The 56,587-nt window shown below is 63.3% G+C and carries 57 protein-coding genes and 3 tRNA genes (1 of these 60 cut by a window edge); 44 read left to right on the top strand and 16 right to left on the bottom strand.

Annotation, left to right across the window (positions count from 1 at the left end; translation table 11 throughout):
* Positions 1-411, bottom strand: the 5' portion of a protein-coding gene (locus tag NMQ14_RS13715; protein WP_257078709.1) for an SAM-dependent methyltransferase. The gene continues 318 nt to the left of window position 1, outside the view; 411 of the gene's 729 nt are visible here — the first part of the coding sequence; its start codon is at positions 409-411; its stop codon lies off the left edge, out of view.
* The gene (locus tag NMQ14_RS13710) at positions 408-998 is read right to left on the bottom strand and encodes a nucleoside triphosphate pyrophosphatase (protein ID WP_306441239.1); all 591 of its coding nucleotides are present in this window, start codon (positions 996-998) and stop codon (positions 408-410) included. Before NMQ14_RS13710 ends, NMQ14_RS13715 begins: the two co-directional genes overlap by 4 nt.
* Before the next feature lie 173 nt (positions 999-1,171).
* Between NMQ14_RS13710 and NMQ14_RS13705 the strand changes: the two genes are divergently transcribed.
* From NMQ14_RS13705 to fabF, 8 genes are all read left to right on the top strand, one after another.
* The gene (locus tag NMQ14_RS13705) at positions 1,172-1,711 is read left to right on the top strand and encodes a DUF177 domain-containing protein (protein WP_257097006.1); all 540 of its coding nucleotides are present in this window, start codon (positions 1,172-1,174) and stop codon (positions 1,709-1,711) included.
* Positions 1,712-1,868: 157 nt separating this feature from the next.
* A complete protein-coding gene (gene rpmF, locus NMQ14_RS13700) occupies positions 1,869-2,048 on the top strand; it encodes a 50S ribosomal protein L32 (RefSeq protein WP_019917801.1) in 180 nt (59 codons plus the stop codon).
* Positions 2,049-2,124: 76 nt separating this feature from the next.
* Entirely contained in the window at positions 2,125-3,138 is a 1,014-nt protein-coding gene (gene plsX / locus NMQ14_RS13695; protein ID WP_069040174.1) for a phosphate acyltransferase PlsX, read from the top strand.
* Entirely contained in the window at positions 3,135-4,097 is a 963-nt protein-coding gene (locus NMQ14_RS13690; protein WP_257097005.1) for a beta-ketoacyl-ACP synthase III, read from the top strand. The genes plsX and NMQ14_RS13690 overlap by 4 nt, the downstream gene beginning before the upstream one ends.
* A gap of 13 nt (positions 4,098-4,110) precedes the next feature.
* Entirely contained in the window at positions 4,111-5,049 is a 939-nt protein-coding gene (fabD, locus tag NMQ14_RS13685) for an ACP S-malonyltransferase (protein ID WP_257097004.1), read from the top strand.
* Complete coding sequence (fabG, locus tag NMQ14_RS13680) at positions 5,046-5,795, top strand: 3-oxoacyl-ACP reductase FabG (RefSeq protein ID WP_373457195.1); 750 nt, start codon at positions 5,046-5,048, stop codon at positions 5,793-5,795. Before fabD ends, fabG begins: the two co-directional genes overlap by 4 nt.
* 132 nt (positions 5,796-5,927) lie before the next feature.
* A complete protein-coding gene (gene acpP, locus NMQ14_RS13675) occupies positions 5,928-6,173 on the top strand; it encodes an acyl carrier protein (protein ID WP_069040177.1) in 246 nt (81 codons plus the stop codon).
* A 23-nt stretch (positions 6,174-6,196) separates the two neighbouring features.
* Entirely contained in the window at positions 6,197-7,435 is a 1,239-nt protein-coding gene (gene fabF, locus NMQ14_RS13670) for a beta-ketoacyl-ACP synthase II (protein WP_257097002.1), read from the top strand.
* A 386-nt stretch (positions 7,436-7,821) separates the two neighbouring features.
* Here the strand turns inward: fabF and nadB are convergent, their stop codons facing one another.
* Entirely contained in the window at positions 7,822-9,438 is a 1,617-nt protein-coding gene (gene nadB, locus NMQ14_RS13665) for an L-aspartate oxidase (protein ID WP_257097000.1), read from the bottom strand.
* A gap of 251 nt (positions 9,439-9,689) precedes the next feature.
* Here nadB and rpoE point away from each other — a divergent pair, with 251 nt between their 5' ends.
* The 20 genes from rpoE to NMQ14_RS13565 all read left to right on the top strand — a co-directional run bounded on the left by rpoE (position 9,690) and on the right by NMQ14_RS13565 (position 24,424).
* Positions 9,690-10,289, top strand: coding sequence for an RNA polymerase sigma factor RpoE (gene rpoE / locus NMQ14_RS13660; RefSeq protein ID WP_069040772.1), 600 nt, complete (start codon positions 9,690-9,692; stop codon positions 10,287-10,289).
* Between the two features lie 5 nt (positions 10,290-10,294).
* A complete protein-coding gene (locus NMQ14_RS13655) occupies positions 10,295-10,816 on the top strand; it encodes a sigma-E factor negative regulatory protein (RefSeq protein ID WP_257096999.1) in 522 nt (173 codons plus the stop codon).
* Positions 10,817-10,896: 80 nt separating this feature from the next.
* Positions 10,897-11,781: a MucB/RseB C-terminal domain-containing protein gene (locus NMQ14_RS13650; RefSeq protein ID WP_257096998.1), complete on the top strand. Its 885-nt coding sequence runs from the start codon at positions 10,897-10,899 to the stop codon at positions 11,779-11,781.
* Complete coding sequence (locus NMQ14_RS13645; protein WP_257096997.1) at positions 11,781-12,206, top strand: SoxR reducing system RseC family protein; 426 nt, start codon at positions 11,781-11,783, stop codon at positions 12,204-12,206. The genes NMQ14_RS13650 and NMQ14_RS13645 overlap by 1 nt, the downstream gene beginning before the upstream one ends.
* Complete coding sequence (locus NMQ14_RS13640; protein WP_373457194.1) at positions 12,203-13,657, top strand: DegQ family serine endoprotease; 1,455 nt, start codon at positions 12,203-12,205, stop codon at positions 13,655-13,657. Before NMQ14_RS13645 ends, NMQ14_RS13640 begins: the two co-directional genes overlap by 4 nt.
* Positions 13,654-13,917, top strand: coding sequence for a glutaredoxin family protein (locus NMQ14_RS13635; protein WP_257096996.1), 264 nt, complete (start codon positions 13,654-13,656; stop codon positions 13,915-13,917). The genes NMQ14_RS13640 and NMQ14_RS13635 overlap by 4 nt, the downstream gene beginning before the upstream one ends.
* 73 nt (positions 13,918-13,990) lie before the next feature.
* Positions 13,991-15,784: a translation elongation factor 4 gene (gene lepA, locus NMQ14_RS13630; protein ID WP_257096995.1), complete on the top strand. Its 1,794-nt coding sequence runs from the start codon at positions 13,991-13,993 to the stop codon at positions 15,782-15,784.
* 18 nt (positions 15,785-15,802) lie between these two features.
* Positions 15,803-16,615 carry a signal peptidase I gene (lepB, locus tag NMQ14_RS13625; protein WP_257096994.1) on the top strand — a complete coding sequence of 271 codons (813 nt, stop codon included), beginning with the start codon at positions 15,803-15,805 and terminating at the stop codon, positions 16,613-16,615.
* Between the two features lie 27 nt (positions 16,616-16,642).
* Positions 16,643-17,008: a DUF4845 domain-containing protein gene (locus NMQ14_RS13620; RefSeq protein ID WP_257096993.1), complete on the top strand. Its 366-nt coding sequence runs from the start codon at positions 16,643-16,645 to the stop codon at positions 17,006-17,008.
* A gap of 4 nt (positions 17,009-17,012) precedes the next feature.
* Positions 17,013-17,690: a ribonuclease III gene (gene rnc / locus NMQ14_RS13615; RefSeq protein ID WP_257096992.1), complete on the top strand. Its 678-nt coding sequence runs from the start codon at positions 17,013-17,015 to the stop codon at positions 17,688-17,690.
* The gene (era, locus tag NMQ14_RS13610) at positions 17,687-18,649 is read left to right on the top strand and encodes a GTPase Era (protein ID WP_257096990.1); all 963 of its coding nucleotides are present in this window, start codon (positions 17,687-17,689) and stop codon (positions 18,647-18,649) included. The genes rnc and era overlap by 4 nt, the downstream gene beginning before the upstream one ends.
* A gap of 58 nt (positions 18,650-18,707) precedes the next feature.
* Positions 18,708-19,442: a DNA repair protein RecO gene (recO, locus tag NMQ14_RS13605; RefSeq protein ID WP_257097093.1), complete on the top strand. Its 735-nt coding sequence runs from the start codon at positions 18,708-18,710 to the stop codon at positions 19,440-19,442.
* 3 nt (positions 19,443-19,445) lie between these two features.
* Positions 19,446-20,201: a pyridoxine 5'-phosphate synthase gene (locus NMQ14_RS13600; RefSeq protein ID WP_257078691.1), complete on the top strand. Its 756-nt coding sequence runs from the start codon at positions 19,446-19,448 to the stop codon at positions 20,199-20,201.
* Positions 20,198-20,587 carry a holo-ACP synthase gene (gene acpS, locus NMQ14_RS13595; protein ID WP_257096988.1) on the top strand — a complete coding sequence of 130 codons (390 nt, stop codon included), beginning with the start codon at positions 20,198-20,200 and terminating at the stop codon, positions 20,585-20,587. The genes NMQ14_RS13600 and acpS overlap by 4 nt, the downstream gene beginning before the upstream one ends.
* Entirely contained in the window at positions 20,584-21,618 is a 1,035-nt protein-coding gene (nagZ, locus tag NMQ14_RS13590) for a beta-N-acetylhexosaminidase (RefSeq protein ID WP_257096986.1), read from the top strand. The genes acpS and nagZ overlap by 4 nt, the downstream gene beginning before the upstream one ends.
* Positions 21,619-21,651: 33 nt before the next feature.
* Positions 21,652-23,433, top strand: coding sequence for an excinuclease ABC subunit UvrC (uvrC, locus tag NMQ14_RS13585; protein ID WP_257096983.1), 1,782 nt, complete (start codon positions 21,652-21,654; stop codon positions 23,431-23,433).
* 4 nt (positions 23,434-23,437) lie between these two features.
* On the top strand, positions 23,438-24,010 hold the full coding sequence (pgsA, locus tag NMQ14_RS13580) for a CDP-diacylglycerol--glycerol-3-phosphate 3-phosphatidyltransferase (protein ID WP_257096980.1): 573 nt from the start codon (positions 23,438-23,440) through the stop codon (positions 24,008-24,010).
* Positions 24,011-24,092: 82 nt separating this feature from the next.
* Positions 24,093-24,168, top strand: a tRNA-Gly gene (locus tag NMQ14_RS13575).
* Between the two features lie 68 nt (positions 24,169-24,236).
* A tRNA-Cys gene (locus NMQ14_RS13570) sits at positions 24,237-24,310 on the top strand.
* A gap of 38 nt (positions 24,311-24,348) precedes the next feature.
* A tRNA-Gly gene (locus NMQ14_RS13565) sits at positions 24,349-24,424 on the top strand.
* A 64-nt stretch (positions 24,425-24,488) separates the two neighbouring features.
* Here the strand turns inward: NMQ14_RS13565 and NMQ14_RS13560 are convergent.
* Genes NMQ14_RS13560 through NMQ14_RS13550 form a run of 3 tightly spaced genes read right to left on the bottom strand, consistent with a single transcriptional unit; the run spans position 24,489 to position 27,006 of the window.
* Positions 24,489-25,571 (bottom strand): calcium/sodium antiporter, encoded by a 1,083-nt coding sequence (locus tag NMQ14_RS13560; protein WP_257096978.1) that lies wholly within the window; start codon positions 25,569-25,571, stop codon positions 24,489-24,491.
* Between the two features lie 29 nt (positions 25,572-25,600).
* On the bottom strand, positions 25,601-26,125 hold the full coding sequence (locus NMQ14_RS13555) for a DNA-deoxyinosine glycosylase (RefSeq protein ID WP_257096977.1): 525 nt from the start codon (positions 26,123-26,125) through the stop codon (positions 25,601-25,603).
* Positions 26,125-27,006, bottom strand: a complete 882-nt coding sequence (locus NMQ14_RS13550) for a tetratricopeptide repeat protein (RefSeq protein ID WP_257078684.1) — start codon at positions 27,004-27,006, stop codon at positions 26,125-26,127. The genes NMQ14_RS13555 and NMQ14_RS13550 overlap by 1 nt, the downstream gene beginning before the upstream one ends.
* 537 nt (positions 27,007-27,543) lie before the next feature.
* Between NMQ14_RS13550 and purL the strand changes: the two genes are divergently transcribed.
* A complete protein-coding gene (gene purL / locus NMQ14_RS13545; RefSeq protein ID WP_257096976.1) occupies positions 27,544-31,542 on the top strand; it encodes a phosphoribosylformylglycinamidine synthase in 3,999 nt (1,332 codons plus the stop codon).
* A 196-nt stretch (positions 31,543-31,738) separates the two neighbouring features.
* On the opposite strand, the gene NMQ14_RS13540 is transcribed toward purL, so the two are convergent.
* On the bottom strand, positions 31,739-32,644 hold the full coding sequence (locus NMQ14_RS13540) for a LysR family transcriptional regulator (protein WP_257096975.1): 906 nt from the start codon (positions 32,642-32,644) through the stop codon (positions 31,739-31,741).
* A gap of 99 nt (positions 32,645-32,743) precedes the next feature.
* Here NMQ14_RS13540 and NMQ14_RS13535 point away from each other — a divergent pair, with 99 nt between their 5' ends.
* From NMQ14_RS13535 to NMQ14_RS13485, 11 genes are all read left to right on the top strand, one after another.
* Positions 32,744-33,754: a YeiH family protein gene (locus NMQ14_RS13535; protein WP_257096974.1), complete on the top strand. Its 1,011-nt coding sequence runs from the start codon at positions 32,744-32,746 to the stop codon at positions 33,752-33,754.
* A gap of 228 nt (positions 33,755-33,982) precedes the next feature.
* Complete coding sequence (locus NMQ14_RS13530; RefSeq protein ID WP_257096973.1) at positions 33,983-34,837, top strand: sulfite exporter TauE/SafE family protein; 855 nt, start codon at positions 33,983-33,985, stop codon at positions 34,835-34,837.
* 103 nt (positions 34,838-34,940) lie between these two features.
* Positions 34,941-35,720 (top strand): GntR family transcriptional regulator, encoded by a 780-nt coding sequence (locus NMQ14_RS13525; RefSeq protein ID WP_257078679.1) that lies wholly within the window; start codon positions 34,941-34,943, stop codon positions 35,718-35,720.
* 85 nt (positions 35,721-35,805) lie between these two features.
* Entirely contained in the window at positions 35,806-37,536 is a 1,731-nt protein-coding gene (locus tag NMQ14_RS13520; RefSeq protein ID WP_257096972.1) for a fumarate reductase/succinate dehydrogenase flavoprotein subunit, read from the top strand.
* Positions 37,537-37,575: 39 nt separating this feature from the next.
* Positions 37,576-37,809, top strand: a complete 234-nt coding sequence (locus tag NMQ14_RS13515) for a ferredoxin family protein (RefSeq protein ID WP_257096971.1) — start codon at positions 37,576-37,578, stop codon at positions 37,807-37,809.
* Between the two features lie 11 nt (positions 37,810-37,820).
* Complete coding sequence (locus NMQ14_RS13510; protein WP_257096968.1) at positions 37,821-38,768, top strand: HEAT repeat domain-containing protein; 948 nt, start codon at positions 37,821-37,823, stop codon at positions 38,766-38,768.
* Positions 38,769-38,778: 10 nt separating this feature from the next.
* A complete protein-coding gene (gene fdxA, locus NMQ14_RS13505; protein WP_257096966.1) occupies positions 38,779-39,114 on the top strand; it encodes a ferredoxin FdxA in 336 nt (111 codons plus the stop codon).
* A 100-nt stretch (positions 39,115-39,214) separates the two neighbouring features.
* Complete coding sequence (locus NMQ14_RS13500; RefSeq protein WP_257096964.1) at positions 39,215-40,660, top strand: ABC transporter substrate-binding protein; 1,446 nt, start codon at positions 39,215-39,217, stop codon at positions 40,658-40,660.
* Between the two features lie 201 nt (positions 40,661-40,861).
* Positions 40,862-41,629, top strand: coding sequence for an ABC transporter permease (locus tag NMQ14_RS13495; protein WP_257096961.1), 768 nt, complete (start codon positions 40,862-40,864; stop codon positions 41,627-41,629).
* Positions 41,626-42,495 (top strand): ABC transporter ATP-binding protein, encoded by an 870-nt coding sequence (locus NMQ14_RS13490; RefSeq protein ID WP_257096958.1) that lies wholly within the window; start codon positions 41,626-41,628, stop codon positions 42,493-42,495. The genes NMQ14_RS13495 and NMQ14_RS13490 overlap by 4 nt, the downstream gene beginning before the upstream one ends.
* Positions 42,492-42,806, top strand: a complete 315-nt coding sequence (locus NMQ14_RS13485; RefSeq protein WP_257096956.1) for a DUF971 domain-containing protein — start codon at positions 42,492-42,494, stop codon at positions 42,804-42,806. Before NMQ14_RS13490 ends, NMQ14_RS13485 begins: the two co-directional genes overlap by 4 nt.
* Before the next feature lie 300 nt (positions 42,807-43,106).
* On the opposite strand, the gene NMQ14_RS13480 is transcribed toward NMQ14_RS13485, so the two are convergent.
* From NMQ14_RS13480 to NMQ14_RS13460, 5 genes are all read right to left on the bottom strand, one after another.
* On the bottom strand, positions 43,107-44,144 hold the full coding sequence (locus tag NMQ14_RS13480; protein WP_257096955.1) for an ADP-ribosylglycohydrolase family protein: 1,038 nt from the start codon (positions 44,142-44,144) through the stop codon (positions 43,107-43,109).
* A gap of 29 nt (positions 44,145-44,173) precedes the next feature.
* Complete coding sequence (locus NMQ14_RS13475) at positions 44,174-44,992, bottom strand: phosphatase PAP2 family protein (protein ID WP_257096953.1); 819 nt, start codon at positions 44,990-44,992, stop codon at positions 44,174-44,176.
* A 6-nt stretch (positions 44,993-44,998) separates the two neighbouring features.
* A complete protein-coding gene (locus tag NMQ14_RS13470; protein ID WP_257096952.1) occupies positions 44,999-45,808 on the bottom strand; it encodes a metallophosphoesterase in 810 nt (269 codons plus the stop codon).
* Positions 45,805-46,743: a diacylglycerol kinase family protein gene (locus NMQ14_RS13465; RefSeq protein WP_257096950.1), complete on the bottom strand. Its 939-nt coding sequence runs from the start codon at positions 46,741-46,743 to the stop codon at positions 45,805-45,807. Before NMQ14_RS13465 ends, NMQ14_RS13470 begins: the two co-directional genes overlap by 4 nt.
* 351 nt (positions 46,744-47,094) lie before the next feature.
* The gene (locus NMQ14_RS13460; RefSeq protein ID WP_257096948.1) at positions 47,095-47,217 is read right to left on the bottom strand and encodes a hypothetical protein; all 123 of its coding nucleotides are present in this window, start codon (positions 47,215-47,217) and stop codon (positions 47,095-47,097) included.
* 232 nt (positions 47,218-47,449) lie between these two features.
* Between NMQ14_RS13460 and NMQ14_RS13455 the strand changes: the two genes are divergently transcribed.
* The 3 genes from NMQ14_RS13455 to NMQ14_RS13445 are packed head-to-tail and all read left to right on the top strand — an operon-like array spanning position 47,450 to position 50,880.
* Entirely contained in the window at positions 47,450-48,607 is a 1,158-nt protein-coding gene (locus tag NMQ14_RS13455) for a helix-turn-helix transcriptional regulator (protein WP_257096947.1), read from the top strand.
* Positions 48,608-48,622: 15 nt separating this feature from the next.
* Positions 48,623-49,714, top strand: coding sequence for a LuxR C-terminal-related transcriptional regulator (locus NMQ14_RS13450; RefSeq protein ID WP_257096944.1), 1,092 nt, complete (start codon positions 48,623-48,625; stop codon positions 49,712-49,714).
* Between the two features lie 23 nt (positions 49,715-49,737).
* Positions 49,738-50,880, top strand: a complete 1,143-nt coding sequence (locus NMQ14_RS13445) for a LuxR C-terminal-related transcriptional regulator (protein ID WP_257096942.1) — start codon at positions 49,738-49,740, stop codon at positions 50,878-50,880.
* A gap of 110 nt (positions 50,881-50,990) precedes the next feature.
* Here the strand turns inward: NMQ14_RS13445 and NMQ14_RS19840 are convergent, their stop codons facing one another.
* From NMQ14_RS19840 to NMQ14_RS13430, 4 genes are all read right to left on the bottom strand, one after another.
* Positions 50,991-51,125, bottom strand: coding sequence for a PEP-CTERM sorting domain-containing protein (locus tag NMQ14_RS19840; RefSeq protein ID WP_373457196.1), 135 nt, complete (start codon positions 51,123-51,125; stop codon positions 50,991-50,993).
* Between the two features lie 128 nt (positions 51,126-51,253).
* Positions 51,254-52,486, bottom strand: a complete 1,233-nt coding sequence (locus NMQ14_RS13440) for a hypothetical protein (protein WP_257096940.1) — start codon at positions 52,484-52,486, stop codon at positions 51,254-51,256.
* Positions 52,444-53,121, bottom strand: a complete 678-nt coding sequence (locus NMQ14_RS13435) for a hypothetical protein (RefSeq protein WP_257096938.1) — start codon at positions 53,119-53,121, stop codon at positions 52,444-52,446. Before NMQ14_RS13435 ends, NMQ14_RS13440 begins: the two co-directional genes overlap by 43 nt.
* Before the next feature lie 246 nt (positions 53,122-53,367).
* On the bottom strand, positions 53,368-54,531 hold the full coding sequence (locus tag NMQ14_RS13430) for a PEP-CTERM sorting domain-containing protein (protein WP_257096937.1): 1,164 nt from the start codon (positions 54,529-54,531) through the stop codon (positions 53,368-53,370).
* Between the two features lie 380 nt (positions 54,532-54,911).
* Here NMQ14_RS13430 and NMQ14_RS13425 point away from each other — a divergent pair, with 380 nt between their 5' ends.
* Positions 54,912-56,216 carry a helix-turn-helix transcriptional regulator gene (locus NMQ14_RS13425; RefSeq protein ID WP_257096935.1) on the top strand — a complete coding sequence of 435 codons (1,305 nt, stop codon included), beginning with the start codon at positions 54,912-54,914 and terminating at the stop codon, positions 56,214-56,216.
* Positions 56,217-56,587: the final 371 nt, after the last annotated feature.

The following is a 56,587-nucleotide window of genomic DNA, read 5'->3' as shown; positions in this document are numbered from 1 at the left end:
CCCTGAGGCCATCAGTCCGAGAAGGATGGACGACGGGCCGACCAGCGGCACCACTTCGATACCCATGGCGTGTGCGGCGCGTGCCGCCAGTGCGCCCGGGTCGGCGACGCCGGGACAGCCGGCATCCGAGATGACTCCCGCGCTGCGTCCTGCGCGTACCGGTTCAAGCAGCGCACGCAGCGGAGCGCCACCGCGCTCGGGAGGCAATTCGACGATGTCCAGCTCGCGCAGCGGCGTCGGATGCTCGAGTCGCTTCAAGGTCGCCCGCGCAGATTTGGCGCTTTCGACCAGGAAGTAGTCGAGGCGGTGCGCGCACTCGCGCACTGCCGCAGGTGTATCGGCATGCCACAAGGCGCGGCTGTCGAGTGCGCTGGGCAACATGTAGAGCACACCCTGCGGAGGTGCGTTCATGGCAGCAGATATCCGAGGCGGCGCAGCATGCGGCTCAACTCGATCAGCGGGAGGCCGACCAGCGCGGTCGGATCGTCTCCGCTGAGTCTTTCCAGCAGCGCGATGCCGAGGGACTCGGATTTTGCGGCGCCGGCACAGTCGACCGGGTCATCCAGATCGACATAGCGTTCGATTTCCCGTTCCGACAGCGTCCGGAAAACGACGTCGGTCGGGACGACCGCTTCATGCAGCGTTCCACTGCGCGGGTCGATGACGCAGAGCGCAGTGTCGAAGGTCACTTTTGCGCCGCTCAGTTCGAGCAACTGGGTGATCGCGGCATCGCGCGTACCGGGCTTGCCGTAGCGACGGGTGCCGCTCCAGGCGACCTGGTCGGAGCCGATGATGCAGCTGTCCGGATGGCGGAGGGCGATCGCCTGTGCCTTGCGGCGCGCAAGCCGGATCGCCTGCGCACGGGGCGTTTCATCACCGAGGCAGGATTCGTCGATGTCCGGCGAGGCCGTCGTGAAGGGCAGGCGCAGGCGTTCCAGCAATTCGCGTCGATAGCGCGAGGAGGAACCCAGAACAAGCGGGGGCAGGATGTCGGGCATGGGTGGGGCGGATCGGCGCGTTGTTGCGGAACGCTTTGACAGTATTGCGTGCCGGATAGTATCATTTTGGGTTTGATTCTTCGCCCGGATGCGCCCTGCGAGCCCGCCGACAGGTGGTCTGCCTCCAAGCAGGGTGCGGTAAAGAGGGTGCGGTAAAGGTACCCGTGACTGGCATGGAAGATGGCGACCGTCAGCAGGCACCCGGGAAGGGTGGCGGCATGCCCCGGCAGCTTGACGCAATACAGTTTGCACGGACATCCGGTGTCCTCGACGGCAGTACGGATGTTGCATTGCTTGAACGAGTTGCGCAGGAGTGCTCGGCGGTTCCGGCGCGGATAGACTGGTCGATTGCCGGGCAGGTTGATGCCGAAGGTGCGTGCTGGCTTGAGCTGGCACTTGCCGGATCATTGATGTTGCAATGCCAGCGTTGCCTCGAAGATGTCGCAGTGGGTGTGCGCAGCCGTTCGCGCTTCCGACTTGTTCAGGCGGGTGAAGAGTGGGGCGATCAGGACCTCGATGACGACACTTACGAGGCGCTGGAGCTGGAAGGTTTGCTGGACGTGCGAACGCTGATCGAGGACGAGGTCTTGCTGTCGCTGCCCGCCATCGCGCTGCATGATCAGTGCAGCCCGCCCGGAGCGGGCGCTGATGCCGATGCCGCCAAGCCCTCGCCGTTCGCCGAGTTGGGCAGATTGAAGCAGGGAAAGCAGTAAAAGTCGTAGGTGCCGGCGCTCGATGGCGCCGGTGGTGTGCAACAAGCAGGGTCGGCGCGCATGCGCACTCCGACCGTTCGGCAGCCGCCGACCGGTCGGGAAAGCAGCGGCGATCCATCACGTTTTATTCATCCGGTTCGCCGGTAGGAGTGGTTCCATGGCAGTCCAGCAAAACAAGAAGTCCCCGTCGAAGCGCGGCATGCATCGTGCGCACGATTTCCTGACGGCACCGGCAACGGCAGTCGAATCGACGACCGGCGAGGTGCACCTGCGCCACCACATTTCCCCGAGCGGTTTCTATCGCGGCAAGAAGGTGCTCAAGACCAAGGGCGAGTGATCCCCTGTTCCGACTTTCCGGCACACAGCCCGATGTCGGCACGTTTCGGCCATCGTGACTGGACTGGATGCATCGCATGAGCTACACCCTCGCCATTGATTGCATGGGCGGGGACCACGGCCCGTCGGTCACCGTGCCGGCGGCCGTTTCCTATATCCGGCGTGATCCCGCCTGCAGCGTGCTGCTGGTCGGGCTGCAGGACGTTCTGAACGCAGAGTTGAAGCGCCTGGGGGCAGAGAACGAACCCAGGCTTTCCGTCGTTCACGCCACCGAAGTGATCGGCATGGACGAGCCGCCGGCGCAAGCGATGCGCGGCAAGAAGGATTCGTCGATGCGGGTCGCGATTGATCTGGTCAAGTCGGGGCGCGTGCAGGCCGCCGTCTCCGCCGGCAATACCGGCGCGCTGATGGCGATTGCGAAGTTCGTTCTGAAAACGCTTCCCGGCATAGACCGCCCGGCGATCGCGTCCATTCTGCCGACGATGAAGGGACATACCTATGTCCTTGATCTGGGTGCCAACGTCGATTGCACGTCCGAGCACCTTTTCCAGTTCGGGCTGATGGGCGCCATGCTGGTGTCGGCACTCGAGTCGCGCGAGCGGCCCAGCGTCGGCCTGCTCAACATCGGTGAAGAGGCCATAAAGGGCAACGATGCGGTCAAGGGCGCGGCCGAGTTGTTGCGCGCCAGCGATCTGAATTTCTATGGCAACGTGGAAGGCAACGACATCTACAAGGGCACGACGGACGTCGTTGTGTGCGATGGCTTTGTCGGCAATGTGGCGCTGAAGACGTCGGAAGGTCTGGCACAGATGATTGCGACCTTTCTGCGCGAAGAATTCAGTCGTGGACCGTTGCGCAAGCTCATGTATCTGGCTGCCCGGCCGGTGATCCAGGCCTTCCGCAACCGGGTCGATCATCGTCGCTACAATGGCGCCACGCTGCTCGGACTGCGCGGCGTCGTCGTCAAGAGCCATGGATCGAGCGATGCCTACGGATTCGAAGAGGCGGTGGCGCGTGCGGCGGATGCCGTGCGCAACGATCTGATCGCCCGCATTACCCTTTGCATGACACGTACCGAGGTGGCTGCATGACCTTCTGCCGTATCACCGGCACCGGCTCGTATCTGCCGGGATCGCCGGTGTCCAACGACGATCTCGTTGCGCGTGGCATCGAGACGTCGGACGAATGGATTGCCGAACGCACCGGCATCCGGCGCCGCCACTTTGCCGCCGACGACGAAAAATCCAGTGATCTGGCACTTCATGCCTGTCGCAGGGCACTCGAAGCAGCGGGTCGCCCGGCGCAGGACATCGACCTGATCATCGTCGCGACCTCGACGCCGGACCAGGTCTTTCCGAGTACTGCCTGCCTGCTGCAGAACCGACTCGAGAACCGCACCGCAGTCGCATTCGACGTCCAGGCCGTCTGCGCAGGATTCGTCTACGCGCTGACCATTGCCGAAAAATTCATCCGCTCCGGCTCGCACAAGTGCGCCCTGGTGGTGGGCGCCGAAGTCTTTTCGCGCATCCTGAACTGGGACGACCGCGGAACCTGCGTGCTGTTCGGCGACGGCGCCGGCGCCGTCGTGCTCGAGGCGTCGGACGAACCGGGCATCCTGTCGTCGGTGCTGCATGCGGATGGCCACTACCACGACATCCTGTCGGTGCCCGGTACCGTGTGCGGCGGCAAGGTGTCGGGCACGCCCCTGCTGCAGATGGACGGACAGGCGGTGTTCAAGTTTGCAGTACGCGTGCTCGGGGACACGGCAATCGAGCTGATGGACGCAGCGAAACTGCCGATGACTGCCCTCGACTGGCTGGTGCCTCACCAGGCGAATGTGCGCATCCTTCAATCCACCGCGCGCCGGCTTGATCTGCCGATGGACAAGGTGGTGGTCACCGTGGCCGACCACGGCAACACCTCGGCCGCGTCGGTTCCGCTCGCGCTCGATCTGGCAGTGCGCGACGGTCGCATCCGGCGTGGTCAGATCGTCATGCTGGAAGGCGTCGGCGGCGGTTTCACGTGGGGCGGCGCGCTGCTTCGCTTCTGAAGGTCTTTCGAACATGCAGAAACTCGCATTTGTATTTCCCGGGCAGGGTTCGCAGTCAGTCGGCATGATGGCCGCCTATGGCGACGATCCTGCAATCCGCCGCACTTTCGACGAAGCGTCCGCCGCGCTGGGCGAAGACCTGTGGTCGATGGTGTGCGACGGTCCGGCCGAACGCCTTGCCCTTACCACCAACACCCAGCCCTTGATGCTGACCGCCGGCGTTGCCGTGTATCGCAGCTGGATGGCACGTACCGGTCGTCGTCCCGACCTGGTCGCGGGCCACAGCCTGGGCGAGTATGCCGCGCTGGTGGCGGCCGGGGTGCTTGAGCTGGCTGACGCGGTGCCGCTGGTCCGTCTGCGCGCTCAGGCGATGCAGGACGCGGTGCCGCCAGGGACTGGCGCCATGGCGGCTGTACTCGGACTGGACGCAGCGGCGGTACAAGCCTGCTGCGACGATGCCGCGCAGGGGCAGATCGTCAGCGCCGTCAATTTCAATTCGCCGGAGCAGACGGTGATTGCCGGCCATGCCGAGGCGGTGACGCGCGCCATGGCGCTGCTGTCGGAACGCGGTGCCAAGCGCACGGTGGCGCTACCCGTCAGCGCGCCATTCCATTGCGCCCTGATGCAGCCGGCTGCAGCGCGCCTGGCTGAAGCGCTGCCGAAGGTGGCGTTCGCCCGTCCGACGATCACGCTGATCAACAACGTCGACGTTGCCTCGCCCGATGAACCGGAGGCCATCCGCGACGCGCTGGTGCGTCAGGCTGCTGCGCCGGTGCGCTGGGTCGAAGTCATCCAGCGCATGGCCGACCTCGGCGCAGTCACCGTGGCGGAATGCGGGCCGGGCAAGGTGCTTGCCGGACTGACCAAGCGCATCAACCGCGAACTCACCGGTGTGGCGCTGGCTGACGCGGCGTCGCTGGAACAGCTGGCACAACAGATCGGAGCACGATGATGGGCGTACTTGACGGACAGATCGCGCTGGTCACCGGAGCCAGCCGCGGCATCGGTCGCGCGATCGCGCTGGCACTCGGCGCCGCAGGTGCAACCGTGATCGGTACGGCCACCACCGAAGCCGGTGCGGCAGGGATCCAGCAGGCGCTTGATGGTGCAGGCATCAAGGGGCGTGGCATCGTGCTCGATGTCACCCGCAGCGAGGACATCGCCACGGCGATGTCCGGTATCGAACAGGCGTTCGGTGCCGTCACGGTGCTCGTCAACAACGCCGGCATCACGCGCGACAACCTCGCGATGCGGATGAAGGACGACGAATGGCAGGCCGTCATCGATACCAATCTGAAAGCGGTATTCACGATGTCGCGCGCCGTGATGCGCGGCATGATGAAGGCACGCAATGGTCGCATCATCAACATCACGTCAGTGGTGGGCGAAACCGGCAATCCCGGTCAAGCCAATTACGCCGCTGCCAAGGCCGGCGTGGCCGGCATGAGCATGGCGCTGGCACGCGAGCTGGGTTCGCGCAACATCACCGTCAATTGCGTGGCGCCGGGCTTCATCGCGACCGACATGACCCATGCGCTGGGCGACACGGCACGCGATGCCCTGCTGGGGCAGATACCGCTCGGCCGCTTGGGTACGACGGATGAAGTTGCGGGCGCCGTCGTGTTTCTTGCTTCACCGCAGGCCGCTTACGTGACCGGCAGCACACTGCACGTCAACGGCGGCATGTTCATGCATTGACGCGCGCGCTGTCCGCGGTATTGCCGGCCGGTCGTTGCCGGCGAAGCGGGACAGGCTTTCTGTTACACTCGCGCCACTTTTTTTAGTGCCCTGACGGACTCGTCAGGGCTTACACAGGGAAGGAGTTTCGCAATGGAAAACATCGAACAACGCGTCAAGAAGATCGTCGCCGAGCAACTTGGCGTGAACGAAGCCGAAATCAAGAACGAATCATCGTTCGTCGATGATCTGGGCGCCGATTCGCTCGATACGGTCGAACTGGTGATGGCCCTCGAAGAAGAATTCGAGTGCGAAATCCCGGACGAAGAAGCGGAAAAGATCACTTCGGTGCAGCAGGCCATCGACTACGTGAATGGCCATCTCGCCGGCAAGGCCTGATCGTTCATCGGACGGAGCACGTTTTGGCACGTAAAAGAATTGTCGTGACCGGCTTGGGAATCATTTCCCCGGTCGGCAACACCGTAGGGCAAGCCTGGGAGAACATCCTGGCAGCAAAGTCCGGCATCAGGCGCATCACGCGCTTCGATCCGTCCGCACTGCCGGTACAGATCGCAGGTGAAGTTCGCGATTTCGACGTCGCCAACTATCTGTCCCCGAAGGAAGCTCGTCGCTTCGACACCTTCATCCATTACGGCATCGCTGCCTCGATGGATGCGATCCGCGACGCCGGGCTGACGGCATCACCCGACAACGCCGAACGTATCGGCGTATGCGTGGGTTCGGGTATCGGCGGTCTGCCGATGATCGAGGAAACGCACAACGTCATGCTGGCAGGCGGGGCGCGCAAGGTGTCGCCTTTTTTTGTGCCGGGTTCGATCATCAACATGATCTCCGGCATCATTTCGATCAACTACGGTTTCAAGGGCCCGAACTTTGCAACTGTCAGCGCCTGTGCGACCGCCAACCATTCCATCGGTGAAGCGATGCGCATCATCGAGTACGGCGATGCGGACGTGATGATCGCCGGTGGTGCCGAATCGACCATCTGTCCGCTCGGCGTCGCAGGTTTCGCGGCGGCAAAGGCCTTGTCGGGTCGCAACGACGATCCCGAAGCCGCCAGCCGGCCGTGGGACACCGGACGCGACGGTTTTGTGCTTGGCGAAGGTGCCGGGGTGCTCGTGCTTGAGGAGTACGAGCATGCAAAGGCGCGCGGTGCGCGTATCTATTGCGAACTGGCCGGTTACGGCATGAGCGCGGACGCCCATCACATCACGGCACCGCGCGAGGACGGCGAAGGTGCATCGCGCAGCATGAACAATTCGCTGCGCAACGCCGGCATCGCAGTCGACGGCATCGATTACATCAACGCTCACGGCACCTCGACGCCGCTCGGCGATATTGCCGAGACGGTGGCCGTGAAACGCTGCTTCGGCGAGCACGCGAAGAAGCTGTGCGTCAGTTCGACCAAGTCGATGACCGGTCATGCGCTCGGCGCAGCGGCCGGCATCGAGGCGGTGGTGACGGTGCTGGCCCTGCATCACCAGATTGCGCCGCCCACCGCGAACCTGCGGGATCCGGACCCGCAGTGCGATCTCGATTACGTGCCGCTGGTGCCGCGCGACTTGCGCATCCGCGCTGCGATGTCGAACGCGTTCGGCTTCGGCGGGACCAACGCAACGTTGGTGTTCAGCCAGCTGTAGGGGCGTCGTTTCGGGCATGGACGGTTCCGCCGCTTTTGCCCGGATCGAACTCGAGGGGTCGCGTTGTTGCAACGTGGCCCTTTTTGTTTGTGCGGCCGCGCTGATCCCGGCGGTAACGCTGCAGCCGGCGGTTGCACCGGTTGCCACAGCCGCACTCGCGCTCACGGCACTTGCGCGTCGGCGCGCTGCCTGGATACGCGTTCAGTTGAGTGAAGCGGGGCAGATGACGGTCTGGCGCGCGGACGGGCTGGTCACTGCCGGCCGCCCCGTGACGGGACGAACCGGGCGCGGGTGGGTGTCGTTGAGCCTGCAACCCGATCACGGCAAAGGCTGCACCCTGATGCTGTTCGGCGACCAGTTTGGCGGAGCCGACGACTTCCGGTGCTTCAGGCGCTGGCTGCGTGTAGCACTTCCTGATGCCGCACACGACGCGGGCGCAGGATGGTCGGGTTGGCGATTGCGCTGGTTTCCGGGTAATCGAGACTGAAATGCAGTCCGCGGCTTTCGTGCCGCTGGATGGCGCTGCGCACGATCAGATGCGCGGTGAGAACGAGGTTGCGGAGTTCGATCAGGTCGTTGCTGATCCGGAAATGAGCGTAGTACTCATCGATTTCACGCTCAAGCAGGCGGATCCGGTGCAACGCGCGTTCGAGCCGCTTGTTGGTGCGCACGATGCCCACGTAGTCCCACATGAAGCGACGCAGTTCGTCCCAGTTGTGAGCGATCACCACCTGTTCGTCGGCGTCAGTCACGCGGCTTTCGTCCCATGGCGGCAGTATCGCCGGCGCGACCGGTTTGCGCGAAAGGATGTCCCGCGTCGCTGCGGTGGCGTACACCAGACATTCGAGCAGTGAATTGCTGGCCAGCCGGTTGGCACCGTGCAGTCCGGTGTATGTGGTTTCACCGATTGCGTACAGACCATCGACGTCGGTGCGCGCGCGCTGGTCGACCTTCACCCCGCCGCAAGTGTAGTGAGCGGCCGGCACGACCGGAATCGGCTGTCGCGTAATGTCGATGCCCAGTTCCAGACAGCGGGCGTGAATGTTCGGAAAGTGACTGACCAGGAAATCGGCTGGCTTGTGCGACACGTCGAGGTACACGCAGTCGAGGCCGCGCTTCTTCATTTCGTAGTCTATGGCCCGTGCCACGACGTCGCGCGGCGCCAGTTCGGCACGCTCGTCGTGCGCCGGCATGAAGCGCTCGCCATCCGGCAGGCGCAGCAGACCGCCTTCGCCACGCATCGCTTCGGTGATCAGGAAGGATTTGGCGTGTGGGTGGTACAGGCAGGTCGGGTGGAACTGGATGAATTCCATGTTGCCGACGCGGCAACCCGCGCGCCACGCCATGGCAATGCCGTCGCCGGTCGCGGTGTCCGGATTGGTCGTGTACAGATAGACTTTGCCAGCGCCGCCCGTGGCGAGTACGACGACGGGCGCCGCGAAGGTGATGACATCGCCCGCTTCGATGTCGAGGATGTAGGCACCGGCGCAGCCGATTTCGGGGCGACCGAGCTTCCATCCGACGATCAGATCGACGGCAAGATGGCGTTCGAAGATGTGGATATTCGGGTGACTGCGCACCTGGCCGGTCAGCGTGGTCTGGATCGCCGAACCCGTTGCGTCATCGACATGCACGATGCGGCGGTGACTGTGACCGCCCTCGCGCGTGAGGTGATAACCCAGTTCGCCCTGCGCATCACGCGTGAATGGCACGCCACGCGCGATAAGCCATTCGATCGCTTCACGGCCGTGCTCAACGACGAAGCGGGTGGCATCCTCGTCACACAGGCCAGCGCCGGCGACCAGCGTATCGCGCAGGTGGTGATCGACGGAATCGGCGCTGTCCAGCACGGCCGCGATGCCGCCCTGGGCCCAGCTCGAAGCCGAATCCTCGACCTGCTTCTTCGTGATCAGCGCAACGCGCTGCCCTGCCTCGGCAAGGCGGAGTGCCAGCGCCTGCCCGGCGAGTCCGCTTCCAAGTACCAGCGCGTCGAAATTCAACACGGGAAAGAGCCGTTCGATAAAGCGCGCACTATATCGCAGCGGCTGCCCGGCAAGATGTTATGTGCGCAACCACACGCTTTTGGCGTTCTGCGCAATGACCGGATGAACTTTGTGGACATGCCCCGGTCTGTTGCAGCATGGACGCGACCCTTACTCCCCTTCAAGCAGTACTCAGGCCTGAGCGCTCGGATATACTGCGCGCCAGTTCAAATGCCGTACCGGTGAAAGATCCGGGCAAAGCAACCGCACAGATGAGCGAGCGAGAAGTTGACCAGTTGCTGGTCGAGCGGGCGCAGCGCGGTGACAAGCAGGCCTTTGGCCTTCTTGTCACCAAGTACCAGCGGAAGCTCGGCCGGCTGCTTTCCAGACTCATACGTGACCCGGCCGAGGTGGAGGACGTCGCACAGGAAGCCTTTATCAAGGCTTACCGCGCACTGCCGTCGTTTCGCGGTGAGAGCGCGTTCTATACCTGGCTGTACCGGATCGGCGTGAACACCGCGAAGAACTATCTCGTATCGCAGGGGAGACGCGCGCCGACAAGCACTGAATTCGATTCGGAAGAAGCTGAAAACTTCGACGACAGCGACAACCTGCGCGACATCAACACACCTGAACGCCTGCTGCTGACCAAGCAGATCGGCGAAACAGTGAATGCAGCGATGGATGCCTTGCCGGAAGAGTTGCGTACCGCGATCATGCTGCGCGAGCTTGAAGGCATGGCATACGAAGAAATTGCGACCGTGATGGACTGCCCGATAGGCACCGTGCGCTCGCGCATTTTCCGCGCCCGCGAGGCGATTTCGGAAAAACTGCGGCCGTTGCTCGACACGGCGCCTGACAAGAGGTGGTAAGACCCATGAAAGAAAATCTGAGCGCGTTGATCGACAACGAACTCGAAGACCGCCAGGCCCAGCAGATGCTGGATCGCCTGCATGCCGACGGTGATCTGCGCGATGAATTTGCGCTGCAGGTTGCGGTGGGCGATGCCTTGCGCGGCGACATCGGACTTGGCGCCGCCTTCACCGCGTCGGTCATGAGCCGGCTTGACGACGAGCCGACGGTTCTGGCACCGGTCGCTCGCCGGACGGCGGCCGCCCCGAAGCGTATGTGGATGACGGCTGCGGCGGCGGTGTCCGGCGTTGCACTCGTATCCTGGCTCGGGCTCGACCTGATGCCGGCTGGCACGCCCGTACAGATGGCGGCCACCACGACGCCGGCGAGCTATACACCGCAGGTGCGGGCCTCAGTCGTGAACAACGATGCGCCCCTGCGTGCCTATCTCGTTGCGCACCATGGCTACTCGCCCACGGGGAGCATGCAGGGCGTTGCGCTCTATGCGCGTGGTGTTTCGGATGTCTCGGCCGACGACCGTCGATGATCTTCCGCGCAGTCTGCTTGCTGGCAGCCATGATCGGCGGGCCGGTCGCTTGGGCGCAGAGCCAGGCTGAAGCGCTTTCCATGTTGAGTCGGGCCGTCACCGCCTCGCAGAACACGTCCTATGCGGGCACCTTCGTCTATCAAAGCGGTGCAAACGTCGAGACGTCCCGCATCGCTCATTATGTCGACACCGACGGCAACTCGATCGAACGGCTCGAAGTGCTCGACGGCAGTCCGCGCGAGGTGGTGCGCATCAACGACGAGGTGCGCTGCTACCTGCCGAAAGAGAAGATCGTCATCGAAGACCGGCGGGGCTCGCGCAAGACCTTCCCGTCGCTGCTTCCGGAATCGATCAACTCGCTGAGCGAGTTCTACGCAATCAAGCGCGGGGCACCTGGCCGGGTCGCCGGGTTCGAGACGCATTCGGTGCTGCTCGAACCCAAGGACGGTTTCCGTTTCGGATACGTGTTCTGGATCGAGGCACAGACCGGTCTGTTGCTCAAGGCGCGCATGGTCAATGAACGCGGCGAGGCGATCGAGCAGTTTGCCTTTGCCCAGCTTGAAATAGGCCTCCCGCTCAGCCGCGACGATGTGCGATCGCGCATGGCGGCGATGTCCGAAGGTTGGGCGGTTCACTCCGCCAGCACGACCACCGGGCAAAACGTGGACGTCGGCTGGGTGGCCAGCGCGCCGGTGCCGGGCTTCCGTCAGATCGCCGGGATGCGCCGCTCGCTCGGCCCGGACCGGCCTGACATGGTGCACATGGTGTTCTCTGACGGCCTCGCGGCGATATCGGTGTTCATCGAGCCGTTCCGCAAGGAAGACGGCAACTTCATCGGGCCGATGAAGCATGGCGCGGTCAATGTGTTCAAGCGCCGGGTGGGCAACTTCATCGTCACCGCGCTCGGCGAGGTGCCACCGCACAGCCTGCTCCGCATGGTCGAGGGCGTGGAGCAGAAGCGCTGATGGACATCCGGCAGGGTCATGTGCGACGCGTCGCCGGTCGCCTTGCCTGGGTGGACGTCGTGCGCAGCAGCGGCTGCGGCCGCTGCGACGATGCCGGTGGCTGCGGCCAGGCCTGTTCCGCCCGCCCGACCACCTACGTGATCCCGATATCGCACGCGATCGCAGAAGGCGACCGTGTCGAGGTGTCTGTTCCGCAAAACGCTCCGCTGGTCGCCGCGCTGATGACCTACGGCGTCGGTCTCGCCGCCATGTTTGCCGGTGCGCTGCTCGCGCGCGTCATCGTTGACTCGGATCTGGCGGTGGCAGCCGGGGCCGTTACCGGCCTCGCCGCATCCGTGCTGTGGCTTCGACGCGTGCAGCCGCGTGCCGAGCTGCTGCCGGCGATTCGTGCCGTTCCGCAAACCCGAACCCGTCCGGAATCATGAAAGCATTCATTGCCGCGCTGTTCCTGAGTTTTGTCACGTCTCTCGCCATGGCGGCGGCGTCGGCGCAACCTCCGGCACTACGCCAGTTGCCGGATTTTTCCGAGCTGGTCGAGCGGCAGGGGCAGGCGGTCGTAAACATCAGCACGACGCAGAAGGTCAGCACGCGCGCCATGCCGCAGATGCCGCCCGGCATGGACGAAAATGACCCGATGTACGACTTCTTCCGTCGTTTTGTGCCGCAGCAACCTGGCGGCCCGGGATCACCGGACGCGCGTTCGCTGGGATCGGGCTTCATCGTGTCGGCGGACGGCTACCTGCTGACCAATGCGCATGTCGTCGATGAAGCGGAGGAAATCACCGTCAAGCTCAGCGACAAGCGCGAATTCAAGGCGCGTGTGGTCGGCGCCGACAAGCGCACCGACATTGCGGTGCTGAAGATCGACGCTGCGGGCCTGCCGATGGTGAAGTTCGGCGACGCAACCAAGCTGCGCGTCGGCGAATGGGTGGTGGCCATCGGTTCGCCGTTCGGCTTCGAAAGTTCGGTCACGGCCGGCATCGTGTCGGCCAAGGGGCGCTCGCTGCCGCAGGAAAATTTCGTTCCGTTCATCCAGACCGATGTGGCGATCAATCCGGGCAATTCCGGCGGTCCGCTGTTCAACCTGCGCGGCGAAGTGGTCGGCATCAACTCCCAGATCTACAGCCGCAACGGTGGCTTCATGGGGCTGTCGTTTGCGATCCCGATCGACGTCGCGATGGACATCCAGTCGCAACTGCGTACCAACGGTCGCGTGCAGCGCGGGCGCATTGGCGTCGTGATCCAGGAGGTGACGAAGGAACTGGCCGATTCCTTCGGCATGAAACGGCCGGAAGGGGCGCTGGTCAGCTCGGTCGAACCGCGCGGCCCGGCTGAAGTCGCCGGCATCGTGCCGGGGGATGTCATCCTGCGTTTCGACGGCAAGCCGGTGGACGGATCGGGCGACCTGCCGCGACTGGTCGGCGGCACCAAGCCCGGCGCATCGTCGATCGCCCAGGTCTGGCGCAACGGCGCCACGCGCGACATTGCGGTCACCGTGGCCGAACTGAACGACGATCTGGCCGACCCGCGACGCAGCCGTCGTGGCGGCGGTGCGCCTGAATCGGTACCGCAGTCCAACCGTCTGGGTCTGGTGCTGTCCGAAGTGACGCCACAGCAGCGGCGCGGCATGCAGATCGAAGGTGGCCTGCGGGTGGAAAACATCACTGGCGGCGTCCGGTCGGACCTGCGCATCGGCGACGTCATCCTGGCCGTCATTGCGCGTGGCAAGCAGACGCCGGTGTCCACGCTGGACCAGTTCAACAGCATCCTGTCCGGCATGGAACCGAAGATCGGCCTGACCGTTCTGGTCCGGCGGGGCACCAACCAGACTTTCCTGACCTTGCGCGTGCCGAACGGTCAGGACGCGGAAAAGTGAATCTGCCGCCGAATGCGCCGGCGCTGACGCTCTATCTGCGTCGCTGGTGCCATCTGTGCGACGATCTGCTCGAACAGCTGACACCGCTGATTGCACCGCATGATGTCGAAGTGCGTGAAATCGACATCGACGAGCACCCGGAGTTCGAGGCGCCCTATGGCGAACACATCCCGGTGCTGTGCGCCGGCGAGCGCGAACTGTGCCGTCACCGGCTTGATCCGCAGGCGGTGCAGGCCTATCTGCTAGAATTGCGCGCTTGATCTCGTCGGTCCGGCTGACCAGACAAGGGTGCCGCCATGGGCACCCTTTTTCATTCCTGTTTCCACTCTGACGATGCAGCACATCCGAAACTTTTCCATCATTGCCCACATCGACCACGGCAAGTCCACGCTGGCCGACCGTCTGATCCAGCGCTGCGGCGGCCTGTCCGATCGCGAAATGGAGGCGCAGGTCCTTGATTCGATGGATCTGGAGCGCGAGCGCGGCATCACGATCAAGGCGCAGACCGCGGCCCTCCGTTACAAGGCCAACGACGGCCAGATCTATCAGTTCAACCTGATCGACACCCCGGGTCACGTCGACTTCTCCTATGAAGTGAGCCGCTCGCTGTCCGCCTGCGAAGGTGCGCTGCTGGTGGTCGATGCGTCGCAGGGCGTCGAGGCGCAGACGGTCGCCAACTGTTACACCGCACTCGACCTGGGCGTGGAAGTGGTGCCGGTGCTGAACAAGATCGATCTGCCACAGGCGGATCCTGAGAATGCGCGGCAGGAGATCGAGGACGTCATCGGCATCGACGCAACCGATGCGATCCAGTGTTCCGCCAAGACCGGACTGGGCATCGACGACATCCTCGAAATGATCGTCGTGCGCATCCCGCCGCCCAAGGGCGATCCGGCGCGGCCGCTGAAGGCTCTGATCATCGATTCCTGGTTCGACAACTACGTCGGCGTCGTGATGCTGGTGCGCGTGGTCGATGGTGCATTGAAGCCCAAGGACCGGATGTTGTTCATGTCGACCGGCGCGCAGTACCAGGTCGATCAGGTCGGCGTGTTCACGCCCAAGTCCCTGTCGCGCGAAAGCCTGTCGGCGGGTGAGGTCGGTTTCGTCATCTGCGGCCTGAAGGAACTGAAGGCAGCCAAGGTCGGCGACACCATCACGCTGGCGGATCACCGTGCGCCCGAGCCGCTGCCCGGCTTCAAGGAAATCAAGCCGCAGGTGTTTGCCGGGCTGTACCCGGTGGAAGCCAGCGAGTACGACCAGCTGCGCGAGTCGCTGGAGAAGCTCAAGCTGAATGATGCCTCTCTGCAGTACGAGCCGGAAGTGTCGCAGGCGCTGGGTTTCGGTTTCCGCTGCGGCTTCCTCGGCATGCTGCACATGGAAATCGTGCAGGAGCGGCTGGAGCGCGAGTTCGACATGGACCTCATCACCACTGCGCCGACCGTGGTGTATGAGGTGCTGATGAACGACGGCAGCATCGTCATGGTCGAGAACCCGGCCAAGCTGCCCGAAGTTTCGAAGATGTCGGAGATCCGCGAGCCCATCATCAAGGCGGTCATCTTCCTGCCGCAGGAATATCTGGGTGCGGTGATCACGTTGTGCGAGCAGAAGCGCGGGCAGCAGGTGAACATGCTTTATCACGGCCGGCAGGTGCAGCTCACCTACGACCTGCCGATGGCCGAGGTGGTGTTCGATTTCTTCGACAAGCTCAAATCGGTGTCGCGCGGTTACGCTTCGCTCGATTACGAATTCAAGGAGTACCGCGCAGCTGACGTGGTGAAGCTCGACATCATGGTGGCCGGCGAAAAGGTCGATGCCCTGTCGGTCATCGTGCACCGGGCCAATGCGCAGTACCGCGGCCGCGAAGTGGCGGCCAAGATGCGCGAACTGATTCCGCGCCAGATGTTCGACGTGCCGGTGCAGGCCGCGATCGGGGTGCACATCATCGCGCGCGAAACGATCAAGGCGCTGCGCAAGAACGTGCTCGCCAAATGCTACGGCGGCGACATTTCACGGAAGAAGAAGCTGCTCGAAAAGCAGAAAGCCGGCAAGAAACGCATGAAGCAGGTAGGAAACGTCGAAATACCGCAGGAGGCGTTCCTTGCCGTGCTGCGTGTCGACGACAAATAAAACGACTGGACCCGAATCTTGAATTTCGCACTCATCCTTTTCGTGCTGTGTGTGCTCACCGGCATCCTGTGGGGCCTGGACCGCATGGTGTTCGCGCGCAAGCGACCGGCTGGTACGCCCGACCCCTGGTGGGTCGAATACGGTGCAAGCTTCTTCCCGGTCATCATCGTCGTGTTCGGGCTGCGCAGTTTCGTTGTCGAACCATTCCGCATCCCGTCCGGTTCGATGATTCCGACGCTGCTGATCGGCGATTTCATCCTGGTGAACAAATTCACCTACGGTGTTCGGCTGCCGGTGCTGCACGACAAGATCATTCCGATGAATGATCCGCAGCGCGGGGACGTCATGGTGTTCCGCTACCCGGCCGATCCGTCGGTCGATTACATCAAGCGCGTGGTCGGCCTGCCGGGCGACACGGTGGCCTACCAGAACAAGCGGCTGACCATCAACGGTGTCGAAGTCCCGGTGCAGCCGGCGGAAGACTACTTCCACAGCGAGCGCGCCTACTACTCGAATCGCTTCAGCGAAACGCTGGGCGATGTGCAGCACCACATCCTGAACGACCGCGATGCGCGGGCCGACATCCCGACCGCACTCGATTTTCCGGGGCGCGAAAACTGTGTCTACAATCGCGAAGGGGTGCGCTGCGAAGTGCCGGCCGGCCACTACCTGGTACTTGGGGACAATCGTGACCAGAGTGCCGACAGCCGCATCTGGGGGTTCGTGCCGGACGGAAACATCGTGGGCAAGGCTTTTTTCATCTGGTTTCATGCGGATACCATCCTGCCGCCGAAAGGCATCGATTTCGGCCGTATCGGCAGCTTCAGGTAGTCTGATCGCACCATGAGGAGTCAACAGATGCTGCGCAAGCAATCCGGTCTGAGTCTGGTGGGATTCCTGTTCGTTGCCGGCGTCGCCGGCCTCGTTCTGGTACTCGGAATGAAGACGATTCCGGCCGTCATCGAGTACTACACCATCCTGAAGAACGTGAATGCCATCGTGAAGAACGGCGAGATCAAGGGCGGCACGGTGGCTGATTATCGCAATGCCTATTCCAAGCGCTCCATAATGGATGAAATGTCCAGCGTCACGCCGGCCGATCTCGACATCATCAAGGACTCGAACGGCGTCGAGGTCTCGTTTGCCTATGACCGCAAGGTGCACATGTTCGGGCCGGTAAGCATCCTGTTCGAATTCGAAGGGTCGGCCACGGGGCCGAACTGACGCTGTGACCTCCGCCGGGCAGATCGAGCACGGGCTCGGCCACGTGTTCGTATCGAAGCACCTGCTGGTCCAGGCGCTGACCCATCGCAGTTTTTCCGCCACGCACAACGAGCGCTTCGAATTCCTCGGCGATGCGGTGCTCGACTGCATCGCCTCCGACCTGCTGTGCGAGCGCTTCCCCGATCTTCCGGAAGGCGTGCTCTCCCGATTGCGTGCCAATCTGGTCAAACAGGACACGCTGGCCGACATGGCGTGCGAACTCGATCTCGGCAGCGCGTTGCGCCTGGGCGAGGGCGAGGTGAAGACCGGCGGTCGTTCCCGCCCGTCCATCCTCGCCGACGCACTCGAAGCGCTGATCGGCGCAGTATTCATCGAAGCTGGCTATGGCGCTGCGCGGCAGACGGTCACCCGGCTGTTCGGCGCGCGCCTCACCGGTCTGAACCCTGACCTCGATTCACGCGACCCGAAAACCGCACTGCAGGAATGGCTGCAGGCACGACACAAGCCGCTGCCGGTCTATGAAATCAGCGCCGTGACGGGTGCGGCACATGCCCAGGCCTTCCGCGCGCGCTGCCGCGTCGAGGCGCTGGGCCTCGCGACCGAAGGCGAGGGCAGCAACCGGCGCACCGCTGAACAGGTCGCCGCATCGCGCGCGCTCGAACAACTGCAGGGACAGACATGAACGATTCCATGGCGGACAGCGAATTTCCGGACACGCCGCCCGATGCATTGCCGACCGAGCTGCCGACCACTCCGCCGATCACCCACTGTGGCTTCATCGCCATTGTCGGCCGACCCAATGTCGGCAAATCGACGCTGATGAACCGTCTGATCGGCCAGAAGGTGAGCATCACGTCGGCCAAGGCACAGACCACGCGGCACCGCATACACGGCGTGCTGACCCGTAATGCCCGTCAGTTCGTGTTCGTCGATACGCCCGGATTCCAGACGAAGCACCGCAATGCGCTCAACCGGGTGATGAACCGCTCGGTGACACAGGCGCTGGCCGATGTCGACGTGATCGTGTTTGTCATCGAAGCGGGCAAGCTGACCGAAGCCGATCAGGAAGTGATCGAACTGCTGCCGAAAGACCGGCCGGTCCTGCTGCTGCTGAACAAGACCGACAAGGCGGGTGATCGCGCAAAGTTGCTGCCCTTTGTCGAACGCATTGCGAAGCTGCACGAGTTCCACGCCATCCTGCCGGTCAGCGCACAGCGCGGCGACGGTCTCGATGCGCTGATGAAGGTGGCCGGCGAATTGCTGCCGGAAGGTCAGGCCATGTTCGACGCCGATGACTTCACCGATCGCAGCGAGCGCTTTCTCGCCGCCGAGTACATCCGCGAGAAGCTGTTCCGGCAACTGGGCGACGAACTGCCGTACGGTCTGGCGGTCGAGATCGAGCGCTTCGAGGCGGAAGGCAACCTGCGCCGCATCGCCGCGGCGGTCATCGTCGGCCGCGAGGCGCACAAGGGCATCGTGATCGGCCGCAATGGCGAGGTGCTGAAAACCGTCGGCAGCGCGGCGCGGCATGACATGGAAAAGGTGTTCGATTCGAAGGTGTTCCTGGAACTGCACGTGAAGGTACGCAGCGGCTGGGCCGACGATGAGCGCGCCCTGAAAAGTCTGGGTTTCGAGCCGTGAGCGTATCTCCGGTGCCTGCCGCGCGGTGGCGCAGCGCGCGCTGCCGGAAGGCGGTCAGGTGAACTCGGGCAAGCAGCGGGTGGACGGCCAGCCCGCCTTCCTGCTGCAGGCCCATCCCTACCGCGAAACCAGCCTGGTGGTCGATGTGTTCAGCCGCGATTTCGGCCGCGTCGGTCTGGTGGCGCGTGGCGCCAAACGACCGCGCGCCGCGCTGCGTGGCGTGCTGGTGGAATTCCAGCCGCTCGATCTGGGCTGGTTCGGCCAGGGGGAGTTGCGTACGCTGGCGCGCGCCGAATGGCAGCGTGCGTGGCCCATGCTGTCCGGCCCGCGGCTGCTGCTGGGCTACTATCTGAACGAATTGCTGCAGCGTCTGCTGGCACGCGAGGACGCGCACCCGGCGCTGTTCGACCGCTATGCCGACACGTTGCAGAAGCTGGCGCTGGCACCGGGCGAAGCGGCCGGCCACCAGGTGCTGTTGCGCAGTTTCGAGAAATCGCTGCTGCAGGAACTGGGGTACGGTCTGACGCTGGACTGCGATGCGCAGGGCGCCGCGCTGGATACCGGCGCGTCCTACCACTATGTGGCCGAGCAGGGCCTGGTGCAGGGTGACGCGGATGCGCCGGATGTCGTCAGCCTGACGGGCGCGCAGGCGCTGGCGATCAACGGTGACGATTACGGCGATCCGCAGGTCGCGCGGCTGGCACGAACACTGATGCGCACGCTGATCGCGCATTATCTGCAGGGGCAGGAACTGCGCACCCGGCGTGTATTCATCGAACTACAGGATCTCTGACTCATGATCGAACTTGGCGTCAATATCGACCACGTTGCCACCTTGCGCCAGGCGCGCCGCACCTACGAGCCCGACCCGGTGTGGGCCGCCGTGGAGGCGCATCTGGGCGGTGCCGACGGCATCACCGTGCACCTGCGCGAAGACCGTCGTCACATCCAGGACGACGATGTGCGCCGGCTGCGCGATCTGGTGCACATCAAGCTCAATCTCGAAATGGCGGCCATCGATGAAATGGTCGGCATCGCCTGCGGGCTGAAGCCGGAAATGGCCATGCTGGTGCCGGAAGGGCGGCACGAGGTGACCACCGAAGGCGGACTGGACATCGTGTCGCAGGAAGAGCGGCTGCATGGCGTGGTCGGCCGCCTGCGCGACGCCGGCATCGTCACCAGCGTATTCATCGACGCCGAACTGCCGCAGATCGAAGCGGCAGCGCGCATCGGTGCCCAGGTGTGCGAGGTGCATACCGGCCCGTATGCACATGCCTTCCACGGTTTCGGCCGCGATCGCGAATCGCAGCCGGTGGCGGTTGAACTGGACAAGGTGCGCGCCGCCGGCAAGGCGATCCGCGATCTGGGCATGCGCTTCAACGCCGGTCACGCGTTGAACTACGCCAATGTGCAGCCGGTGGCCGAACTGCCGGGCGTGCGCGAACTGCACATCGGTCATGCCATCGTCAGCCGTTCGGTGTTCGTCGGTCTGCGCGAGGCGGTGCGAGAGATGAAACAACTGATGCGAGAGGCGGCCGGGAGGGCGGCATGATTTTCGGGGTAGGGACTGATCTGTGCAGCATCGCGCGGCTGGAACGGCTGGTCACGCGCAATGGCGAGGCGCTGGCGCGACGCATTCTGGCCGTGTCCGAAATGGTCGAGTTCGAGCGCACACGCGAACCGGCACGTTTTCTCGCCAAGCGCTTCGCGGCCAAGGAAGCGCTCGGCAAGGCGCTCGGGACCGGGGTGCGCGCGCCGGTGCTGCTGCGCTCCATCGCCGTGACGCATGACGACCTCGGCAAGCCGGTGTTCCTGTTCGACGAGCTGCTGACGCAGTGGCTTGACCAGCGCGGCCTGCATCCGCATCTGTCGCTGTCGGACGAGGTTGCGTACGCGCTGGCCTTCGTCGTGGTCGAGCGCACGGAGACCGCAGCATGAGACACACCCCACCCGGTCCGGTCATGCTCGACGTTGCCGGCTTCGAGCTTGATGGCGAAGGCCGCGAGTTGCTCGCCCATCCTTCGGTCGGCGGGCTGATCCTGTTTGCCCGCAACTTCAGCGACGCACGCCAGCTCGCCGCACTGACCGAAGCCATTCACGCGGTGCGCACACCGCCGCTGCTGATCGCGGTCGATCACGAGGGCGGTCGCGTACAGCGTTTTCGCAGCGATGGCTTCACCCATCTGCCGGCGATGCGCACGCTGGGCACACGGTACGAAGTCGATGCCACCGCAGCGCTGGGCGAAGCGTGCGCCGCCGGATTCGTGCTGGCCGCCGAACTGCGTGCGCTCGGCGTCGATCTGTCATTCACGCCGGTGCTCGATCTCGATTTCGGTGCCAGCGCCGTCATCGGTGACCGTGCCTTTCACGGCGATCCGGCCATCGTCGCCGCACTGGCCGGCGCACTGGCCGAGGGGCTGCGCGCGGCCGGCATGAAGTCGGTCGGCAAGCACTTCCCCGGTCACGGCTTCGTCGCCGCGGATTCGCATGTCGCCATTCCGGTCGACGAACGTGATTTCGACACGATCTGGCGTACTGACATCCAGCCCTATCTGCAACTGGGCCGGCAGATCGATGCCGTGATGCCGGCGCACGTCATCTACCCGGCGGTCGATGCGCTGCCGGCGGGCTTCTCACGCAAGTGGGTGCAGGACATCCTGCGCGGCCGGCTCGAATTCGACGGCGTGGTGTTCAGTGATGACCTGTCGATGGAAGGTGCATCGGTCGTCGGTGACGTCGTCGCGCGCGCGGAAGCGGCGTGGGACGCCGGCTGCGACATGGTGCTGGTGTGCAATGCGCGTGATCAGGCGATCCGGCTCATTGACGGCTGGCATCCGGCGCCCGATGCCGAGCGCAGCGCGCGCGTGGCGTCGCTACTGCCGAAGCAGCCGTTCGGCGACCGTACGCAGCTCGCGCAGGACACACGCTATCGCGACGCGCTCGATCAGGTGCAGCGGCTCACCGCCTGACCGGCCGGCCGTGAAGTCCCGCATGCCGGCCCGATGAGCGTGTTCGACGCCAAGACCTATCTGCAGACGCTGAGCGAGGCGCCCGGCGTCTATCGCATGATCGGTGCCGACGAAGAAGTGCTCTACGTCGGCAAGGCGAAAAACCTGAAGCGGCGCGTGTCGTCGTATTTCCAGCGCACCGCGTCGAGCCCGCGCATCGGCATGATGGTGTCGCAGGTGCAGCGGGTGGACACCACGGTCGTGCGCTCCGAGGCGGAAGCGCTCATCCTCGAGAACAACCTCATCAAGAGCCTGCGGCCGAAGTACAACATCCTGTTCCGGGACGACAAGTCCTACCCCTACATCAAGCTCACGCAGGATGCCTTCCCGCGCATCGCCTTCTTCCGCGGCACGGTGGGACGCGATGCGCGCTATTTCGGGCCGCTGCCCAGCGTGTGGGCGGTGCGCGAAACGATACAGCTGGTGCAGCGCGCCTTCCTGCTGCGCACCTGCGAAAACAGCGTGTTCGCCAACCGCTCGCGGCCCTGCCTGCTGCACCAGATCCACCGTTGCTCCGCACCCTGTGTCGGCAAGGTGTCGAAGGCCGATTACGACGAGGATGTGCGGCTGACCAGCCTGTTCCTGAGCGGGCGGCACAGCGAGGTGATCGACCGGTTGTCCGACCAGATGAATGCGGCCGCCGAGGCGCTTGCGTTCGAAAAGGCGGCCCAGGTGCGCGACCAGATCAAGGCGCTGAGCCGTGTGCTGCACAAGCAGTACGCCGACAGCGCGCGCGACGAGGATATCGACATCGTGGTCGCGGTCGAACGTGACGGCACCGCCTGCGTCAATCACGCGATGGTGCGCGGCGGTCGCCACCTGGGCGACCACGCGCATTTCCCGGCCGCCGGGCAGGGCAGCGAAGCCGACATGCTCTGTGCCTTCCTCGCCCAGCACTTCGCCGCCCAGCCGCCGCCGGGTCGCGTCATCGTGAGTGTGCTGCCGGACGACGATGCCGAAGCGCCCATCCCCGGCACGGCGCTCGCACTGGCGCGCAACGAGCGCGAGCGCGCCTGGGCCGACATGGCGCTGAAGAACGCCGAGATCGCGCTGCGCGTGAAGCTCGATGCCGGCGCGCGCGCGACGCACCGCGTGCGCGCTTTGGTCGAGGCGCTGGAGCTGGACGTGGCCCCCGAGCGCATCGAGTGCTTCGACATCAGCCACACGATGGGCGAAGCCACGGTGGCGTCCTGCGTTGTGTGGGCAAACGGGGCGATGCGCAACAGCGAATACCGTCGCTACAACATCGAAGGCGTCACGCCCGGCGACGACTACGCCGCGATGCGACAGGTGCTGACGCGCCGCTACGAGAAGGTGGTCACCGGCGAAGGTGTGCGGCCTGATCTGGTGCTGATCGATGGCGGCAAGGGGCAGTTGGGCATCGCAGTCGAAGTGATGGCCGAACTCGGGCTCGATCTGCCGCTGGTCGGCGTGGCCAAGGGCGTCGAGCGCAAGATGGGTGCGGAAGAGCTCATCCGTCCTGGCGTCGAGGCGGGGCTGGTGCTCGGGCCGGAGCATCCGGCGCTGCACCTGATTGCCGAAATTCGCGACGAAGCACACCGTTTTGCCATCGCCGGCCACCGTGCGCGGCGCGAAAAGAAGCGCCTCACCTCGACGCTGGAAGACATTCCGGGTATCGGTCCGGCGCGCCGCAAACGGCTGCTGACAACCTTCGGCGGACTGAGCGGCGTGCGCAATGCGACGGTCGAAGACCTGTGTCGCGTGGAAGGTATCAGTCGCAAACTGGCCGAACAGATACAGCGGCAGTTAAACTGACTCCATGTTCACCGTACCGACCGCGCTCACCTGGGCGCGCATCCTGCTGATTCCCCTGTTCGTCGGTGTGTTCTTCCTGCCCGAGCGCACGCTGGTGATGGCCGACAAGAACCTCACCGCAACGCTGGTGTTCATCATCGCCGCGGTGACCGACTGGCTTGACGGCTACCTCGCGCGCACGCTGAACCAGACCTCCGCCTTCGGTGCCTTCCTCGATCCGGTGGCCGACAAGCTCATGGTGGCCGCGGCATTGATCATGCTGGTAGAGCTCGACCGCACCAGCACGGTCATCGCCTTCGTCATCATCGGGCGAGAAATCACCATCTCGGCGCTGCGTGAATGGATGGCCAAGGTCGGTGCTTCGCGCAGCGTCGCAGTGTCGATGATAGGCAAGGTGAAGACGACCGCGCAGATGACGGCCATCCCGATGCTGCTCTATTACGAACCACTGCTCGGCATCGACATTGCCCCCATCGGCCGTTGGCTGATCTGGATCGCTGCGGTGCTTACGGTGTATTCGATGGTGTATTACATGCGCCGAGCCTGGCCCGAACTGCGCGCGCGCAAGGCGCTCTAGATCGAGTCTTGCCGAGCCGGCGAAATTGTTCGCCGCATGTCTTGACAGGTTTTCTGCCAGACCTATAATGCGCGCCTGTCTTGCGGGAATAGCTCAGTTGGTAGAGCGCAACCTTGCCAAGGTTGAGGTCGCGAGTTCGAGTCTCGTTTCCCGCTCCAAGATATTCAAATGGGGGAAGTCCTGCTTCCCCCTTGTTGTTTGCAGCCAGTCAGATGGCGGCACCACCGGCGAGGTGGCAGAGTGGTCATGCAGCGGCCTGCAAAGCCGTGGACGCCGGTTCGATTCCGACCCTCGCCTCCAGTACATCTGTCGGATAACCCGCCCGGGACATCCGTACTGCGGGAATAGCTCAGTTGGTAGAGCGCAACCTTGCCAAGGTTGAGGTCGCGAGTTCGAGTCTCGTTTCCCGCTCCAGACAAACAAAAACAGGAAGCTGAGCTTCCTGTTTTTGTTTGTTGGTTCCGTTCCGACCCCTTTGCTACACGCCCGTCCTGCGCCCGCGCAGATGCCGCACAACGATGATGACCAGCGTGATTGCGGTCAGCGGCAGGGCGATCGTCTGCATCACGAAGGCGTAGTCGCCGAGTGCGTCGTGCTCCTTGGCGGCCATGATGAGATAGAGCGTGTAGGCGACGTAGTAAGCGAAGAACAGCGCGCCTTCCCAGCGGGCGATCAGGTTGCCGGTCATGAAGATGGGCAGGCAGGCGATGGCGACGGCGGTCATCACCGGGATGTCGAAAGCCAGCATGGAGGGCGGCAGCGTGAGCGCGCTCGGTGCCACCAGCGCCGATACGCCCAGGGCGCACAGGATGTTGAAGGTGCAGCTGCCGACGACATTGCCGACCGCGATGTCGCGCTGACCACGCAGTGCCGCGGTGACTGACGCCGCCACCTCCGGTAGCGAAGTGCCGGCTGCGATGATGGTCAGCCCGATCACCGCTTCGCTCAGGCCGAGTTGCCGCGCAAACACGATGGCTGCATCGACCAGCAGGTTCGATCCAAGGACGAGCAGGCCCAGTCCTGCCACGATGAGCACGAGCTGCACCGGCAGCGTTGCATCCCAGCCGGTACTTTTCTCTCCGACGCTGTCCGCATACTCGTCGTTGAGCGCCTTGGTCTGCCGGCGGCTCTGGATGATCAGGAATGTGGTGTAGCCGATCATCAGCGCGACGAAAATCGCGCCGTCAGAAAAGGATACGCCGCCATCCAGCGTCAGTGCGGCGAACAACAGTGATACGCCGATCATGATCGGTACTTCCTGGCGGATGAGCTGCTTGTCGACCAGCAGCGGCGTGATCATCGCCGACAGGCCGAGGATGAACAGCACGTTGAAGATGTTGCTGCCGACAACATTGGCGACGGCCATATCGGTCTTGCCGTTCCAGGCCGACTGCACCGACACCGCCAGTTCCGGCGAACTGGTGCCGAAGGCGACGATGGTGAGTCCGACCACCAGCGGCGAAAGGCCGAAGGACAGCGCCAGTTTCGAGGCGCCGCGCACCAGCAGCTCGGCGCCTGCGATCAACGCGACAAGGCCGAGGCCGAACAGCAGGAAAGTCATAGTGTTGTATCCATGGATTTCAAGGCCGCTCAGACCACGTCCACAGCTAAGGGTTGCAGGGCGGTCCGCCAGGCCAGCAGCTTGTCGGCTGCCGACAGGCCGGCGTGGGCCGGGCTGGTCGACGGCAGTCTCAGCATGTCGAGCGGGCGGACGTGCGGCATCACGTCGCGCCGGAAGCAGGCTTCGGCCAGCGCGCCATTGAACAGTACGCGCCGGATGCCGGTGTGGCGCCCAAGAAACGCGGCGAAATCGTTTGCCTGGGCCGAGCGCAGATCGATCGCCGAATCCAGGCTGCCGCGTCGCTCGCAGCTCGAAAGCACGTCCCACAGCGCGAGGCCGGCGCCGGTCAGCATCGCCAGCCGTTCGGTGTAGGGCAGTGCGGGGTGGGCGCCAAACAGGGTGCCCATGATGGACCAGAACTGGTTGCGCGGATGGGCGTAGTACTGATTGGCGTCGAGCGATGCCGCGCCGGGCATCGAGCCCAGGATGAGGACGCGCGCGGTGGCCGGATCGGCCACCGGGGCGAAGCAGCGGATGCGCGTGCCCTCCGCCATCACTTGTTCAGCACGGCCGCCAGTTCGCGGCGGTAGTGGCGCACCAGCGGGTGGTCGCTGCCGAGCAGGTCGAACAGATCGATCAGCGTGCGCCGGCCGGCATCGTCGCCGAAATCGCGGTCGCGTCGGACCACTTCGAGCGCCTGTTTCATCGCGCCCTCCCAGTCTTCTTCCGCCGCGTGCAGCGCCGACCATTCGAGGCGTGCCGCAAGGTCATCAGGATTGCGTGCAATGCGCGCCGCGTAGTCGTGGTCGGCGTCGCCCGGCTGGCGCCGCGCGACGGCGATGCGCGCGTACAGCGTGCCGACGCGCGCGCGGTCTGTCATGTCGCCCGGCAGCGCATCGAGTGCGGCCTGAGCTTCGTCCAGCTTTGCCTGTGCGATCAGCGCCTCTACCCGGCCCAGCATGGCCGGTTCGAACAGCGGATCGAGGTCGAGCGCGGCCTCGTTCAGCGCCAGCGCCGTGTCGGCATCACCACGCAGCAGCGCGGCGCGCGCCTCGTCGCAGGTCGGTTCGGCCGGCGACGGCAGCAGGGCGTCGATGAATTCGCGCAGTTCGCGATCCGGCAGCACGCCGGTGAATTCGTCGACCATCACGCCGCCGACGAAGGCCTTCACGTTCGGAATTCCGCGCACGCCGAAGCGGCGCGCCAGCTCCGGGTTGTCGTCCGAATTGATCTTGGCCAGCCGCACCCGGCCGGCGTAACTGGCGACCAGCGCTTCGAGCCGCGGCGTCAGCGCCTGACAGGGCTGACACCAGGGCGCCCAGAAATCAACCAGCACCGGCATGCGCTGTGACGTGTCGATCACATCGCGCTGGAAATTGGTCAGGGTGACTTCGATTACGTCGCCACCTGCCGCGTCGGGGGCGTCGGGATGCATGTTCATTCCTCGTGAAAATCGTCGATCCGGACTGCAGTCTGCAGCCCATACCTTCAGATGCGATGGAGCATACAAACATCAAGCCCGGGCGGGGGGGCGATGTTGCGCCGGGGATATGCGTAAGCTGAGGGGCGGACGCTTCGGGAAAGGCCTTGAGGGAGAGGCTATGTGGGAGCGGACCCTGTGGGAGCGGCGGCTTCGCCGCGATCCTGCCGCGATGGTCACATTGCAGCGTGCGGATCGCGGCGAGGCCGCCGCTCCCACAGCCCAAGCTCCCACAGCCCAAGCTCCCACATACCGTCGCCTCACGCCGCTTGCACGGCCAACGCCGCCTTATTTTCCGCCGCAATCCCGCGCCACGAGGGCTGCGGGTGCCAGCGGTCTGTCCGTCAGGGCATGCGCTGGATGAGCGACCGGCGAATTGCGAACAAAACGCCCGCGCAACGATCCGACTGCGGTGATCGGTGCCCCCTATATATAATTGCGCATTCGGATCCGCGTGGCGGTGTCCGGCGTCCATTCCTCCAGTTTCCCCTCATGACCCTCATTCTGAAGCTCCGCGGTACCCCTGCATTTTCCGAGGCGCGTCTGGCGCGTCTGGTCGATGACTGTCGCGCGACGGTCGGCAAGGTGCGCGAAGTGCGCGCGACGCAGCACTTCTTCGTCGAATGCAGCGCAGCACCGGGCGCCGGCGAACTGGCGCAGCTGCACGCGCTGCTGGCGGCCGAACCGGCAGCCATGCCGGCTGCGGGTGCGCTGCTGGTGACGCCAAGGCTGGGCACGATATCGCCCTGGTCGTCGAAGGCGACCGACATTGCGCACAATTGCGGGCTGACGAGCGTACTGCGCATCGAGCGCGGCGTGCTGTACGAGATCGAGCTGTCGCGAGGCCTGCTGGGCACGGCGTCGCTCGACGCGGCCGAGCGTGCGGCGCTGTCGGCGAAGCTGCACGACCGCATGACCGAATCGGTGCTGGGCAGCCTGGACGAAGCCGATGCGCTGTTCAGCCATGTGCCGCCGCGCCCGCTGGTCAGCGTGTCCCTCGGAGACGGCGGGAGTGAGCAGGGCCGCGCCGCGCTGGTGCAGGCCAACAGTGCGCTCGGTCTGGCGCTGTCCGACGACGAGATCGACTATCTGTTCTCGGCGTATTCCAAGCTCGGCCGCGATCCGACCGACGTCGAGCTGATGATGTTCGCGCAGGCCAACTCGGAGCACTGCCGGCACAAGATTTTCAACGCGAGCTGGAACATCGATTACGCGACGCAGGACCTGAGCCTATTCGGCATGATCCGCGAAACCCACCGCGCAACGCCGCAGCACACCGTGGTGGCGTATTCGGACAATGCGGCGGTGATCGAAGGCGCAACGACTGCGCCGGTCGACCGCTTCTACCCGGGGCGCGACGGCCGCTGGGGCTGGCATGCCGAGTCGATGCACTTCCTGGCCAAGGTCGAGACGCACAACCATCCGACGGCGATTTCGCCATTCGCCGGCGCTGCGACGGGCGCCGGCGGCGAAATCCGCGACGAGGGCGCGACCGGCCGCGGTGCCAGGCCCAAAGCGGGTCTGGCCGGATTTTCCGTGTCCAACCTCAACATCCCGGGCTTCGAGCAGCCGTGGGAGCGGGTGGATGGCGCGCTTTACGGCAAGCCCGAACGCATCGCCTCCGCACTGCAGATCATGATCGACGGCCCGCTCGGTGCTGCCGCATTCAACAACGAATTCGGCCGGCCGAACCTTGCCGGGTATTTCCGCACCTTCGAGCTGCCTTTCATGGGCGAAATGCGCGGCTATCACAAGCCCATCATGATCGCCGGCGGCATCGGCAACATCAGCGCGCGCGACGCGCTGAAGATCGTGTTTCCGGCCGGCACGAAGCTGATCGTGCTGGGCGGCCCGGCCATGCTGATCGGTCTGGGTGGCGGCGCGGCGTCGAGCATGACCACCGGTACCAACACCGCCGATCTCGACTTCGCGTCGGTGCAGCGCGGCAACCCGGAAATCGAGCGCCGCGCGCAGGAAGTGATCGACCGCTGCTGGCAGATGCAGGACGACAACCCCATTCTTGCGGTGCACGATGTCGGCGCCGGCGGTCTGTCGAACGCGCTGCCCGAGCTGGCGCATGGCGCCGGCCACGGCGCCTGGTTCGATCTGCGCGCCATCCTGAGCGAAGAGTCGGGCATGAGTCCGGCCGAGCTTTGGTGCAACGAATCGCAGGAACGTTACGTGCTGGCGATCGCGCCCGAACGCGTCGATGACTTCCGCGCCCTGTGCGAGCGCGAGCGCTGCCCGTATGCGGTGCTCGGCGAGGCGACGCCGGACGGCCAGCTGACGGTCGAAGACCCGCACTTCGGCACCAGGCCGGTCGACATGTCGATGGACGTGCTGCTCGGCAAACCGCCGAAGATGCACCGTACCGTGCAGCGCCGCCCGGCCTTTGCGCCGCCGATGGACGTCGCCGGCTATGACCTGAAGGACACCGCCTACCGCGTGCTGAGCATGCCGTCGGTCGCCAGCAAGTCCTTCCTGATCACCATCGGCGACCGATCGGTCGGCGGCCTGACCGCGCGCGACCAGTTCGTCGGCCCCTGGCAGATGCCGGTGGCCGATGTGGCCGTGACCAGCGCAGGTTTCAGCGGCTACCAGGGCGAAGCGTTCGCGATGGGCGAACGCACGCCGGTGGCGCTGCTGAGCGGCCCGGCATCCGGTCGCATGGCGATCGGCGAGGCGATCACCAATCTTGTCGCCGCCGACGTGCGCAGCTTCGACCGCATCAAGTTGTCGGCCAACTGGATGGCCGCGGCCGGTCACAAGGGCGAAGACGCCGCGCTGTTCGACACGGTGAAGGCCGTCGCGATCGACTTCTGCCCCGGGCTCGGCCTGTCAATTCCGGTCGGCAAGGACAGCCTGTCGATGAAGACGCGCTGGACCGAGGGCGAAGGTCAGAATGAGCGTCAGAAGGAAGTCATTTCACCGCTGTCACTGGTCATCACAGCGTTCGCGCCGGTCGGCGATGTGCGCAAGACGCTGACGCCGCAGCTGCTGATAGACCCGGAAGTCGATACCGAACTGCTGTTGCTCGATCTTGGCCAGATGAAGAACCGCCTCGGCGGGTCGGCGTTTGCCCAGGCCTATGGCGTGGTGGGCGAACACGCCCCGGACGCCGACGCGGTGCTGCTGGGCCGCTTCCTGCCGGCGATCAACCGCCTGCGCGACGAAGGCTACCTGCTGGCGTATCACGACCGCTCGGACGGCGGCCTGTTCGCCACGCTGTGCGAAATGGCCTTTGCATCGCGGGTCGGTCTGTCGATCAACCTCGACACGCTGGCCTACGACCCGCTGCTGGTCGACGTCGATTCGCTGGCCAAGAAGCCGGACGCGGTGCGAGGGCGTTTCAACGACCGCACCTTCTCTGCGCTGTTCGCGGAAGAACTGGGCGCAGTGATCCAGATCCGCGTCGCGGATCGTTCGAAGGTGATGGACGTGCTGCGCGAAGGCGGTTTGTCCGGCGTCACGCACGGCATCGGCAGCCCGAACGACCGCGACGAAATCCGTCTGTGGCACAACGCGAAGGTCATTTTCAGCGAAGCGCGCAGCGATCTGCTGAAGGCCTGGAGCGAAGTCAGCCACCGCATCGCCGCATTGCGCGACGACGCGCGCTGCGCCGAAGAGGCGTTCGCGCTGCTCGACGACACGGATGACACCGGCCTGTTCGCTGCGCTGACCTTCGAGCCGCAGGAAGATGTTGCGGCGCCCTTCGTGAGCAGCGGAAAGCGGCCGAGGATTGCCATCCTGCGCGAGCAGGGCGTAAACGGTCAGGTCGAAATGGCGGCCGCTTTCGACCGCGCCGGCTTCGAAGCGCACGATGTTCACATGTCCGACCTGATGGCGGGACGTGTGAAACTGGCCGACTTCAAGGGTCTGGCCGCCTGCGGCGGTTTTTCGTACGGCGACGTGCTGGGCGCCGGCGCCGGCTGGGCCAAGTCCATCCTGTTCAACGCGCAGCTGCGCGACGCCTTCGCCGAATATTTCAACCGCGAAGACACGTTTGCACTGGGCGTGTGCAACGGCTGCCAGATGATGAGCCAGTTGCGCGACATCATTCCGGGCGCGGCGCACTGGCCGCGCTTCGAGCGCAACCGCTCGGAGCAGTTCGAGGCGCGCTTCACGATGGTCGAACTGGTCGAGTCGCCGTCCATCTTCTTCCGCGGCATGGCCGGGTCGAAGCTGCCCATAGTGGTTTCGCACGGCGAAGGGCGCGCGGTGTTCGACGACCTGCAGGCGCAGTCCATGGCCCGGGTCGCGATGCGCTACATCGACCACGACGGCAAGGTCGCGACACGCTATCCGCGCAATCCGAACGGCTCGCCCGACGGCATCACGTCGGTCACCACCGATGACGGCCGGGCCACCATCCTGATGCCACACCCCGAGCGCGTATTCCGCAGCGTGCAGATGAGCTGGCACCCGGAACACTGGGGCGAAGACAGCCCGTGGATGCGCATGTTCAGGAATGCGCGGGTGTGGGTGGGCTGATCCGAGCTCGGCTTGTTCCGGGGGGGGCGTGCGCGACTGACCCCGATCTTCTGAGCGAGCGGCCCTGTTGGAGCGGCGGCCTGTGGGAGCGGCGGCCCCGCCGCGATCAGTGCTGTGATGGTCGCTGTGCGAAGTGAGTATCGCGGCGAGGCCCCCGCTCCCACAGCTGCGCCCTCGGCCCATTGAGCAGAGGGCGCTACGCCGACTCCTCGTCAGACAAGGGTTGTGCATTCGCAAACAAGGCTTCAAAGGCGAGGGCGGCCGGGCTGATCGGGCGTTCGGGCAGACGGATTCGATAGAGCGTGCGCTGTATCGCGGCACCGCCCGGGTGCAGACGGCGTATGCGGCCCAGTGCCAGCTGATCGCGTGCACAGATGCGCGGCACCATGCCCAGGCCGCGGCCGGCGGCCACGGTCTGCACGATGGCCTCATTGCTGCCCACCTCTATCGTGCATGCCGGCGTCAGCCCCATTTCATCGAGCACACGGTCGGTGGCGGCACGACTGCCGGAGCCGCGTTCGCGCACGATCCAGCTGTGATCGGCCAGATCGGCCGGCCGCAGCGCGCCGCCGGTCGGCAACTCGGCATCGCGCGGCGCGATGATCACCATTTCGTCGCGGCGCCAGACGCGGCGGTTCAAGCGCGCATCATCCACATCGCCTTCGACCAGTGCCACATCGATCCGGCAGTCCAGCAACAGATCGGCGATCTGCCGCGTGTTGCCGCTGATCACCTGCAGTTCGACCTGCGGATGGCGGGCGTGGAAATCGACCAGGAAGGGCGGTAGCCAGTAAGTGGCGATGGTGGTGCTGGCACCTATGGTCAGCCGCCCGCGTTCGAGCGAACTGTAGGCGCGGATGGTTTCGGTCGCTTCCCGTTCGAGCGCCAGGATGCTGCGCCCGTATTCGTACAGCGCACGGCCCGACTCACTGGGCTTGAAGGTTTTGCCACGGCGGTCTAGCAGCACGGTTTCGAGCTGCGATTCGAGCTCACGCACCGCCTTCGAAACAGCAGGCTGCGTGATGTTCAGCGCTTCGGCTGCGCGCGAAAAGCTCTGAATTTCGACGACCTTCACGTAGATGCGCAGAAGATGAAGGTTCATGCATTACCCAAGGTAATCGATCAGTGATTTGCATGATATAGAAGAATGAATGGCTCGCCGCGTACGCTGCATTCACTTTCTGCAGCCTGCGACCCGCCCATGAATACGACGACTGCCCTTGCACCGCCCAGCCTGCCGACCGGTGTTGCTGCATCGGTCGCGGTTGCCGGTGCAGCGGCCGCCCTTTCCAGCCTGCCCGGAGTGTCGGCATACGGCTTCGGCTGGCTGCCCCTGGCGGTGTCACTGGGCATCGTGATCGGCAATCTGTGGCCCTCGCTGCCGTCGCGCGGCGCCGAAGGATTCCGTCTGGCGCGCGGCACCCTGATGCGCGCCGGCATCGCCTTGTACGGACTGCGCATCGGCATTGACGAACTGGGCCGGGTGGGCTGGAGCGGTCTGCTGATGGCGGTGGTCGTGGTGCTCAGCACCCTCGGGCTGGCGCTGGCACTGGGGCGTCGTCTCGGACTCGACCCCGAAGTGGCCGTGCTGGTCGGCTGCGGCAGCGCGATCTGCGGTGCCGCAGCGGTTGCGGCCGCCGACAGCGTGATCGGTGCCCGGGCACGGCATGTGTCCGCGGCGGTGCTGGCGGTGGTGGTGTTCGGCACGCTGGGCATGTATCTGCTGCCCCTTCTCCATCCCCTGACGGGCTTGAGTGATCAGTCCTTCGGTCTGTGGGTGGGGCTGACGGTGCACGAACTGGGTCATGTGGTGGCCGGGGCTGAGGCGGCCGGACCGGGCGCCGCTGCCAGTGCGCTGGTCGAGAAAATGATGCGCGTGATGTTGCTGGCGCCGGTCGTGATGTTGATCGCTGTCCGCTGGCGCGATGGAGGCACGACGGGTTCGTGCCGCCCGGGCGTGCCGCCTTTCCTCTATGGCTTCATTGCGATGATGGCGCTCAATGCGTCCGGACTGCTGCCGGTGTGGCTGCACGCACTGGGTGCCGAAGCGGCGCAAGTGCTGCTGGCAGTCGGTCTGGCAGCGCTCGGTGCCAACACCCGGCTGGCCGACCTGGCGCAGGCCGGTTGGCGGGTGTGGGCGCTCGCTGCGCTGCTCTGGATATGGCTGTTGCTTGCCGGCTTCGGCCTGGTCAGCCTCGGGGCGCTGTCATGAATGCACGAAAGCAGAGCGCGGATCGTGCCGACGCACCGCGGCGGTCCGGTCCGGCGTCGCAGGGCAAGTCCGGGCAGGTAAAGCGAAGGCACGGCTGGCAAGGCCTTGCGGTGGATGGGTGGTTTGCCGGATCACCGGCCCGGCTTTTGCTTGACATGACCTGTCATGACAGGTTTGGCGTCGCACCGACGCGGAATGCGCGCCGCTTGTCCCGCCCGGGAGAACCGATTGGATGCTTCGCTGCTGAACACGCTGTGGCCGGACCGCGACATCGCGAGCTGGGCGGTGATTGCCGGTGCAGTGGTCGCAGGCGGCGTGCTGCGTGGCATGACCGGGTTCGGCGCGGCGCTGCTGATGGCGCCCCTGCTGTCCACGGTGGCGTCGGCGCGCGACACGCTGTGCATCGTCACCTTGCTGAACGCGCTGCCGCTGACGCACGCGCTGGGGCCGTCGGTACGCCGGATGGTCGATCATCGCGTGCTGCTGCCCATGCTCGGCGCCGCGTGTTTCGGCATTCCGCTCGGCCTGTGGCTGGTGAGCGTGCTGCCGGCGCGTCTGTTCGGACAGGTGATCGGCCTTGCGGTCATCGCGAGCGCAGCGGTCCTGCTGACCGGCGTACGCCTGGTGCGCGGCCCCAGTCATGCCGGCTCCATCGGCGCGGGACTGTTCAGCGGGGTACTGACCGGCTTCGGCGGTGTCGGCGGACCGCCGGCCATCCTCTACCTGCTGGGCGTGGAAACCGACAGTCATCGCGCGCGGGCCAGCTTCCTCGTGTACTTCGGATGCCTGTATCCGCTGGCACTGATTGCCATCGTGCTGTCCGGCTTGTTCGGCTTGTCGCTGCTGCTGCAGGGGCTTCTGCTGGCGCCCCTTTTTCATGGCGGCGGCCTGTTGGGCGAGCGTCTGTATCGCAGTCTGGACCCGCGACACTTCCGTCGTGTCGTGCTGTGCCTGCTGATGGCCTCCGGTGCGTTCGCGGCCTGGCCGGCGCACGCGACCGCTTTGGTGCAAGCGCCTGTGGCGGTGCAGCAAACCGGTGCGTGCATCGCTGCGGAAGATGGGCTGTCAAGTCTGAAAAGTTGATTCAAAGCAAAGGTTTATAGATATGTGGTGCGAGGCGGAAAGATTGGCACTGACCTTGCATGACATGACCCGTCATAACAGGTTCCCGAACAGGAGATCGATCATGGCACCCCACCGCAAGCAGATCGCGCCCCCGGGCGCTGCCAAGGTCGCGGATGCGTTGTCGCCGGTATCGCAGATGCCGTTGTATACGCAGATCCGCGAAATCCTGCGCCGGCGCATTCTCGACGGCAGCTATCCGCCGCATTCGCAGATGCCATCGGAAAGCCAGATGATTTCGGCATTCGCCGTCAGCCGCATCACCATCCGGCAGGCACTGGGCGACCTGCAGAAGGAAGGACTCATCTTCAAGGTGATGGGCAAGGGCAGCTTCGTCGCCAAGCCCAAGGCCTTCCAGAGTCTGTCGCGGCTGCAGGGATTCGGCGAGGCGATGTCCACCTCCGGCTACGAAACCTACTCACTGCTGCTCAGTGCCAGACCGGTTCCCGCGAGCGCAGTCGTGGCACAGCGGCTGCAGCTCAGGCCGGAAGCGCCGGTGTTCGAAATCCAGCGCCTGCGCTACCTGAACCGCGAACCGATTTCGGTCGACGTGAGCTACTTCCCGCCGGACATCGGCGAACGGCTCGCCCAGGAAGACCTGGCCACACGAGACATCTTCGTCATTCTCGAAAACGACCTCGGACGCAACCTCACGCACGCCGACGTGCAGATCGAGGCGATCTCGTCCGACGAGTCGCTGGCCCGACATCTCGACATCGCCGAAGCCTCGCCGCTGCTGCGCATAGAGCGACTGACATGGGCCGACGACCGGCCCATCGATTTCGAATTCCTCTATTACCGCGGCGACGCCTTCCAGTACCGCCTGCGCATTGACCGGAGTTGATCCACCGCTGGAAAGCAACGCAGGAATTCTTCGTTCGCAGCGGCGCGCCGACGCGCGACGGTGCAGTCCCAATCAAGGAGAGAACATGAAGCGCATTGACCTGGAATTCGATCTCGTCGTCATCGGCGGCGGGACAGGCGGCCCGATGGCCGCGGTGAAGGCGAAGGAGAAGAACCCGAAGCTGCGCGTGCTGCTGGTCGACAAGGCCAACGTGAAGCGCAGCGGTGCGATCTCGATGGGCATGGACGGCCTGAACAACGCGGTCATTCCGGGCCATGCGACGCCCGAGCAGTATGTCAAGGAAATCACCATCGCCAATGACGGCATCGTCGATCAGGAAGCGGTGATGGCCTACGCCGCCAACAGCTTCGACATGATCAACCAGCTCGATCAGTGGGGCGTCAAGTTCGAGAAGGACGAAACCGGCGACTACGCGGTGCGCAAGGTGCATCACCTCGGCAGTTACGTTCTGCCGATGCCCGAAGGGCATCACATGAAGAAGATCCTCTACCGCCAGTTGAAGAAGGCGCGCGTCGAGGTGACCAACCGTGTCGTCGTGACGCGCGTGCTGACCGGCGCGGACGGTGAAGTCGTGGCGGTCATGGGCTTCGACTGTCGTACCGCCGACACCTACGTCATCCGGACCAAGGCGGCGGTGCTCTGTACCGGTGCAGCCGGGCGCATCGGCCTGCCGGCTTCGGGCTATCTGATGGGCACCTACGAAAATCCGACCAACTGCGGCGATGGCCACGCGATGGCCTACCACGCCGGGGCCGATCTGGCCAATCTCGAGTGCTTCCAGATCAACCCGCTGATCAAGGACTACAACGGACCGGCCTGCGCCTACGTGACCGGCCCCTTCGGCGGCTTCACCGCCAACTCCAAGGGCGAGCGCTTCATCGAATGCGACTACTGGAGCGGCCAGATGATGATGGAGTTCTACAACGAACTCGAAGGCGGCAACGGCCCGGTTTTCCTGAAGCTCGATCACCTGGCGGAAGAAACGATCCAGGAGATCGAAACCATCCTGCATACCAACGAGCGGCCCAGCCGCGGTCGCTTCCACGAGAATCGCGGCAACGACTACCGCAAGCAGATGGTCGAGATGCACATTTCCGAGATCGGTTTCTGCAGCGGCCACAGCGCGTCCGGCATCCACACCAACGCGATGGGCGAAACGTCGGTGCCCGGTCTGTATGCCGCCGGCGACTGCGCCAGCGTGCCGCACAACTATATGCTGGGGGCTTTCGTCTACGGCCGGCTGTGCGGCGAGAACGCCGCCGCCTACTGCGCCGGCCACGGCCAGGGCGTGGTCGATGCAGGGGACGTCGCCGCCGAGGAGCGCCGCATTCTCGCGCCGCTGGGCCGGACCGACGGGTTGACGCCTTACCAGATCGAGTACAAGACGCGCCGCCTGGTGAATGACTACCTGCAGCCGCCGAAGATCACGCGCAAGTACGAGATCGCGCTGCGTCGCTTCGACGAGATCCGCGAAGACGCCGAGTCGATGTTCGCAGCCAACCCGCACGAACTGATGCGTGCGATGGAAGCGCATTCCATTCTCGACTGCGCGGAAATGGCGGCGCGGGCATCGATGTTCCGCACCGAAAGCCGCTGGGGCCTCTACCACTATTTCCTCGATCACCCGGAGCGCGACGACGAGAACTGGTTCTGTCATTCGCTGCTGAGCAAGAGCGCGGAAGGCCGCATGCAGATGCGCAAGAAGGCCATCGAGCCCTACATCGTGCCGATCGACGAGGAAGAGCGCAGCGCCTATCAGCGCTTGCGCGTCGCGCACAACGCCGAAGCCGCCTGACACCCCGATCACATCGCCCGAATCCAGAGGAGTTACGCCATGACCATAGCCACCACGCAGACCCAGGTACCGGTGAATGTCGACAACGACAAATGCATCGCCGAGAAGGGCTGCACCGTCTGCGTCGATGTCTGTCCGCTCGACGTGCTCGCCATCGACATGCTGACCAGGAAGGCCTTCATGAAATTCGATGAGTGCTGGTACTGCCTGCCGTGCGAAACCGATTGCCCGACCGGCGCGGTCAGCGTGTCGATTCCCTACCTGCTGCGCTGAGGAGCCGGACGATGGATATCCAGAACTGTTCAGTCGCCGAGCGCCTCGGCAGCGCGGACGCGGAAGTGCGCCGGCTCGCCGTGATTGACCTGCCTTATGGCGACGAGGACGACATCGTGCCGCTGCTGCTGCCGCGCCTTGCCGACCCGGATGCGTCGGTGCGGACCGAAGCGGTGCGTGCGCTCGAGGGCTACGAAGAGCCCGAGGTGGTTTCGGCGTTGGCCCCGATGCTGCTCGATGCCGATGCCGATGTCCGCGCTGCGGCGGGTGTCGTGCTGTCCGAACTCAAGGAAAGCGCGTCGGCCGTGCCATTGCTGCCGTTTCTGCGCGGCCACTCTGCAGAGGTGCGCATGCTGGCGCTTCGTGCCATCCGTGCGCTGCGAGTGCCGGAAGCCTTCGCACCGGCGATGGAGGCGCTGAAGGACGCCGACGCCGGCGTGCGGCGCGAGGCGGTCGGGGTGCTTGGCTACCTGCGGATGCCGGAGGCGATCGGTGCGCTGGCCCAGGTGGCGGCACTCGATGCGGACGCCGATGTGCGGCGCATCGCCATCGGCGCCATCGGCTATTCCAGCGAGGTGAGCGTGCTGCCTGCGCTGACGCGCGGTCTTGCCGACACCGCGTGGATGGTGCGCGACGAGGCGGCCCAGACCCTGGGCAAGCTGCGGCTCGGTCTGGCCATTCCCGACCTGATCCGTGCCATGCATGACGAGTACTGGCAGGTGCGCGTGAAGGCCGCCCGCTCGCTCGGTCTGCTCAAGGCCGTCGCCGCGCTGCCGGCGCTGATCGAAGCGCTGACCCACACGATAGGAAACGTGCGCAAGGAAGCCGCCATCGCACTCGGCGAAATCGCCGATCCGCGCGCGATTCCGGCGCTCGAGGCGGCGCTCGGCGACGCCGATCCCGATGTGCGCAAGCTGTCGCGGCTTGCGCTCACCGCCATCACCCTGGCGCAGAAGTAAGGAGAAAGCCATGACCTATGTCGTGACCGAAGCATGCGTGCGCTGCAAGTACACCGACTGCGTGGATATCTGCCCGGTGGAGTGCTTTCACGAGGGCCCCGAGTTCCTGGTCATCAACCCGGACATCTGCATCGATTGCGGCGTGTGCGTCAGCGAATGCCCGGTCAGTGCGATCTACGCGCAGGACGATCTGCCCGCAGGACAGGAGGTGTTCATCGAGCTCAATGCGCGTCTCGCGACGCAGTGGCCGGTGATCGCCGAGGCACACGAACCGCTTGCCGATGCAGAGACCTGGGCGCAGGTGATCGAAAAACGGCAGTACCTCGACGCCCTTCAGGGCGCATGAAATAGCGGTGGATGGGTCAGGCAGGAGACAGGCTTCCGCAACAACAACCGCAGCAGCACTTCGTCGTCTTTTATTGAACTGACAGGGAGAGGTGAACGCCATGAATGCACTGAATGCAGGTTTCGATCGATTGGCTGCCGTATCGCGCATGTTCGCACTGGGCGTCTCCGTCGCCCTCTGTGCGCCGGCCGCGCTGGCCGAGGTGATCACGGTGGGAATCGGTACGCAGAACACGACGACCAACACCGTGACCGGCGGCATCGTCATCAAGGAACTGGGGCTGCTCGAAAAGCATCTGCCGAAGACCGGCAAGTACAAGGACCTTCAGTTCAAGATCGAGTGGCAGAACTTCACCTCTGGCCCGCCGGTGACCAACGGCATGGTGGCCAACACCCTGCAGATCGGCATGATGGGTGACTATCCGCTGCTGGTGAACGGCGCGACCTTCCAGGCAGGGCCGGAAACGAAGAGCCGGTTGATCGCACTGATCGCCTACAACATCGATGGCGCCGGTAACGGCATGGTGGTGCACAAGGATTCGCCGTACTTCCAGCTGTCCGACCTGAAGGGCAAGAAGGTGTCGGTGCCGTTCGGTTCCGCCGCGCACGGCATGCTGCTCAAGGCCATGGAAGACCGCGGCTGGAAGTCCGATTACTGGGATCTGGCCAGCCAGAGCCCCGAGGTCGGCACGTCGAACCTGCAGGAGAAGCGCATCGACGGCCATGCCGACTTCGTGCCGTTCGCCGAGTTGCTGCCCTATCGGGGCTTTGCGCGAAAGATTTTCGACGGCGTCGAAACCAAGGTTCCGACCTTTCATGGCGTGGTGGTACGCGAAGATTTCGCCAAAAAGTATCCGGAATTCGTCGTCGCCTACATCAAGGCGCTGATGGAAGCCAACGACTGGGTACGCAAGAACCCGGTTGAGGCGGCAACGAAGATCGAGGAATGGACCCGCGTCGAGAAGGAGGTCGCCTACATGTTCCTTGGCCCGAGCGGCGTCCATACGCTGGACCCCACCATCAAGCCGAAGTGGATCGAAACGGTGAAGTACGACCACGGCGTGCTGAGCCGCATGGGCCGGGTGAAGGAGTTCGACGCCGATGCGTGGGTCGATGAAACCTATGTGATGCAAGCCTACAAGGAACTCGGACTCGACTACGCGGCGCAGAAGGCCGGCTATTCGAGTTATGAAATCTCGGGCACCGACCCCTTGTGCGGCGGCAGCATCACCGCGCCGCGCGAGGCGGGCGAGGTCTGGATAGAGGGCGGGGCGCTGACCGCCTACAAATCGGCCAACTGCACGCTGGCGGCAGTCCGCAAGGCAACGGAATCCGGCAAGAAAGTCGGCGTGGCATTCGTGTTCGATCAGACCTTCAAGATCAAGCTGTTCGCCGACAAGGCCTTCTACTCGCTGTTCAGCAAGGATGGCATCACGCAGATCGTGCCCTTCCTGCTGAAGAAGGATGCAGAGGCGCATGCCGCTGCCAACGGCGGCAAGGCGGGGCTCTATGCCGATGCACTGGCCGTCGCAACGGTAAGGAAGTGAGCCATGGGAACCGCTATCAGGATTCAGCCCGCGGATGACGTGCGATCGTTCGCGCCGGAGCCGGACGACGGCGCGTCATCGCTGCGTGAGGTGCCGGCTGCGCCCGCCGTCAGGCATGTGGAACGGTCCGATACAGCGGCTCCCGCGGGCACACTCAGGTCATCGGCATTCTGGCGATTGTTGCGCAGCGAAGGGCCGGCAATGCTGCTGGCCCTCGTTTCCATCGGTCTGCTGATCGGTTTCTGGTATCTGGCGACCGCCTATCGCTGGGATTTCTACATCCGCTTCACGCACATCCCGGGGCCGGTCGAGGTCTATCGCGATGCGCTGGCGCTGTTCGGCGATCCGAAGTTCATGACCAACATCACGATCAGCCTGCGTCGCATCATGCTCGGCTTCATCGTGGCCACGGTGCTTGGTGTGGGCTTCGGCCTGCTGATCGGACGCTACCGCACAGTACGCGGGCTGCTCTTTCCCGCCATGGAAATCCTGCGTCCGATACCGGCGATCGCCTGGGTGCCGATGTCCATCATGCTGTGGCCGACCACCGAAACCAGCATCGTGTTCATCACCTTTCTCGGCGCCTTTTTTCCTATCCTGCTGAACACCATGCACGGTGTGGCGACGATGGACAGCGTGCTGGTGCGGGCGGCGCGCTGCCTGGGGGCCAACGAGTTCGCACTCATGACCCAGGTGGTGCTGCGCGGCGCAATGCCGCACATCTTCACCGGGCTGTCCGTGGGCATGGGGGTGGCGTGGGTGTCGCTGATTGCTGCGGAGATGATTTCAGGTCAGTACGGCGTCGGCTACTTCACCTGGGAAGCGTATTCGCTGATCGAGTATTCACACATCGTGATCGGCATGCTGGTCATCGGCGTACTGGGTCTGCTGTGCAGCGGAGCCATCCGCCTGCTGGCCCGGCTCGCCATGCCGTGGCAGGTATCGGTCGGCAAGGAGAACACGCGATGAACGCCACTTCCGTGCCCGGCAAGGGGCACATCGAAATCCGCGATGTCTGCGTCCGCTTCACCCAGAACGGCGTGCCGCTCGATGCGGTGAGCGACGTATCGCTCGACGTGAAGCCGGGGGAATTCGTATCCATCGTCGGGCCGTCCGGATGCGGCAAATCGACCTTGCTCAACATTGTCGCGGGCTTCCTGAAGCCGCATCAGGGCATCGTTTCGGTCGATGGCTCGCCGGTCGGCGGTCCGGGTGCCGACCGCGGCGTGGTGTTCCAGCAGTACTCGCTGTTTCCTTGGCTGCGCGTACGCGAAAACGTCGAATTCGGCCTGAAGATGAAAGGCGTCAGCCGCAGCGCGCGCGAGACAAAAGCGCGCACGCTGCTCGGGCTGGCCGGCCTGCTGTCGTTCGAGAATCACTATCCGGAGCAGTTGTCCGGCGGCATGAAGCAGCGTGTCGGCATCGTGCGTGCGCTGGCCACCAGTCCGCAGGTCATGCTGATGGACGAGCCCTTCGGGGCGCTCGACTCGCAGACGCGCGTGGTGATGCAGGAAATCCTGACCAATATGTGGCAGCAGCTGCAGTTGTCGGTGCTGTTCATCACGCACGACATCGAAGAGGCCATCTTCCTGTCGGACAAGATCTACGTGATGACCGCGCGCCCCGGCCGCATCAAGGCGGAAATTCCGGTGCCGCTGCCGCGACCGCGCACGCCTGAAATGACCTCGTCGCCGACCTTTCTCGCATTGCACCGTCAGCTCAAGGCGCTCATCCGCGAAGAAAGCCTCGCGGCGATGGGTGGCGAGCTGAAGGAGGGCGGTCTGGCCGGGCACGACTGGCATGTCGGCGCCGAAGGCGTGGGCGCGATGCTGTGAGTACGCTGCCGAGACGCATCACGGTGCACAGCGCGTCGCGTCTATTGCACATCGAGTGGGACGACGACACCGAAAGTGCGCTGTCCCATGCATTGCTGCGCCAGCGCTGCCGCTGCGCTTTCTGCACGAAGGCGGCGCGCGCCGGTGCGGCGCCGGAGGACTGCACCGAAGTCGCACTGACGGAGGTTCATGAAATGGCAGGCACCGGCGTGAACCTCGTATTCTCCGACGGCCACCGGCGCGGCATCTATCCGTGGGCCTATCTGCGAGAACTGGGTGCGCCGTGCGAAGCCGGGGAGGTCGTATCGTGAAGGTACGGGTCGCGGCGAAGTGGGCGACTGATCACAGCGTCGCCATCAAACAGGATGCCGACATCAACTGACCCGTCGCGCACCGTCCGTGGGCGCGGCACCGGTGAGCGCAACACCCGTGGGAGCTGCGACGGTTTTGTGGGAGCGGCGGCCTCGCCGCGATCCGCGCGCTGCACAACGCTGGTCACAGCACTATCGCGGCGAGGCCGCCGCTCCCACAGGTGCCGCTCCCACAAGGCCACCGCGCCTGCAGGGCCGGCATGCCAGGCATCGACGCGTGCGACGCGGCCGGGTTTTTCGTCAGCCGCCCTTCAGCGCCAGCGCCGACAGTTTTTCCAGAAGGCCCTTCAAGCGGTCGTGCTCATGCAGCCCGTTGATCCACGCCTGCGGCACGGCATGCATGCCGCCCTGCGCGCCGAGCAGCGCGCCGAGCACGACGCCGCGGTGGCAGTTGTCCCCGCCCAGTCGTGCGTTGGACATCAGTCCGGTGCGCAGGTCGGATCCGTATTTCACGGCGAGGAAGAGCGTCGCCGGAAGTGAGTCTTCCAGATAGCAGGCCGGGCTGAACTGGGTACCGACGACGTCTTCGTCCGGGCGCGTGCGCACCCATGAACGGTAGGGCCATGTCAGCGCGGTGTGCGCGGCGCCGCCCGCGCGCTCGATGGCGTCGTCAATCGGCACGCCCTGCAGCAGGAAGTACATCAGGTCGGCGAACACCGTCGCCGCCTCGGCAGCGACCGGCCCCTTGTGCGTCAGGTCGATGTGCGACGCCACTGCGTCGTTCATCGCGTGGCGGTTGGCCGCGTGGAAAAGGATGAGCGGTGTCAGGGTCGCCAGACCGCCGATGTGGATATCCTCGATGCCGCAGTCGCCCAGCTCGCGGCCTTCGGCGTAGTGCTTGAAGAAGGCGCGGTGGTACTCCTCGACATAGGTATCGCCGTGCATGCCGGGTGTCAGCATGAAGTCGAGGTAGCGGCGCGCGAAGTCGTCGCGGTCGTAGTGGCCGCACTCGACCAGCGACTCGGCCAGCAGTGCGGCGAGCCGGATGTTCAGCGTGTTTTCGCCCGCGTGCAGGAACTGGTGGTAATGAATGCCGCGCGGTCCGCCCCAGAAGCGTGCCTGGTCGTGCAGGATGTCGTCGGTCGCGTCGGTGTGCTGGTACGCGCTGCGCCACAGGATGCTGTCCGGGTGCGGATTGTGCGGCGCCATGTAGTGGTCGATTTCGCCGTAATCGACGGCGATGCGGCTGCGCGTGTAGTACCAATGCACCGGCATGGCCAGTGCGTCTCCGATGAAGCTGGCCCACCAGGCCGCTTCGAGGCGCGAGTGATCGATCATGGTGCTGCTCCTTGTGGACCGTTGTGCGGTCAGGCATTCCGCCGGCCGGATGGTTGCATCATGCGGCCCGGGCGTCGACAAAACAGCGCCGCGACCGTGATGCACAACGTGAGCCACGCGGAGCCGGATGCAAAGCCGGCCATCACATCGCTGGCGAAATGCACGTGCAGCACGATGCGGCTCAGCGCGGTCACCAGCGCGATCGCGACGGCGCCCAGCAGCACCGCCAGATGCCAGCGCGCCGGCAGCAGTTGCATCAATATCCAGGCGGCCATGCCATAGGCCACGAGCGTACCGGAGCTGTGGCCGCTCGGAAAACTCCAGCTGGTTTCCCAGATCTGGCCGTGTTCGTGCAGCGGGCGTACGCGTTCGAACATCGCCTTCAGTGAATGATTGAGCAGCGAGTTTCCACCGATGGCCGCCACCCAGGAAGCGGCCAGCAGGCGTTCGCCGCCGGCCAGCAGTGCGGCTGCGCCAACGATGCACAGCGTGGTCAGCACGATCGTGTCGCCGAAGTGCGTGAGACGGGCGAATACACGCAGCGTACCGGCGGGCTGATGCGCGGCCATGGCGTCGGCCAGCGCGTGGTCGAACTGCACCAGTCGGCCGTCGCCGGACACGGCCGATGCGAGGGCAGCAAAAAGCAGCAGCGCACACAACAGGCAGACGGCGCCGGTGGTCGCGATCTGCGCGCGGGTGCGGGCGCCCGCCGGCCACAGGCGACGGGCGGTGGTGTGACCGGCGATGGCCAGTGTGAAGGCGACGCCGAGGGCGCCCAGACAGAGCGGCACCGCCAGTTGGGCGATGAAGATGGCCAGCTGTTGCGGGTCGGCAGGAAGGGCGCTCATCGGTGCTCAGTGATGTGCATCCAGCGTCAGCGCGCTCAGCGCGCCAGGCTCGAAGCGATCGCTTTCCGCGCAGTAGTCCCAGCGCTCGACAATGGCGGAACGCGCGCCACGCAGCGTGATCGCGCGGATCAGATTGACCGAGTTGCCGGCTTCCGGTCGCGTGCGCTCCGACACCGCCGTGCCGGCCTGCACGGCCCACGCGGTGCGCAGGCCGTCGCCGTCGAGCCGGCGCACGAAGGGCAGGTGGATGTGGCCGCCCAGAATGAGGTCGACGCCGGCGGCCCGCCAACGGATGACCGCCTCGCGATGGCCGTGTACGCGGTTGTGCGTTTCGTCGGGCCGGCTCACCTCCACGGGGTGATGCAGCATGACGATGCGCAGTGCGCCGTCCGGTGCGCCGTCGAGCGCACGCGCGACCGATTCGATCTGCCCGGCCGACAGTTCGCCATCGACATGGCGGTATGCACGCGTCGAATCGACGCTGACGATACGTACGCCCCCGGCATCGAACACCGCGTCGCGCGCGGCGCCGAAGGCGCGCCGGTAGCTGCGGTAGGGCACGAGCAGCCGCTCGAAAACGTTGAACAACGCGATGTCGTGATTGCCGGGCAGGGTGACCCGCGCCGGGATGCCCAGGCTGTCGACAAAGCTGCGCGCGGCGGCAAACTGACGGGCACGCGCGCGTTGCGTGATGTCGCCCGACAGCAGCAGCACGCCGGGCTGCTGTGCCCGCGCCAGTCGACGCAGGGCGTCGCATACCGGCGGGCGTTCGACGCCGAAATGGGTGTCGGAGATCTGCATCAGCAGTGTGCTCATGCCGCCGGGCCGCGCGGCACGATGAGATTGAGCGCGTCCGGCAGCGCCTCGAAATGCAGCGGTGCATTCATCCACGCGACTTCACCATCGGTGGCCACCTTGATGTGCCGGCGTCGCCGCGAAGTCAGGTTCAACGTGCGGAAACTGAAATTCACCACACGGTCTGCGTCACCCAGTCGACCCAGCGCCCCGCGCACCAGCAGCCAAAGCATGGCCAGCTTGCCGGTCGGGCGCAGCGTGATGCCGGCCAGCCTGCCGCGGGCGAGGTCCGACGCCTCGGGCAGACCCAGCTGCTCCAGCTGCAGGCGGTTGTTGCCGACGAACAGCGTCACCGTCCGGATGGTGCGCCGCTCGCCGCCGTGTTCGATGTCCAGCGTCAGTCGCCGGTGTTCGCGCAGCAGCGTCAGCAGGCCGGCCCAGAAGGCGACGAGGCGGCTGCGTCCGAGCTGGCGCTTCCACTCCTCACGGTTTTCCAGCAGCGCCGGATACAGACCCAGACTGGCATTCACCAGGAACACGCGGTCATTCACGCGGCCCGCCTGCACCGGCCGCACCTCACCGTCGAGCAGCAGTTGCACGGCGGCTTCGGTGTCGGCCGGAATGCCGTGTTCGCGGCTGAAGTAGTTGAACGTGCCCTGTGGCAGCACGCCAAAGGTCAGACCGCTGCCCAGCATCGCCTGCGCGACGGTGTTGATCGTCCCGTCACCGCCGGCCGCAACGACAATGCCCTGTTCGGCCTGCGCCCGCGCCACGGCATCGCGCGCCAGCTCGGAAAGTGTCTGCCCAGATTCCACCATCAGGATGTGATGCGTTTGACCGGCGGCCGCCAGCACCGCGGCGATGGTGGCGCAGGTCTGTGCGGCATCGCTGCTGCCGGAGGCCGCATTGAGCACGATGAACAACGGCGGGATCTGCAAGGAAAGCGGGGTGGACATCGAAGGTGCCGGGGTGCGGGTCGAAACCCGGGAACCTCACATGATAGGGAAGCAAGTGTGCTACATCAGCCGGACGATGCCGACAGTCGCCGCCGTACGGCTTCCCGGACCCGCAGCGCGAATGGCGCGAAATCGAGTCAGAGCGTCGGCAGGACCTCGTTTCAGGACGGCGTGCAAACATCGAACCGATACAGCACTCACAGACATCGTTGCATGCAATGTGCGCTTTCCATTCGTAGGTGGCGTGTGGTCGACGTGTCGTTGTTGGGCATCGCCGTTGGCGCCCCCCACCCGCAAGGCCGCGGCGGCTGTGCGATCGGGTGCATCAGTTGAAACGCCTGGACGATCGCCTCAGCCGGTCAGCTTCTTCATCAATTCGCGCACGCCCGCCACGCGGGCGTCCAGATCGACGCTCGATCGCTTCCACGCCAGCCGGTCCTGCCCGGCCAGCTTGAAGTTCCGGTCATTCTGCATGCTGTCGCCAGCGGCGCACGCGACGCGGTTTTTTCCTCGCGTTGAAGCGCTGAAAAACCCGCAACCCTCAAAAGGGCAAGAGCTTTCGAGAGGACGTTACGCAGCCAGCGAATTTTCTGAACTATTCAGCGCTCGTGCATTTATTCCAAATCAAAACATGCTTAACTTGTATGCAATCTAAAAGTGAATCATGTCGTCTGATCGTCACGACCACAGGAGAAGCGGCTAAATCATGACAACTCACCAGAACGACGATTTGATCGGTGGCTTCTATGCCGCAGCAGCGGGTGAGACGAGCTGGACCGATGCCCTGACGCCCCTTTTGCCCGGTTTTGATGCGTGGGCCATCACCCTGTTCGGCATCGACATGCAACTGGGTGCGGTGGATTTCAGCTTCGAGGCCGGCGATGTGAAGCCGGAAGCCTCGATCGACTACATCCGCACCTGGCATCGTCATGACCCCCGGGGGGCTTTCATGCTGCAGTTGCCCGTGGGCGAATGGGACAGCTGCCACCACCATTTCGATGACGATTTCGTTGCCCACAGTGCCTTCTATCAAGACTTCCTGATTCCCTACGGTGGCCGGTGGACTTCCGGGGGAAATGTGTACCGCGACGATCGCATCAATGTGGTCATGTCGGTGCATCGAGGGCCGGCGTCCGGCCCGCTGGCGGACGCCTCGCTTCCTGTTCTCCAGCATCTCGGCGTTCATATGCGCAAAGCGCTCGGGCTCTGGCTGGCGCGCCGTCAGCGCGATACCCGGGCCATGCTGGGGCTGGAGGTCGTTCAGCGCCTCTCGCAGCCCATCGCTGTCGTGGACGGCGCGCGGCGCATCATCGGCATGAATCCGGCCGCCCAGACCATGCTCGCGGAATCGAAGGTCCTGCGCGATGTGGCCGGATGCCTGGGCGCCCGCGCTGCCGGCTGTGATGCGGATCTTCTGGTTGCGCTGCGTTCGCTTCGGCTGGCGGCCCAACCGGACGAGCCCGGTTTGCCCGAGCGCGTCTTCGTGCGCCTCGGCACGCCAGCGAGTGGTCAGCAGATCGGCGTGTGCCTGGTCGCGCTCAGACCCGCCACGACCATGGGTGCATTCGGCCCTGAGGCGATGGCGCTGGTCATGTTCCATGACCCTGAAAAGAGTCCGCAGCCCGACGCCTTCATGATTTCGACGATGTATGCGCTGACCCCGGCCGAAACCCGTGTTGCCCTGGCGTTATGCGCGGGTGACTCCATTGCCGAGATCGCCGATACGCAAGGCGTGTCGGTGCATACGGTAAGAAGCCAGGTCAAGGCTGTGCTGGAGAAAACGGGCTGCAGCCGGCAGGCCGAACTGGTCGGAAAACTCTCGACGATGCCCCGGCTTTTCGGGGCGGGCTCAGCGACGACTTGAGCGGAACAGCGCATCGTGAGCGCCGGGGAAATGCGTTTGCAGCAGCGATCAAGCGTCACGCCATTCGATGTGCGCCTGCTCGATGATTTCGTGGGGGGCTGCCATCGCGCATCGGCCGGTGAAGTCGAGTGGAGTGAAGCGCTCGAAGCGCTGCGGCGTGCGCTGCGTGCTTCGGCAGTCGTCCTGGAAGGTGACTTCGAAAGCGCCTCGAACAGTGGCTCGAGCCCGCGCTTTCGTTTTCAGGCCGGGCAACTCGAACAGGACGTGGCGGCCATAAAACGCGTTTGCAGCGCGAGCGACGACTCGTTGCTGTGTGTTGCCGCCTCGCGACAGCTGGCGTTTCGTGCAGGCCCCGCAGCGTTGTCGCTCGTCATCGAATGGGAACGCCAAGACGATGCATCGATCGAGTGGTGCGATGACGCACTGAAACTGGCGGCGTTTCACCTCGGATGCGCCTTCGGGCGCAATCGAGAGGGCCCTCGCATTGCCCATGCATCGTCCCTCGCAGAGGCGCTGCTCGAACGGCTGTCGATACCTGTGCTGGTCATGGACGCGCAGCGCGTGGTGCGACACATGAACCGCGCGGCGGCCGAGGTGCTTCGCCATCACCGTCAGCTTCGCGTTGAACACGGTGTGTTGCAGTGCCAGCGGGCAAGGGACAGCAGCGAGATCGACCGCGTGCTGTGTGCTGTCGGTATCCGGCCCGGCCACACGGAGCGTTCAGCGGCTGAATCCATGCAAGGGCTCATAAAACTGGCGGCCGATTCAAGTTCTCAGGTGGCGCATTTGCTCATCTTTCCCGCCATGACGCGTACTTCGCTGGGTTTGCTCGGCGAAGAGGCGCTGGCCGTGGTGTTCGTGTTCGGTCGGCACCGGGTCGTCGCCGAAGACCCGCAGATGTTCGTGGAACTGTTCGGGATGACCAGCGCAGAAGCGCGATTGCTGACCGGGCTCATCGCCGGCATGCCCCTCAAACGCATTGCATCCACCTTTCAACTCAGTGAGCACACAGTCAGATGCCAACTCAAAAGCCTGATGAAGAAAATGCACATCCGCCAGCAACCGGATCTGGTGAGCTTCCTGAGTACCCTGCCGCCGATTCGCTAGCGCCCGTAGGGTCGGATGACGAAGTGGTCATCGCCGCCTTTTACGCAGCGGCAAGGGGCGAGATCGAATGGGGGCATGCGCTGGATCTGGCCGTGACCGCACTGGATCTGCTCGTGAGCCACCTGTTCGCCATCGATCTGTCGTCCGGCGAAGTGCTGTTCAGCTTCGAAGCCGGCAACGGACCGGCCGAAGCCATGTTCGAGTACATCCGCCACTACCATCGCATCGATCCGCGGACAGGGCTGGTGCTTTCGCTGCCCGTCGGGCAGTGGATGCATTGTCACGAGCACTTCGATGACGCCTTCGTGGCGGCCGACCCCTTCTATCAGGAGTGGCTCCTCCCGGCAGGCGGGCGTTGGGTCAGCGGCATCAAGCTTGAGGATGAAGCATCCGTCGCCGTCATCTGGGGGCTCAATCGCGGCCCCGGCCAGTCACCCCTGCCGGAAGAAGGCAGGCAAAGGGCTGACCGGTTCGGGCATCACCTTGCGCAGGCCATTCGCCTGTACCGACGCTCGCGCAGTCGTGTCGCGGCCATCCGGCTGGGAGAAGCCGTGCTCGACCGCATTCCGACGCCGGTCATTCTTGTCGACGAGCAACGCGCCATCCGTTTCGCCAACGCGCCCGGTCGCCGGGTGCTCGATGCTGCCGATTCGATCTGCGACCGCCATGGCTATATGGGTTGCGTGAACCCTTCAGATGAAGTTCAGCTCAACCTTGCCCTGCGCGCGCTCGGCCTCGCCGAAGGGTCCGTGCTGGCCGGGGCGACGCCTGAAGACCGACGGTTCCTGCGTCTGGGCGAAGGTGCCGAAGCCGCCGCCACCCATCTGCTGCTGTATGCGATTCGACCGAAGGAAACGCTCGGCGCATTCGGCGGATCCGCACTGGCGATGGTGGTGCCCCACCGCAGCGACGGCCGCCTGTGCGTCGATCCGCTGGTGCTCGCCACGGCTTACGGCCTTACCCCCGCCGAATGCCAGATCGCCGTGTGCGTCGCGAAAGGCATGAGCATTGAAGACATCGCTGAAGTGCGACAGGTCAGCCGCTCGACCGTCACCAGCCAACTCAAGTCGTTGTTCGCGAAGGTCGGCGTCAGCCGGCAGGCGGAACTGGTCAGTGTACTGAGTACTTTGCCGTTTGAGGGGAACACGCCACATGCTGTCGCATGATCCAAAATTTCGAATGATGAACCGCACCTTGTGGTTGCGTTCCGAGGGCTTGCTCTGGTCGAGCCTCTCTTGGACACGCCTCGCACAAACACCGGATTACCAATGATCGGTCAATTTACAGACACCTTCCGTCGAGCACCTGCAACTATCAGCGTGAAGCCGGAAAGGAGCAGTACCCACGCTTCCGGTTCGGGAATGCTCGGAATCTGTTTGTAAGAGAACTTCCCGGCAGAGCTAAGAATCATGTCCTCCTCATTCCCAAATTCCTTGATATAAAAATTGTTTTGAAGTCGCATATGGTCACCATTATCTGCACTCATAACCAGATCGCGATATAAGGCTATAGGAACCCCAGGGCCGTCGCACTCGGAAGTCATAACGGGTAGATCCCGTGCATGGCCGTACGAATGTCGTCGTCCCAGGCCGCACGTTTGCGTTTCTGTCGCAGGCTGGCAGTGGCAGTGTCGGAGGTATCAGTGCGACTCAGGTTTGCAACTGCCCAGATTAGTACTGAAAGCCCAACGATCATATATATGGCGGTGCTTGGCTCGGGAATCTCTGAGATCGGTTTGTAATAGAAATTGCTGGCTGACTTGAAAGATCCCTCTTGTTCTAATACTGCAAACTCGATGTAAAGATTGTTTATGATTGATATCTGCCCGCCGTTCTCTCCGGAAGCTTGCAGGCTTCTGTAAACAACGATAGGGATTCCAACAGGCATCCTCACAGGCAGCATATAAAACTGATTGGCAGGGTATCCGCAGAACTCAGAAATGGGTGTATTTCCACACGGCGGTGCAGCTTCTATTTCTACGCGTTGCGAAGCAATTTCACCTTGTTCACGAAAATCTAAAACTCGGTCTGAAGGGAGTAAGCCCTGCGAAGCTACCCCCCAGCCAAAGGTAATGAGAGGAGCTGCGGTAGGCTCGATGTTGTCGATTCCAAAATTTTCGCCAGTTCCCATGGAAAAAAGACTTACGCCATCCGCTCTCTGTTGGCTATGCCACAGTTCATTTGTGCTGCTTCTCACATCAAACTGTAAAATAACATCAACGTATGAGTCTCCACGTAGTGATTCAAAAATCAACGTGTCGCGAGAGAGAATCGTTGCATAGCCCCCCTCTGGGCTATTCGGAAGGAATGAGCGGGAGTTTATTGTAGTCCGAAGGCCTGCACTGTCCGCAGCTGCTGCGCCATCAAAGGTGTATAGACCTTCTGTATATATTCTTTCTATCCGGGGGTTGAGTGATATTCTGTGTTCGGTTGTGTCGTTGTAAACGTATCCGGTAATATTCCCTAAGCTGTCTCTATTCCAATCAACAAATTCGCGCTCAAAATAGTGAACTGTATTGATTGCAGAATACCTTTTCCCTAAGTACTTTCCTTCGATTACACTTAGTTCCCCAAATTGAACATTCTCGCCGCCTTCCGCGAGCGCATAAACGTTTGTGGTTTGCGATAATGTTATCGCAAGGAATGAAATAAAGTAAATTTTTATATGGTTCACATAAAACATCTTTTTCTCTGCTTTTTTAATGGGATAGAGGTCTGATCCCAATGCTGTTACCCTGCAATCAAATTTTTTCGTTTCCTCGAAGTTTTGCACGCCAGGATCGAGACGACGCAAATACCTACAATCAGCATCGATTGAGCAGAAGGCTCCGGAACAGCAGTTATGGCGTCTATCTCGACTATCCGAGGTCCGGTAGAGTTGATTCTCTTAAATTCGAATCTGAAATAGGTGGCAACAACTTCATCAAAGGTGGCTGTCAGCTCTATCCCGGCGGACCCGTATGCCTGCTTGAAATTTCCGGACAAAGGGGCTGAGAATATCTCAATGAGTGAACCAGGGTCATTCCCCGCGAGTAATCGGAATTGACTGATTCCTCGGTGTGAACTACCTGGATTGTAGCTATCGTCGTATGTTGAAAGACGGATGCCTGATATCGCCAAGGCATTTTGGGATGCGACGGCCAGGAAGTCGGTCTGCCCCGAAATTCCGTTATCTTGAAAGATCACTTCACCGGGAAAAAACGTTCCAACGACGCCTCCAAAGGCGTCTGACGCATCAAAGCCAGCCGGGTGCAAAGCTGAGCTCACTACCGACAGGTCATGCAATGAAGTATCAAACGCATCATCGCTTGATTTATCCGAAGCAGACACCCCGACCACGTTTATATTCGTAGATGCAATAGCGCCCGAGAAATAAAAGGCCATCAGAATAAGAGCAAGTTTTTTCAAAATCCAACCTCCCTAAGAGATCAATCCACTATTTCTATCCGATCCAACTTGCAATAAAAACATTCATGAAATTAATATTGGGATAATAATATAAGGAATTGATAGTTGTATATCTATTTCGGTTTTCTATTCGTGCGATTCGACCCGGTGATGCTGAGATCGGAGTGGCTTTGTTATTGACAACCGCGGCGCGCGATGAAACCTATCAGGTGAAAATGGGGTCAGACCCTGATAATTTGCTTCAATCTAGCTGTGTCGAATTCTTCGAATCACAGAAATCAAGCCAAGGCCCGCAACAACAAACGTCCAACTGGCGGGTTCAGGCACAGCTGAGATGGACAAAAGGAACGCGCGCTCCTCTCCTGTCTGCGAGCTTGCGGCTCTTCCAACAATCCAGCCACTATCGTTTATATCATTCGCCGTTTCAAGCGACCAGCCAGCGTTCTTTAATTCGGCGGACAGATACTGGTTCAAATCGATTAGCTCGTCGTCAAGCCAAAGGACTGCAGCCGCTTCATTGCTCGCGAAGTTTTCGGCTATACCGACTATCGCGCCACCGCTATTGACACTGTTCGCAAACGATCCGTCAAAATCGCCGTTTGGCAATAGCGAGAGCACTCCGCCATTCCACGATGCTGCACGTCCATCAGGCTCAAAAAATATATGTTCTCCAACACCACCAACTACGAGTCCCGCGTTATTTATTGCGCTAACAAGTCCATCCCTGTATCCACCTCTGTTCAAGTAAGTTGGGGCACTAGGACTGATCCAAATCGCTGGCGCTCGAATAGGCTCCGGAGATGTTGTACTCACCGGGTGGCCATTCGAATCAACTGTTATGTAGCCGCCAACCGTATTTTGATCATTGATAACGTATGCATGTATCGTATCTTCTTGAGGGGCTGTGAAATTATCTCTCAGACCGATAAGTCCGATGTCAGGACCACTAATATAGCGATAGCCGACCACATTGTTCATGTTGTTGATCGCGGATCCGCCAACATTCAGCACAAATTCATCAGTCCTTACGTTTTGAATGAAGGAGTAAGCAAAAGCATAACCCTCAATATCCCCTGATCCGTTATAATACCCAGAATAGGTGACTAGTGCATTTCCCTGGTCGTTTATATCATGAACAGAAAAATAGTTTGAGGCATTGTCAATGGGTTCATAAACCTGCACGCCCAATGTCTTCAATCCACCGCCGAGGGAAAAATGGAGCGCACTTGAGCCAATGCCAGAATAAATGCCGTAATTCAGGCTTCCGAGTCCAATAATATCCCCGGAATTGTTGATGGCTTTCCCTTCATTCATACCGTCGATCAAAGTGAGTTTGTAATTGGGCGCAGCCTGTACGGCCCAAGATGCGACCATCAAAGCCGATACGACGCTAAAAACGAAAATTTTCATTCTGTTTCTCCTAGGTAATCGCTGATAAAAGTCATTATTTCAGATTTTTCCGTTCCGGAAATTTTGTTTGATAAATTCGCGTCGTCACGACATCAAATGTCGACTTTTCTTAGCCATCAAATGACCGATTCGATGCTTGTTTCGCGACTCTTGCTCGATTTCGGGTGCTCAGGTGCAACTTCCCTGCAAGGCGAACACAGCGGCAGAACGGGATCGGCCATTGCGAGCAGCACTTCATCTGCGCCGGGCTTTTGTTCATGCTGACCTCAACTCCTTGCGATAGACGGTCATCCAAAAACGTCGCTGGTGTTTCGTCTGTGGCTGATGGTTCGAAAATAGGATGACGTGATGCGGCGGGCATCCCCCATATGGGTGACGCAGTGCGCATCAGCAAAAAAATGATCGGTTCGGAATTGGCGCGCGGTGCGCTGAGTGTTCTGGCGCGTAACGTGCTGTGCTTATGTCATCAGATCGTGATGACAGATGCCCATGAACTGGATAGAGTCGATGGTGCCTTCGTCATAGGAATGCCGAGCATGACCGACAACGAGTTCGATCAGTGCGTGGCGGGTTTTTACCAAGCTGCGTCTGGACAGGTGGACTGGGGGCAGGCGCTTCGGGCACTACATGAGGCGTTTTCGCTCTGGGCGATCCATATTTTCGGGCTCGACATGGCGAGCGGGACGATTACCTTTTCGTTCGAGGTGGGAGATGCACGGCCGGAGGCGGCCATCGATTTCGCGCGCACCTGGCATCGCCATGACCCGCGTACGCGACTGGCGCTGCAGCTGGACGAAGGGCAGTGGATGAATTGCCGCGAGCACTTCGATGACGCTTTTGTCGCGCGCGATCCCTTCTACCAGGAGTTTCTGATTCCGTATGGCGGCCGCTGGGTCAGTGGAATGAAGTTGGTGGAAGACGGCGCGTTCGTTTCCTTGCTTGCGATGATGCGTGGGCCACATCAGATCCCGTTCAGCAAGTCGGAAGATGCGCTGGCCCACCGGTTGGCCCATCACCTTTCCCTGGCGGTGAAGCTCTACCGCACGAATTCAAGGCTGGCGAATCAGGCTTCAAACAGTCTCGCGCTGTTGGGCAAGATCGAGGCGCCGTTGCTGCTGATCGACGAACAGCGGCGTATCCATTTCGCGAACCCGGCGGCGAGAAGCATCCTGGACGCGGCCGAAACTCTGGTCGAGCGAGGGGACGAATTGTTCTGCCGGCGCGCGCATGACGATACCGAGTTGCTGCTGGCGTTGCGACGACTGAGGTTGTCAAACAATGCCTATCTGGGTGATGCGGTTGCGCCGGAGGAAAAGGCCTTCATGCGGTGTGCCTTGCCGGGTTCGGCGCATCACTTCGGCGTCTATCTGAACGCCATCCGGCCGGAGACATCGATGGGTGCGTTCGGGCGCACACCGTTGGCGATGGTTCTGCTGCATGACCCGCGGCGGCGACTTCAGCTTGACCCTTTCATGGTCGGTGCGGCATTCGACCTGACGCCCGCCGAATCCCAGCTGGCGGTCGGTATCGCAAGGGGCATGTCGGTGAATGAGGTGGCGATCGCGCGCGGTGTGTCGATCGAAACCGTGCGAAGTCAGGTCAAGTCGATCTTTGCGAAGACGGGAACGTCACAGCAGTCGGATCTGGTCAGTCTACTGGCGACGTTGCCGACGCATACGAGGTGATTCCTGAATGCGGCCCTCCTGCCCGTCAGACCTGAAACGCGGGATGCGGATGGTGGCGTTGAGCTGATGGCGGACGGACATAGGAAGCAGTCCCTTTCTTGTGGAGCGTCGTCCTGACGGCAATCCGTAATGAAACCTTCGAGCGGGCCAGTGCGTCGATAAGGGCGGCTGCGCTGGCCGGGCGCTTGCGCAGCAGGACTTGTCAGCGATTTCCATGCGTGCATGGCGTTCGATCAAGGTGTGGTTGTTGGGCATCGCCTGCGGCTCACCCCAACCTACAGCTCGAACCTGCGGCTTCGTGTTGATTCAACCGACCGCACAACCGCCACTGATAGCCTACGTAGGTTGGGGTGAGCCGCAGGCGATGCCCA

Origin of the sequence: Methyloversatilis sp. XJ19-13, assembly GCF_024580155.1 — a bacterium.
In the GTDB taxonomy this organism is placed as follows: Bacteria; Pseudomonadota; Gammaproteobacteria; order Burkholderiales; family Rhodocyclaceae; genus Methyloversatilis.
Note: the sequence above shows the minus strand (reverse complement) of the source record. Positions and strands in the feature narration are given on the sequence as shown.

Bases quoted from the DNA above. Each gene is read 5' to 3' on its own strand.
- NMQ14_RS13710 (WP_306441239.1), bottom strand. From the start codon at position 998: ATGCCCGACATCCTGCCCCCGCTTGTTCTGGGTTCCTCCTCGCGCTAT.
- NMQ14_RS13705 (WP_257097006.1), top strand. From the start codon at position 1,172: ATGGAAGATGGCGACCGTCAGCAGGCACCCGGGAAGGGTGGCGGCATG.
- rpmF (WP_019917801.1), top strand. From the start codon at position 1,869: ATGGCAGTCCAGCAAAACAAGAAGTCCCCGTCGAAGCGCGGCATGCAT.
- plsX (WP_069040174.1), top strand. From the start codon at position 2,125: ATGAGCTACACCCTCGCCATTGATTGCATGGGCGGGGACCACGGCCCG.
- NMQ14_RS13690 (WP_257097005.1), top strand. From the start codon at position 3,135: ATGACCTTCTGCCGTATCACCGGCACCGGCTCGTATCTGCCGGGATCG.
- fabD (WP_257097004.1), top strand. From the start codon at position 4,111: ATGCAGAAACTCGCATTTGTATTTCCCGGGCAGGGTTCGCAGTCAGTC.
- fabG (WP_373457195.1), top strand. From the start codon at position 5,046: ATGATGGGCGTACTTGACGGACAGATCGCGCTGGTCACCGGAGCCAGC.
- acpP (WP_069040177.1), top strand. From the start codon at position 5,928: ATGGAAAACATCGAACAACGCGTCAAGAAGATCGTCGCCGAGCAACTT.
- rpoE (WP_069040772.1), top strand. From the start codon at position 9,690: ATGAGCGAGCGAGAAGTTGACCAGTTGCTGGTCGAGCGGGCGCAGCGC.
- NMQ14_RS13655 (WP_257096999.1), top strand. From the start codon at position 10,295: ATGAAAGAAAATCTGAGCGCGTTGATCGACAACGAACTCGAAGACCGC.
- NMQ14_RS13650 (WP_257096998.1), top strand. From the start codon at position 10,897: ATGTTGAGTCGGGCCGTCACCGCCTCGCAGAACACGTCCTATGCGGGC.
- NMQ14_RS13645 (WP_257096997.1), top strand. From the start codon at position 11,781: ATGGACATCCGGCAGGGTCATGTGCGACGCGTCGCCGGTCGCCTTGCC.
- NMQ14_RS13640 (WP_373457194.1), top strand. From the start codon at position 12,203: ATGAAAGCATTCATTGCCGCGCTGTTCCTGAGTTTTGTCACGTCTCTC.
- lepA (WP_257096995.1), top strand. From the start codon at position 13,991: ATGCAGCACATCCGAAACTTTTCCATCATTGCCCACATCGACCACGGC.
- NMQ14_RS13620 (WP_257096993.1), top strand. From the start codon at position 16,643: ATGCTGCGCAAGCAATCCGGTCTGAGTCTGGTGGGATTCCTGTTCGTT.
- era (WP_257096990.1), top strand. From the start codon at position 17,687: ATGAACGATTCCATGGCGGACAGCGAATTTCCGGACACGCCGCCCGAT.
- NMQ14_RS13600 (WP_257078691.1), top strand. From the start codon at position 19,446: ATGATCGAACTTGGCGTCAATATCGACCACGTTGCCACCTTGCGCCAG.
- acpS (WP_257096988.1), top strand. From the start codon at position 20,198: ATGATTTTCGGGGTAGGGACTGATCTGTGCAGCATCGCGCGGCTGGAA.
- nagZ (WP_257096986.1), top strand. From the start codon at position 20,584: ATGAGACACACCCCACCCGGTCCGGTCATGCTCGACGTTGCCGGCTTC.
- uvrC (WP_257096983.1), top strand. From the start codon at position 21,652: ATGAGCGTGTTCGACGCCAAGACCTATCTGCAGACGCTGAGCGAGGCG.
- pgsA (WP_257096980.1), top strand. From the start codon at position 23,438: ATGTTCACCGTACCGACCGCGCTCACCTGGGCGCGCATCCTGCTGATT.
- NMQ14_RS13560 (WP_257096978.1), bottom strand. From the start codon at position 25,571: ATGACTTTCCTGCTGTTCGGCCTCGGCCTTGTCGCGTTGATCGCAGGC.
- NMQ14_RS13555 (WP_257096977.1), bottom strand. From the start codon at position 26,125: ATGGCGGAGGGCACGCGCATCCGCTGCTTCGCCCCGGTGGCCGATCCG.
- NMQ14_RS13550 (WP_257078684.1), bottom strand. From the start codon at position 27,006: ATGCATCCCGACGCCCCCGACGCGGCAGGTGGCGACGTAATCGAAGTC.
- purL (WP_257096976.1), top strand. From the start codon at position 27,544: ATGACCCTCATTCTGAAGCTCCGCGGTACCCCTGCATTTTCCGAGGCG.
- NMQ14_RS13540 (WP_257096975.1), bottom strand. From the start codon at position 32,644: ATGAACCTTCATCTTCTGCGCATCTACGTGAAGGTCGTCGAAATTCAG.
- NMQ14_RS13535 (WP_257096974.1), top strand. From the start codon at position 32,744: ATGAATACGACGACTGCCCTTGCACCGCCCAGCCTGCCGACCGGTGTT.
- NMQ14_RS13525 (WP_257078679.1), top strand. From the start codon at position 34,941: ATGGCACCCCACCGCAAGCAGATCGCGCCCCCGGGCGCTGCCAAGGTC.
- NMQ14_RS13520 (WP_257096972.1), top strand. From the start codon at position 35,806: ATGAAGCGCATTGACCTGGAATTCGATCTCGTCGTCATCGGCGGCGGG.
- NMQ14_RS13515 (WP_257096971.1), top strand. From the start codon at position 37,576: ATGACCATAGCCACCACGCAGACCCAGGTACCGGTGAATGTCGACAAC.
- NMQ14_RS13510 (WP_257096968.1), top strand. From the start codon at position 37,821: ATGGATATCCAGAACTGTTCAGTCGCCGAGCGCCTCGGCAGCGCGGAC.
- fdxA (WP_257096966.1), top strand. From the start codon at position 38,779: ATGACCTATGTCGTGACCGAAGCATGCGTGCGCTGCAAGTACACCGAC.
- NMQ14_RS13500 (WP_257096964.1), top strand. From the start codon at position 39,215: ATGAATGCACTGAATGCAGGTTTCGATCGATTGGCTGCCGTATCGCGC.
- NMQ14_RS13495 (WP_257096961.1), top strand. From the start codon at position 40,862: ATGCTGCTGGCCCTCGTTTCCATCGGTCTGCTGATCGGTTTCTGGTAT.
- NMQ14_RS13490 (WP_257096958.1), top strand. From the start codon at position 41,626: ATGAACGCCACTTCCGTGCCCGGCAAGGGGCACATCGAAATCCGCGAT.
- NMQ14_RS13480 (WP_257096955.1), bottom strand. From the start codon at position 44,144: ATGATCGATCACTCGCGCCTCGAAGCGGCCTGGTGGGCCAGCTTCATC.
- NMQ14_RS13475 (WP_257096953.1), bottom strand. From the start codon at position 44,992: ATGAGCGCCCTTCCTGCCGACCCGCAACAGCTGGCCATCTTCATCGCC.
- NMQ14_RS13470 (WP_257096952.1), bottom strand. From the start codon at position 45,808: ATGAGCACACTGCTGATGCAGATCTCCGACACCCATTTCGGCGTCGAA.
- NMQ14_RS13465 (WP_257096950.1), bottom strand. From the start codon at position 46,743: ATGTCCACCCCGCTTTCCTTGCAGATCCCGCCGTTGTTCATCGTGCTC.
- NMQ14_RS13460 (WP_257096948.1), bottom strand. From the start codon at position 47,217: ATGCAGAATGACCGGAACTTCAAGCTGGCCGGGCAGGACCGGCTGGCG.
- NMQ14_RS13455 (WP_257096947.1), top strand. From the start codon at position 47,450: ATGACAACTCACCAGAACGACGATTTGATCGGTGGCTTCTATGCCGCA.
- NMQ14_RS19840 (WP_373457196.1), bottom strand. From the start codon at position 51,125: ATGATTCTTAGCTCTGCCGGGAAGTTCTCTTACAAACAGATTCCGAGC.
- NMQ14_RS13430 (WP_257096937.1), bottom strand. From the start codon at position 54,531: ATGAAAATTTTCGTTTTTAGCGTCGTATCGGCTTTGATGGTCGCATCT.